Annotated in this window: 53 protein-coding genes and 2 pseudogenes; 40 read left to right on the top strand and 15 right to left on the bottom strand. The window is 52.4% G+C overall.

Translation table 11 applies throughout. The annotated features are described in order from the left end of the window. Positions 1 to 17: 17 nt before the first annotated feature. Positions 18 to 410 carry a hypothetical protein gene (locus tag FJ147_01010; GenBank protein MBM4254456.1) on the bottom strand — a complete coding sequence of 131 codons (393 nt, stop codon included), beginning with the start codon at positions 408 to 410 and terminating at the stop codon, positions 18 to 20. 135 nt (positions 411 to 545) lie between these two features. Here FJ147_01010 and FJ147_01005 point away from each other — a divergent pair, with 135 nt between their 5' ends. Genes FJ147_01005 through FJ147_00990 form a run of 4 tightly spaced genes read left to right on the top strand, consistent with a single transcriptional unit; the run spans position 546 to position 3,140 of the window. Beyond that, the gene (locus FJ147_01005) at positions 546 to 1,028 is read left to right on the top strand and encodes a nuclear transport factor 2 family protein (protein MBM4254455.1); all 483 of its coding nucleotides are present in this window, start codon (positions 546 to 548) and stop codon (positions 1,026 to 1,028) included. A 9-nt stretch (positions 1,029 to 1,037) separates the two neighbouring features. Beyond that, on the top strand, positions 1,038 to 1,259 hold the full coding sequence (locus FJ147_01000; protein MBM4254454.1) for a hypothetical protein: 222 nt from the start codon (positions 1,038 to 1,040) through the stop codon (positions 1,257 to 1,259). Continuing rightward, a complete protein-coding gene (locus tag FJ147_00995; protein ID MBM4254453.1) occupies positions 1,256 to 2,656 on the top strand; it encodes an amidase in 1,401 nt (466 codons plus the stop codon). The genes FJ147_01000 and FJ147_00995 overlap by 4 nt, the downstream gene beginning before the upstream one ends. Next, positions 2,580 to 3,140: a VOC family protein gene (locus FJ147_00990; GenBank protein ID MBM4254452.1), complete on the top strand. Its 561-nt coding sequence runs from the start codon at positions 2,580 to 2,582 to the stop codon at positions 3,138 to 3,140. The genes FJ147_00995 and FJ147_00990 overlap by 77 nt, the downstream gene beginning before the upstream one ends. A gap of 91 nt (positions 3,141 to 3,231) precedes the next feature. Here the strand turns inward: FJ147_00990 and FJ147_00985 are convergent, their stop codons facing one another. Then, on the bottom strand, positions 3,232 to 3,528 hold the full coding sequence (locus tag FJ147_00985; protein ID MBM4254451.1) for a DUF2314 domain-containing protein: 297 nt from the start codon (positions 3,526 to 3,528) through the stop codon (positions 3,232 to 3,234). 1,288 nt (positions 3,529 to 4,816) lie between these two features. Here FJ147_00985 and FJ147_00980 point away from each other — a divergent pair. Next, positions 4,817 to 5,422, top strand: coding sequence for a superoxide dismutase (locus tag FJ147_00980; protein ID MBM4254450.1), 606 nt, complete (start codon positions 4,817 to 4,819; stop codon positions 5,420 to 5,422). A gap of 74 nt (positions 5,423 to 5,496) precedes the next feature. On the opposite strand, the gene FJ147_00975 is transcribed toward FJ147_00980, so the two are convergent. The 7 genes and pseudogenes from FJ147_00975 to FJ147_00945 all read right to left on the bottom strand — a co-directional run bounded on the left by FJ147_00975 (position 5,497) and on the right by FJ147_00945 (position 14,437). Then, positions 5,497 to 6,414, bottom strand: coding sequence for a Dyp-type peroxidase (locus FJ147_00975; protein MBM4254449.1), 918 nt, complete (start codon positions 6,412 to 6,414; stop codon positions 5,497 to 5,499). Between the two features lie 164 nt (positions 6,415 to 6,578). Beyond that, positions 6,579 to 7,640, bottom strand: a complete 1,062-nt coding sequence (locus FJ147_00970; protein ID MBM4254448.1) for a polysaccharide deacetylase — start codon at positions 7,638 to 7,640, stop codon at positions 6,579 to 6,581. Positions 7,641 to 7,752: 112 nt separating this feature from the next. Then, a pseudogene (locus FJ147_00965) lies at positions 7,753 to 8,466 on the bottom strand (NAD-dependent epimerase/dehydratase family protein). Further along, complete coding sequence (locus FJ147_00960) at positions 8,369 to 8,737, bottom strand: NAD-dependent epimerase/dehydratase family protein (protein MBM4254447.1); 369 nt, start codon at positions 8,735 to 8,737, stop codon at positions 8,369 to 8,371. Before FJ147_00960 ends, FJ147_00965 begins: the two are co-directional and overlap by 98 nt. A gap of 571 nt (positions 8,738 to 9,308) precedes the next feature. Beyond that, positions 9,309 to 9,941 (bottom strand): response regulator transcription factor, encoded by a 633-nt coding sequence (locus tag FJ147_00955; protein MBM4254446.1) that lies wholly within the window; start codon positions 9,939 to 9,941, stop codon positions 9,309 to 9,311. Between the two features lie 25 nt (positions 9,942 to 9,966). After that, positions 9,967 to 12,552 carry a PAS domain S-box protein gene (locus tag FJ147_00950; protein MBM4254445.1) on the bottom strand — a complete coding sequence of 862 codons (2,586 nt, stop codon included), beginning with the start codon at positions 12,550 to 12,552 and terminating at the stop codon, positions 9,967 to 9,969. Between the two features lie 328 nt (positions 12,553 to 12,880). Next, complete coding sequence (locus FJ147_00945) at positions 12,881 to 14,437, bottom strand: acetolactate synthase large subunit (GenBank protein ID MBM4254444.1); 1,557 nt, start codon at positions 14,435 to 14,437, stop codon at positions 12,881 to 12,883. A gap of 254 nt (positions 14,438 to 14,691) precedes the next feature. Between FJ147_00945 and FJ147_00940 the strand changes: the two genes are divergently transcribed. After that, a complete protein-coding gene (locus FJ147_00940) occupies positions 14,692 to 15,045 on the top strand; it encodes a hypothetical protein (protein ID MBM4254443.1) in 354 nt (117 codons plus the stop codon). A 3-nt stretch (positions 15,046 to 15,048) separates the two neighbouring features. Here the strand turns inward: FJ147_00940 and FJ147_00935 are convergent, their stop codons facing one another. After that, positions 15,049 to 15,501 (bottom strand): DoxX family protein, encoded by a 453-nt coding sequence (locus tag FJ147_00935; GenBank protein MBM4254442.1) that lies wholly within the window; start codon positions 15,499 to 15,501, stop codon positions 15,049 to 15,051. Between the two features lie 21 nt (positions 15,502 to 15,522). On the opposite strand from FJ147_00935, the gene FJ147_00930 reads away from it, so the two are divergent. The 13 genes from FJ147_00930 (at position 15,523) to FJ147_00870 (ending at position 31,749) form a co-directional block, all read left to right on the top strand. Beyond that, positions 15,523 to 16,572 (top strand): polysaccharide deacetylase, encoded by a 1,050-nt coding sequence (locus FJ147_00930; GenBank protein MBM4254441.1) that lies wholly within the window; start codon positions 15,523 to 15,525, stop codon positions 16,570 to 16,572. Between the two features lie 56 nt (positions 16,573 to 16,628). Then, the gene (locus tag FJ147_00925; GenBank protein MBM4254440.1) at positions 16,629 to 18,311 is read left to right on the top strand and encodes an amidohydrolase family protein; all 1,683 of its coding nucleotides are present in this window, start codon (positions 16,629 to 16,631) and stop codon (positions 18,309 to 18,311) included. A gap of 157 nt (positions 18,312 to 18,468) precedes the next feature. Beyond that, positions 18,469 to 19,224, top strand: coding sequence for a TetR/AcrR family transcriptional regulator (locus FJ147_00920; GenBank protein MBM4254439.1), 756 nt, complete (start codon positions 18,469 to 18,471; stop codon positions 19,222 to 19,224). 595 nt (positions 19,225 to 19,819) lie between these two features. Further along, complete coding sequence (locus FJ147_00915; GenBank protein MBM4254438.1) at positions 19,820 to 20,182, top strand: hypothetical protein; 363 nt, start codon at positions 19,820 to 19,822, stop codon at positions 20,180 to 20,182. A gap of 106 nt (positions 20,183 to 20,288) precedes the next feature. Next, a complete protein-coding gene (locus tag FJ147_00910; protein MBM4254437.1) occupies positions 20,289 to 21,959 on the top strand; it encodes a thiamine pyrophosphate-binding protein in 1,671 nt (556 codons plus the stop codon). 124 nt (positions 21,960 to 22,083) lie between these two features. Then, positions 22,084 to 23,331 carry a CoA transferase gene (locus tag FJ147_00905; GenBank protein ID MBM4254436.1) on the top strand — a complete coding sequence of 416 codons (1,248 nt, stop codon included), beginning with the start codon at positions 22,084 to 22,086 and terminating at the stop codon, positions 23,329 to 23,331. A 21-nt stretch (positions 23,332 to 23,352) separates the two neighbouring features. Then, entirely contained in the window at positions 23,353 to 24,729 is a 1,377-nt protein-coding gene (locus FJ147_00900; GenBank protein MBM4254435.1) for a CoA transferase, read from the top strand. A 106-nt stretch (positions 24,730 to 24,835) separates the two neighbouring features. Further along, a complete protein-coding gene (locus tag FJ147_00895) occupies positions 24,836 to 26,518 on the top strand; it encodes an amidohydrolase family protein (protein ID MBM4254434.1) in 1,683 nt (560 codons plus the stop codon). Between the two features lie 181 nt (positions 26,519 to 26,699). Continuing rightward, positions 26,700 to 27,146 (top strand): VOC family protein, encoded by a 447-nt coding sequence (locus FJ147_00890; GenBank protein MBM4254433.1) that lies wholly within the window; start codon positions 26,700 to 26,702, stop codon positions 27,144 to 27,146. Between the two features lie 129 nt (positions 27,147 to 27,275). Beyond that, positions 27,276 to 28,355, top strand: coding sequence for a methyltransferase domain-containing protein (locus FJ147_00885; GenBank protein ID MBM4254432.1), 1,080 nt, complete (start codon positions 27,276 to 27,278; stop codon positions 28,353 to 28,355). A gap of 67 nt (positions 28,356 to 28,422) precedes the next feature. Then, complete coding sequence (locus FJ147_00880; GenBank protein ID MBM4254431.1) at positions 28,423 to 29,502, top strand: class I SAM-dependent methyltransferase; 1,080 nt, start codon at positions 28,423 to 28,425, stop codon at positions 29,500 to 29,502. Positions 29,503 to 29,528: 26 nt separating this feature from the next. Continuing rightward, on the top strand, positions 29,529 to 29,930 hold the full coding sequence (locus tag FJ147_00875) for a RidA family protein (protein ID MBM4254430.1): 402 nt from the start codon (positions 29,529 to 29,531) through the stop codon (positions 29,928 to 29,930). Positions 29,931 to 30,000: 70 nt separating this feature from the next. Beyond that, on the top strand, positions 30,001 to 31,749 hold the full coding sequence (locus tag FJ147_00870; GenBank protein ID MBM4254429.1) for a hydantoinase B/oxoprolinase family protein: 1,749 nt from the start codon (positions 30,001 to 30,003) through the stop codon (positions 31,747 to 31,749). 27 nt (positions 31,750 to 31,776) lie between these two features. On the opposite strand, the gene FJ147_00865 is transcribed toward FJ147_00870, so the two are convergent. After that, a complete protein-coding gene (locus tag FJ147_00865; GenBank protein ID MBM4254428.1) occupies positions 31,777 to 32,163 on the bottom strand; it encodes a type II toxin-antitoxin system VapC family toxin in 387 nt (128 codons plus the stop codon). Beyond that, positions 32,160 to 32,405 carry a type II toxin-antitoxin system Phd/YefM family antitoxin gene (locus tag FJ147_00860; protein MBM4254427.1) on the bottom strand — a complete coding sequence of 82 codons (246 nt, stop codon included), beginning with the start codon at positions 32,403 to 32,405 and terminating at the stop codon, positions 32,160 to 32,162. The genes FJ147_00865 and FJ147_00860 overlap by 4 nt, the downstream gene beginning before the upstream one ends. Before the next feature lie 53 nt (positions 32,406 to 32,458). Here FJ147_00860 and FJ147_00855 point away from each other — a divergent pair, with 53 nt between their 5' ends. The 8 genes and pseudogenes from FJ147_00855 (at position 32,459) to FJ147_00820 (ending at position 39,930) form a co-directional block, all read left to right on the top strand. Continuing rightward, the gene (locus FJ147_00855) at positions 32,459 to 34,510 is read left to right on the top strand and encodes a hydantoinase/oxoprolinase family protein (GenBank protein MBM4254426.1); all 2,052 of its coding nucleotides are present in this window, start codon (positions 32,459 to 32,461) and stop codon (positions 34,508 to 34,510) included. 90 nt (positions 34,511 to 34,600) lie between these two features. Next, a complete protein-coding gene (locus FJ147_00850; GenBank protein MBM4254425.1) occupies positions 34,601 to 34,981 on the top strand; it encodes a glyoxalase in 381 nt (126 codons plus the stop codon). A 296-nt stretch (positions 34,982 to 35,277) separates the two neighbouring features. Continuing rightward, positions 35,278 to 35,745 carry a hypothetical protein gene (locus FJ147_00845; GenBank protein ID MBM4254424.1) on the top strand — a complete coding sequence of 156 codons (468 nt, stop codon included), beginning with the start codon at positions 35,278 to 35,280 and terminating at the stop codon, positions 35,743 to 35,745. Positions 35,746 to 35,798: 53 nt separating this feature from the next. Next, positions 35,799 to 36,572 carry an SDR family oxidoreductase gene (locus FJ147_00840; protein ID MBM4254423.1) on the top strand — a complete coding sequence of 258 codons (774 nt, stop codon included), beginning with the start codon at positions 35,799 to 35,801 and terminating at the stop codon, positions 36,570 to 36,572. A gap of 1 nt (position 36,573) precedes the next feature. Beyond that, positions 36,574 to 37,356 (top strand): SDR family oxidoreductase, encoded by a 783-nt coding sequence (locus FJ147_00835; protein ID MBM4254422.1) that lies wholly within the window; start codon positions 36,574 to 36,576, stop codon positions 37,354 to 37,356. A 165-nt stretch (positions 37,357 to 37,521) separates the two neighbouring features. After that, positions 37,522 to 38,658 (top strand): annotated as a pseudogene (locus FJ147_00830) (acyl-CoA dehydrogenase). Positions 38,659 to 38,752: 94 nt separating this feature from the next. Next, the gene (locus FJ147_00825; GenBank protein ID MBM4254421.1) at positions 38,753 to 39,238 is read left to right on the top strand and encodes a hypothetical protein; all 486 of its coding nucleotides are present in this window, start codon (positions 38,753 to 38,755) and stop codon (positions 39,236 to 39,238) included. 218 nt (positions 39,239 to 39,456) lie between these two features. Further along, positions 39,457 to 39,930, top strand: coding sequence for a hypothetical protein (locus FJ147_00820; GenBank protein ID MBM4254420.1), 474 nt, complete (start codon positions 39,457 to 39,459; stop codon positions 39,928 to 39,930). Positions 39,931 to 39,989: 59 nt separating this feature from the next. Here the strand turns inward: FJ147_00820 and FJ147_00815 are convergent, their stop codons facing one another. Further along, entirely contained in the window at positions 39,990 to 41,876 is a 1,887-nt protein-coding gene (locus tag FJ147_00815) for a hypothetical protein (GenBank protein MBM4254419.1), read from the bottom strand. Between the two features lie 41 nt (positions 41,877 to 41,917). Next, positions 41,918 to 44,017 (bottom strand): hypothetical protein, encoded by a 2,100-nt coding sequence (locus tag FJ147_00810; GenBank protein MBM4254418.1) that lies wholly within the window; start codon positions 44,015 to 44,017, stop codon positions 41,918 to 41,920. 323 nt (positions 44,018 to 44,340) lie between these two features. On the opposite strand from FJ147_00810, the gene FJ147_00805 reads away from it, so the two are divergent. The 3 genes from FJ147_00805 to FJ147_00795 all read left to right on the top strand — a co-directional run bounded on the left by FJ147_00805 (position 44,341) and on the right by FJ147_00795 (position 45,963). Then, a complete protein-coding gene (locus FJ147_00805; GenBank protein MBM4254417.1) occupies positions 44,341 to 44,982 on the top strand; it encodes a PAS domain-containing protein in 642 nt (213 codons plus the stop codon). A 140-nt stretch (positions 44,983 to 45,122) separates the two neighbouring features. Continuing rightward, entirely contained in the window at positions 45,123 to 45,308 is a 186-nt protein-coding gene (locus tag FJ147_00800) for a PAS domain-containing protein (GenBank protein MBM4254416.1), read from the top strand. 19 nt (positions 45,309 to 45,327) lie between these two features. Beyond that, a complete protein-coding gene (locus FJ147_00795; protein ID MBM4254415.1) occupies positions 45,328 to 45,963 on the top strand; it encodes a hypothetical protein in 636 nt (211 codons plus the stop codon). A 30-nt stretch (positions 45,964 to 45,993) separates the two neighbouring features. Here the strand turns inward: FJ147_00795 and FJ147_00790 are convergent, their stop codons facing one another. Next, positions 45,994 to 46,164 (bottom strand): SelT/SelW/SelH family protein, encoded by a 171-nt coding sequence (locus tag FJ147_00790; GenBank protein ID MBM4254414.1) that lies wholly within the window; start codon positions 46,162 to 46,164, stop codon positions 45,994 to 45,996. A 186-nt stretch (positions 46,165 to 46,350) separates the two neighbouring features. Here FJ147_00790 and FJ147_00785 point away from each other — a divergent pair, with 186 nt between their 5' ends. From FJ147_00785 to FJ147_00740, 10 genes are all read left to right on the top strand, one after another. Next, positions 46,351 to 47,658 carry a hypothetical protein gene (locus FJ147_00785; protein MBM4254413.1) on the top strand — a complete coding sequence of 436 codons (1,308 nt, stop codon included), beginning with the start codon at positions 46,351 to 46,353 and terminating at the stop codon, positions 47,656 to 47,658. Positions 47,659 to 47,669: 11 nt separating this feature from the next. Beyond that, complete coding sequence (locus tag FJ147_00780) at positions 47,670 to 49,727, top strand: thioredoxin domain-containing protein (protein MBM4254412.1); 2,058 nt, start codon at positions 47,670 to 47,672, stop codon at positions 49,725 to 49,727. Between the two features lie 23 nt (positions 49,728 to 49,750). Beyond that, the gene (locus FJ147_00775) at positions 49,751 to 50,257 is read left to right on the top strand and encodes a DUF1499 domain-containing protein (GenBank protein ID MBM4254411.1); all 507 of its coding nucleotides are present in this window, start codon (positions 49,751 to 49,753) and stop codon (positions 50,255 to 50,257) included. A gap of 9 nt (positions 50,258 to 50,266) precedes the next feature. Next, positions 50,267 to 51,148, top strand: a complete 882-nt coding sequence (locus FJ147_00770; GenBank protein MBM4254410.1) for an alpha/beta hydrolase — start codon at positions 50,267 to 50,269, stop codon at positions 51,146 to 51,148. A gap of 151 nt (positions 51,149 to 51,299) precedes the next feature. Beyond that, positions 51,300 to 52,157: a class I SAM-dependent methyltransferase gene (locus FJ147_00765; GenBank protein MBM4254409.1), complete on the top strand. Its 858-nt coding sequence runs from the start codon at positions 51,300 to 51,302 to the stop codon at positions 52,155 to 52,157. Positions 52,158 to 52,281: 124 nt separating this feature from the next. Further along, positions 52,282 to 53,439: an acyl-CoA dehydrogenase gene (locus FJ147_00760; GenBank protein MBM4254408.1), complete on the top strand. Its 1,158-nt coding sequence runs from the start codon at positions 52,282 to 52,284 to the stop codon at positions 53,437 to 53,439. A gap of 44 nt (positions 53,440 to 53,483) precedes the next feature. Continuing rightward, positions 53,484 to 54,236, top strand: a complete 753-nt coding sequence (locus FJ147_00755) for an SDR family oxidoreductase (GenBank protein ID MBM4254407.1) — start codon at positions 53,484 to 53,486, stop codon at positions 54,234 to 54,236. A 205-nt stretch (positions 54,237 to 54,441) separates the two neighbouring features. Next, positions 54,442 to 55,038, top strand: coding sequence for a DUF937 domain-containing protein (locus FJ147_00750; protein MBM4254406.1), 597 nt, complete (start codon positions 54,442 to 54,444; stop codon positions 55,036 to 55,038). A 35-nt stretch (positions 55,039 to 55,073) separates the two neighbouring features. After that, positions 55,074 to 56,087, top strand: coding sequence for an LLM class flavin-dependent oxidoreductase (locus tag FJ147_00745; GenBank protein MBM4254405.1), 1,014 nt, complete (start codon positions 55,074 to 55,076; stop codon positions 56,085 to 56,087). Between the two features lie 104 nt (positions 56,088 to 56,191). Next, positions 56,192 to 56,860 carry an HAD family phosphatase gene (locus FJ147_00740; GenBank protein ID MBM4254404.1) on the top strand — a complete coding sequence of 223 codons (669 nt, stop codon included), beginning with the start codon at positions 56,192 to 56,194 and terminating at the stop codon, positions 56,858 to 56,860. The last annotated feature ends 811 nt before the right edge of the window (positions 56,861 to 57,671 follow it).

The following is a 57,671-nucleotide window of genomic DNA, read 5'->3' as shown; positions in this document are numbered from 1 at the left end:
CACCCGTTCTTCCGTTCTTAAGCGGACCACTTCTCCACCGAAAACCCCGGCGGGAGCGGTGCAAACATCACCTGCGTTGCTCCGCCGATGGTTTTTGTCAAATGGCCTTTGCCGGTGACATCGTCGGCAAGAAAGGCTTGTCCGGCTTTCCATTGACGGCTCTGACCGTCGGTTGTTGTCACTTCGAGTGTTCCCGAAAGGACAACGACAATTTGTCGCGCTGGCGCGTTATGCCAGGTTTGTGACATTCCTGCCGGCAGTTCTGCGAAGCGCACGTTTGGGGACGTGTAGGCATTTGATAGCAGGAGCGTGTGTCCGTCTGCGTCTTTCATTGGCTGAGAAAACGGAACCTCAATCTCCGTGAATCGCGAACCGCCATCTTCCGTAGCAATAAAGCGTGTGATCTTCATAGATTTCCCTCCTTGTCGTGAGGCGACGCTACCGTTTTCTGCAGGCACCGGTCAAGCTCCTGTGTGAGGATAGTTGCGATTGGTCAGGGGAAAGTGTTAGAGACACGCTAAACCCGCGGCGAAGGAGGTAAAGGTATGAGTAGCGCTGACATCGAACGTCGACTGCAAGCGTTGGAGGACATCGAGGCAATCAAAAAACTCAAGATCCGCTATTGTCACTGTGCAGATACTCAGGACTATGTGACGTTTCCCACTCTTTTTACCGAAGATGCCGTCTGGGACGGTAAACCCTTTGGTTACGCTGAAGGGCCAAAAGCGATTGAAGAATTTCTTCGCAAGGCACAGTCTTCTGCCTTGCCTTTTGCGCTCCATTACGTCATGAATGCCTCAGTTGAAGTAACTGGCTCTACCGCGGTGGGAACGTGGTATTTGTTGGAACCTTGCACCATGACCATGAATGATGGTCGCCAGTCCCAGGCTGTGTGGGGAACGGCGACGTATGAGAACCATTTCAGAAAAGAACATGGTGAGTGGAAGTTCACGAGAGTACACCTGAAGCCGGTGTTTTGGACCCCATTTGATCAGGGCTGGGTCAAGAAACGTTTTGTGCAAGAATAGGGGGCGACAATGGATAAGAAAGCCATCATTGCCGCAAAACTCGCCGAGTGGAATCTCTCCTTAACTGATAGTGAGCTTGATCAGCTCGTTCCGGCGTATGACAACCTGCTTCGGTGGCAGGATGTTGTCCACGGGATGTTACGCTCACGCTCGATTGCCGATGGCATGGTCATCCCTGAAAGTGAGCCGCTCTTGACCTATTCTCCTGAGAAAGGAGGAAGCAACAGATGACGGCTACTCACGAGTTAGCCTATGCGTCGATTGCTGAAGTCAGTGCGAAGGTGGAGCGAAAAGAGGTGTCACCTGTCGAGCTGACCGAGTTGATGCTCTCTCGTATCGCACAACTCGATCCTCAACTCCATTCGTATTACACGGTTTTCACCGATGAAGTCCGTGCCGCAGCACGTCAGGCGGAAGCTGAGGTTCAGCGTGGACAATATCGCGGTCCACTGCATGGTATTCCTATCGGCATCAAGGATATCTACGAGAGTGGACGGACGACCTGTGGTTCAAAACCTCTTGATGATTACATTGCGACCAATGACTGTACGACCGTAGCGAAGCTCAAGGAGGCGGGTGCACTGATCCTTGGTAAGACCGCGACGTATGAGTTTGCCTATGGTTTTCCAACGACAAAGTCCTATTTCGGTCCGACACGAAATCCATGGAACTTGGGGCGAGACGCTGGTGGTTCAAGTAGTGGAACAGCTGCCTCAACAGCTGCTGGGTTAGCCTATGCAGGTATGGGCTCGTGTACCGGTGGTTCTATTCGTTGGCCAGCTCAAGCGTGTGGGATCGTCGGCCTGAAAGCAACCTATGGTCGTGTGAGTCGTGCGGGCGTGTACCCGTTGTCCTGGAGTTTAGATCATACGGGACCACTCGCACGTACGGTGACGGATGCGGCATTAGTGCTACAAGCGTGTGCAGGCTATGACGCCAAAGACCCAGCCTCAGCTAATGTGCCAGTGCCAAATTTCTCCGAGAAGCTGGGGCGTGATATTAAGGGACTACGAATCGGTCTGTTACGGTCAATCTATGAGGACAACTGTGATCCGAAACTGCTTGGACCGTACAACGAAGCTGTCAAGCAGTTCGCTACCCTAGGGGCCGAGGTCGTTGACGTACCAACGATTACGTTAGACCAATTGCAGGCAATCGAATGGCCGGGGTTGTTTGCTGAATGTGCAACGATTCATCTCGATAACATACGCAATCGCGGGAACGACTATAACCCACACGCGAAGTTGTTTGCCGCCTACGGATTGCTGGTCAGTGGGGCTCACTATCTGATGGTGCAACGCGCTCGCGCTCAGGTTCGAGATGACCTCTTGCAAGCGCTCTCAACCAAGGTGGATGTGTTGATGTTGCCGACTGCCGGCTTTCAAATTAACCCTATTGCAGATGACTCGCCAGGGTTGAGTATCGTTTCTGCGAGTTTTTCGGTCTATACCCCGATTTTCAATTTCACCGGATTTCCAGCAATCCAAGTGCCCTGCGGCTTCGATAGTGACGGGTTACCGGTTGGTTTTCAAATTGCTGGCAAACCCTTTGATGAAGCGACGATTTGCCAAGTGGCGTATGCCTATGAGCGGTCAACCTCGTGGCATAAACAGCATCCTAACCTGTAGTGCAGGAAGAGAGGAGGACAAGACAATGCTCGGAGCCTTTGCTCATGTTGGCATTACTGTCAGTGATATGGAACGAGCGGTGCGTTTCTATCGTGATACCCTGGGGCTTCAAGTGGTTGGCGATGTCACTTTTGATGGAGAAGAGGCAGACACGTTGACGCAAGAGCAGGGGACGCAGCTACGGGCCGTCTACCTACGAAGTACTGAAGAACCGAAAGGGGCGCCGATTGAGTTGTTGCATTTTCTCTCGCCAGTGGCCGAGGGGAGACCATACCCTGGGATTAAAAATCCAGGCATTACGGAAGTTGCTTTTTGGGTGAAAGACATCGAAAAGACATACGCTGACCTCACTGCGCAAGGGGTGAAGTTCTACTCGCGTCCGCAGCTATTTGAGCTGGATGGCTATAAGGTCAAAGCGGTCTATTTTCGTGACCCTGACGGGACGACGTTAGAACTGCTGCAGCGGGTGAAGGGGGCGGCCTGAGATATGCTTTGAGGCTGGGGAGGTTGTGGGTAGTCAGTCGACTGTCTCGAACTAAGCGCGGCCTGGCATGGGAAATGTCAGGCCGCACTTTTTATGCAGCTAAGCCTTTCGTCAAGGCTTCAGTTGTGAAGCCTCCCACCATTTCGTCGCCATCCGTGTAGAGCCAGTCGTTTACCTGATCGATTGTAATGGTAAGGGTGTCGCCTGCGCCAACATTGCGCAAGTAGACGGGATCATTGTCTAAGCTTCCGATCACGGTTTCGTCGCCAATTTCTTTGACGAGTAACCACATGTATTCGGTTTCGTTCCCATCTGTGAATGGCGCTTTGACGGCAAAAGTTTGATCTGGGCGGCGTTGTTCGAACGCGGTGACAAAAACAGACCACATGGAAGTCGCGGCGTACGATGCTTCCTGTAACCCACTATCGTTTTGGCGGGAATACGAACTGCAGGAACATCGGCAAGCTCGGCTACTGCTTGTCGGGGATTCGCTCCCTGGAGAAGCGTGACCAATGTCGAATGCCAAACGTTCAGTTGACTGGTCTCGGGACAGTAGATCCCCACACAATCGGTGTCAGCGAGTGCAGCCGTCAAGCGGCCGAGCTGTTGATAAATGAGATCGCTAGACGCAGTCTCGGGAGCTTCAAGTAAGTCGACGGATAGCCAAGCACGATGATCACGGATCACCTGTTGAAGACGGACGTTCGGGATGTTTTCCTGAGTATTTTGTGAGTGGTCAATGTAGAGGCTGTCACAGTTATTGACGAGGATGGTGTATCCCTGTGCATGGACAAGGAATGCTGGTGAGGTGTCGGTAATATAGTTGGTTGCGGTCTTGTCGTTTTCTGCGCAGAGCACTCCGAGGGAGGAAGCGACTGCTTGGCGGAGTTGTGCGATGGTGAGATCTCGTGGAGTGCGAAGAAGTAAGACGAACGATTTGAATGGGGCGATAGTTTTTTGAGGAGCTTTCGTTGTGCGCCACAGCAGTACACAGCCAGTCGCTAAGAGGAGTATCAAACCGAGCTGTTGCCAGAGAAAGACACTGGGTGGGTCAGAGACAATCGTGTCGAAAATCAACCAAGAGATTTGCACTAACAGCAAGAGACTGACAAAACCAAGAGCAACGTCGGCCAGTTTCGTCTTCATTCATACTCCTTCGGCGCGACCCCCTTGCGTGCTCTGTGTCTTCTATCGGCGGAGGGGAACCGGGCTTTATTGCCACGAAGGGTAACCCCACCAGTACTCCATTTCGGTCGTGCAACAGGCGTGTGTCTGGGTAGCGGTGATGGAGAATCTTTGCTGTTCTGAAGAGTGATTTTGAGAGATGTCTTGATGGTAGGGTCTTGGCTGCGGCTAACTCAATGAAACGTGAGACGGGCACATCAAAGGATCCCTTGTCGAGACGTACAGGGACTATCCATGCTCGTGGTGTGGGAGTGGCCTCAACTGAACGGTGTGGACTGATCTGCTGTGAGCGCAGGTAACGGTTACCGTAACGTCACAGACATCAAGACGGGAGGAGGGGCGAACATACAGGCGCATTCCCTACAAAGAGAAAAATACTCAGCTTATAAATAACATGAGTCTTCTTCATCGGTGATGATCTTTCTCTGGTACTCCTGGTACGCTACACCAAAAGAAATCTCTCTGCAAAAGTGTTAGGAAAGAGGAACAGGATGACGAATGTGCCGTATGTGGCGAGGAAGTTTGCGTTAAGTGGATTAATAGGAATCTCCGATCAGACTCTTGATATTCACTTCAAGTTATATGAGGGGTATGTTGCACAGACGAATCATCTGACGACAAAGCTGAATGAGCTTCTGCAAAGTGGTCCTATTGATCAAGACAAGATGGCGATGTATTCCGAGCTCACTCGTCGTCTCGGGTTCGAGTATAACGGCATGGTTCTCCATGAATACTATTTTGATAACCTGACGAAGCAGAAATCTTCCGACCCCAATCCCAATGCCGCGTTCGTAAAAGCTGCGCAAGCGAGTCATGGGAGTTATGATGCGTGGAAAGCCGATTTTGTAACGATCGGGAAAATGCGTGGTGTGGGATGGGCAATCTGTTATCAAAATCCTGCAACGGGCCGCCTCTCCAATCACTGGATCACGTTACATGAGGAGGGGAATGTCGCAGGGTTGACACCACTCCTCGTCATGGATGTGTGGGAACATGCTTTTTTGCTTGACTACAAGCCGGCTGAACGGCCGAAATATATCGATGCTTTCATGGCAAACGTAGACTGGCAGAGGGTAGAATCCCGGCTCAAGAAATAACAGTGAGTTGTACGCGCTTGTAGATACGCCAGACAAGCGACTAGCTTGTCTGGCGTATCTGCTTTGATAGCTCCTTACGCAAGGGAACTATCGAGGATTTCTACTGCTGGGGCAAAGTAGAAAGAGCCTGACGCTGGATTGCTGAAGTCGACAAGTTTGTCTTTGACTCCACCATCAGCTCCATACATTGCTCGTAAGCGTTCGCGGAAGGGAGCCTGTGCTCGGCAGAAGGCCATGAAATATAAGCCGACCGTACCATCGTGAAAGGCATACGGTGTTGAACGGCGAGCGATCTCGTCCCGTTTTGGCTTTGCCGCATCTGCGGTTGTCCCTTGACGTAGCTCGACATGAGACAAATGCGAATGGGCTGGTTGCTTGTCGAGACGTGTCGAGTCGGCTTTCGTGCGACCGAAGACGCCTTCCTGGTCCTGTAGCGGTAGCTTTTCCCACGATGCTAAGTCGTGAATCCAACGCTGAGCAAGGATAAAACTTCCACCTGCTCCTGGTTGACCGTTGGCAACAACCGCAACTTCACGTTCACGATCTGGGGTCGGGTTGCCGGTGCCATCGATGAAGCCGGTCATGTCGAGCGAGTTGCCGTAAATGAACGTCATCGTTTCGCGTGCAACTTTCATATGGCCGCCCAACCCTTGACGAGCATCCCACTGAGCTTTCCACACCTGATCCTTCCGCGGGCTATTCATCCAGATGAGGAGTTCTTCTTGTGTCCCTTTTGCTTCACGGCCACTGCCGTCAATCGACTTGATCGTCTCAAAGGGTTGAAAGTCGTTAGGTATGTCTTTGGTGAGGTCCTTCAAGAGGGTTGGACCAAAACCGAGAACGAGATTGATTCCTTGATCCTTGCAGACCTTTCGCAGGTTAGTGAGCACGGATTTTATCGTCGTCAGATTTGCTCCAGACTCGCGGCTCAGATGGACATACCATTGGTGTTGTCCCATTGTAGCGAAAATTGCCGGTTGTGGTGTCGGCATAGCCTCCTCCTTAACTTAAAAAGATATTAGAGACCTATTAGCCATGCCAATAAATCGCTGTCAAGGATTACCCGGTTGTAAAAGAAGCGCCGGGACCCTCATGATGATGGTTTTCGGATGACGGTGGTGGGTGAAGCAGATACGAGTTCGCTTGCTTGGTTGGGCTAATAGGTCCACAGCAAATCATTTAAGCTATTCTCTGCCAAGCGGCGAACGACACCAAAGGGAGACACTTTCAGTCGGGGATTCTCAGTTCCTTGAGCCTGGAGCCACTTGTCCATACCTTGGCGAAAGGAAACGGAGACAAAGTCGCGTGGATGTTGATGTACGAAGCGACATAAGTGACGCAGACGGTCTTGGTTGAGGCGATTGCGTCGTATGCGGACATACTGTTGGTCTGACGCTTTGATGAAATCAAATGGGTGGGCGAGTATGACTATTGGTGATATGCCGTGTTGGCGGGCGGCCCATAGGAGGTTGTCAATTTCGTTGACAGATGTTGCGACAACAGTAAACGAGTGTTGTCGTTGCCATGACCCAATCCGTAGTTCGATGTAACTGAGCACGGGTAATTCTAAAACACCGTGAAGCCAGTGCCGTCCTCCACTAAGATGGAACGTTGGATCTGGCGAGCGGTGTATGGGAGGTGCAATGTGGGACGAGAGGGGGATCTGCAACTGCGCCATGGCTTTATAGATGGCGGTGGTTGGTTGGAGATTCCCGGTGCGAAACGCGATCGGGCGCGGCAGTTGCCATCTTTCAAACGTTTGTAGGCCGAGTTGAATAAGATCGTAGGTTTCATCGGCTGAGAGACCGACCCATGAGTCGCTGCGTTGTGCGCGTGGGAGGTCTGTCTGCCACTGGGGGTTACGAAAAGTGGTCCAACATGGGTGAAGGTGAAGCTGGACGTCTTGAGAGGATGCCAGAATGCGGTGAGCAAGCGCTTGCATTGGGGCATCGCCAAAATAGCAATGATTCAGCGCTTCAACAAAGAACGTCGCCGAGATGCCATAGGCAGCAAAGGTGTCGAGTAGGAATCCCAGGCCTTCTTCTTTTTCGTCTACCTCACATAAGACACGCTGTAGGCCTACGGGTTTATTAGCGGTGGGGTTTGCAAAGGCCCCACCGATACTGAATTCGGTGTCGACGGTTATGCAGACTTCCGTTGGCGCTTGGTAAGGGGTCATAAAGGTAGTGGGTTCAAGTAAATCCCGTATACTCTTCATAGCAAAGGTTGCATACGGACAGCAAGTTGACCTGAATCTGATCTCCTGAGGGGTCTTCGGAGAAGAATATCGGAAGGAGGTATGAAAACTAAAGAGGCCCCGGGCCGTCGGACTACGTTGTCGGAGTTGTGAGTTGTTGAGAACGAACGTTTTCCTCAATCCATGAGTACGTTATTGCTAACCCCCGCTCAATTGATGTCTGCGGTTCCAGTCCCACTACATGAGGGAGATTGATATCGTCGGAGGTGCTTCGTCGAAGGCTCTCGGGGACGGGGCTATAAGTCTTCGCGATGCGAACGTTGGCAATGTCGGCGATGATGTCAGCAAGATTATTGATCGAAAGTGGGGGGGAGGAGGTCTGGATGGTCGAAAGCGGGTGGGCTGCTTGCATAGCTTGGTAAAGAGCGGAGACGCAGTCGTCAATGTAACAGAGAGTTCGTAATTGGTTGCCATCCCCCCAAATTGCAACTTCTGTCGTTTGCGCGAGTTTTGCCTGAGCAATTTTGCGACAGAGAGCTGCTGGAGCGCGTTCTTTACCACCTTGCCAGGGAGAAAGTGGTCCGAAAACGCTGGGGAGGCGAACGATGCGGGTTTCCAGACCATAGTCAACGCCAGACTGGAGGATGAAGCTCTCTAGGAATTGCTGCTCTAGGGTTGTGGTCTGTTCCCTGAGAAGGGCATTTTCATCAGCACTTGATTGAAGTGGAATTGTGGGAGGGGTTCCGGACTCAAGGGCGAGAATAAGAGAAGAGGCAAGAAGATAGCGTTTGACACGTCTGGTGCGTGCGGACTCTAGCGTCGAGAGAGAGTAGTAAGTTGTTGTATATAGAGGATGCTTTGCGTGAACGCAGAAACCCGCTGCCGCCAGTGTCAGCGGCTAATGCATATACATCGTCGATGTCTCGGGTCGCTTCCAAGCAGTCTTCCAGCCGCCGTAGGTCAAGCAAAAGAAACTCGTCAGCAAAATGGGAGCTAAATTCTGGGTACTTCAGATCCACACCACGGACCCAATAGCCTTGGCGCTTGAGGTAGGTTACCAAATGGCAACCTATAAATCCCCCAGCTCCGGCGACAAGAACGTGTCCGCGGTTAGCCATTAGCGCTCGATACTCCCAGGAAGGTTGCCAGCTACGAAGAAGACCTCGTGTCGATCAAAAAATTGGCTCGGGTGCATGGGGCTCTGAAAAGAGTCGTGAGGAGAGGGGCAAGAGAGTCGAGCATAGTGAAAAGACTGAACGACGGAGAATTGCGAGAATACATACGCGATTGGTTTTTCTGTCGGTATTTGGGACTGGGTGCTGTGAAGAGAAGGGGGCAGAGGCGTCCTACACTGCTTACGTATGCACGCAATGTGCGAGGACCTTGTGGTCCTCTGGTGCATCGCGGTTTTTACTTTTCCTAGGAGCAGCGAACCGGCGATCCTGGTCCGCGCAGCAGGAAAAGAAGGTGTAGAGCAACGCAGGACGGCCTCCTTGGGGAATACCTGCATAGCGTAAATGCGTGCATTTGAACAATCGAGGAGAAGGTAGAATTACAAATACAGCATACGGGGGGTGACGACGGGAGGATTCGGAGAGCCAGGGCTGTCTCTTTTCCTGCAAAACTTTCCAGGGGAGAACAGCCCGGTGAAGATGGCTCAAAATGGGGATCAAGGTAAACAGGGTGAAATCAGGATAACGAGACAAGTCCTCGCTTGAGGGCGGTGGTCACTGCTTGTGTTCTGTCACTGGCGCCGAGTTTTCCGAGAATATTATTGACGTGTGTTTTTACGGTTCCTTCACTTATGAACAAGGCTGCGGCAATTTCTTTGTTACTCTTTCCCGCCATGAGTAACCGGAGAACATCAAGCTCTCTGTGGGTGAGTTCTGGGCCGGTCATGCGTTCCGCAAGTTTTGCGGCGACATCGGGAGGGATACGAGTTTGCCCGGCATGGACAGCACGAATTGTGTCGAGCAGCTCTTGCGGTGGGGTATCTTTGAGAAGATAGGCTTTCGCACCTGCTCGCAACCCACGGTAGACGTCCTCATCGCTGTCGTAGGTCGTCAGGACGACAATACGAGCAGTAGGCGATTGTTCGCGGATTGCGGTGATGGCTGTGACACCATCGACTTCAGGCATCCGTAAATCGAGCAGCGTGATATCTGGAGTGAAACGACGGAAGAGTTCAATTGCCTCGCGCCCGTTATTTCCTTCACCTACCACGGTCATATCTTCGCGACGTTCTATGAGGGCTACTAAGCCTTGACGAACAACTGGGTGGTCATCAACGATGAGGATACGAATAGGGTTTTGTTTGTTCATATATGTCAAATAGTCCTTCAAGAATTTAAGAGGTGGAAACTGTAACTGTTACTTCGGTACCATGCCCAGGGGTACTAGCGATCGTAAGATGTCCGCCGAGACGTTCTGCGCGTTCCCGCATACTGATAAGGCCAAAACCACTTGCGGCTGGAGAGGACACGGTGTCAAATCCGCGACCATCGTCACATACCCGCAGGCGTACCTCGCCTAGTTGAAATTCTAAATCGAGCGAAATGGTTTTCGGTTGTGCATGTTTCCAAGCATTAATAATAGCTTCTTGACTGATGCGCAAAAGATTTGCGGCAACTTCGGCTGGGAGAGTGCAGGGAGTGCCGTGAAGCGTGAATGCGATAGGAATCTGCGTACGCGTGCTGAGCTGGGTCGTCAAGTGTTGCAAGGCAGTGGGCAGATCTTGATGGTCGAGCATTTGTGGACGTAATGCACGTACCGAGCGGCGAGCTTCCGTGAGGCCTTCGCGCGCGAGAGCCATTGCTCGGGTTAAGTGGAGCTGTGCACCATCGGGGGCTGGAGAGAGGATTTCTTTTGCTGCCTCTAGTTGAATGACAATACCGGTCAGGCTCTGGGCTAGAGTATCGTGAATCTCACGAGCCAAGCGATTACGCTCGTCGAGGATCGCGGCTTGTCGGCGTTGTTCAGCAAAATTGGCTAGCTGCATAGCAAGGGCAATTTGCTGGGCCAAAGCTTGAGCGAGTTCGATCTCCTCGGGACGGTAGTTGTTCAGTGTTGTACTTTGAAGGCTTAGCCACCCTGTAGCCTCATCTTCCAGGAGAAGAGGAACCAGCAGCAGCGTGCGGGTACCCAGAGCGTACAATTCCTTCCCGTGGGATAGGCGTGGATCGTGTTCGACATCGGTAACGAGAATAGGGCGATGTGTCTGTACGAGTTCGGGCCAGAAGAGCGACTCGTCGAAATCCGCAGCAAGATGAGAAGAGGAGGTGGTGGAAGGAATGAGTTGGGCGGCTCCATTTTCGTACGCCATATATGGCGAAAAACTCTCCTGTGACTTTTCATAGAGCCACAAGCGGGCTCGATACGTATTCAACTGCTGAGCAATGGCGGTCAATACCTGGCTTAAGAAGGAATCGAGGTTGGGTTCGGCGGTCAGCGCTTTGAGCGTGCGGGCAAGGGCAGTGGTCTGTCTGCGGGAGACTTGGGCTTCTTCTTGGAGTAATGCCTGAGCTTTTTTCTGAGAGGTAATATCTTCGAGAGTACTGACATGACCGACGAATTCACCTTCTGCGGAACGAAGCGGCGTAGCTCGAGCATGAACCCAGAGGGGCTCACCGCTGGGAAGGAAGAATCGCCATTCGAGGGAGAATTCACGATAGGTGCGGACGGAAGTCGACCAGGCGGTGGCGACCGAGCTTCGATCATCGGGATGTATCGCTTGGAGCCAGCCTTTGCCTAACGTTTGTTCGAAGGTCAGATGGGCTAGCGTTTGCCAATACGGGTTCGTATAGACGATTGCGCCGTTCGCGTCAGTCTGAGCGATACCAATAGGAGCAGAAGCGCTGAGCAATCGGTAACGGGCTTCGCTATTGCGAAGGGCGTCCTGAGCATGTTGCCGCTCGATGATCTCTTGTTCCAGTAACATGTTCGCCTGAAAAAGTTCCACAGTACGGGCTGCAACGCGGCGTTCGAGATCTTGATGGGCCTGTTGCAGCGCTGCTTCGGCTCGAGAGCGATCGGCGATTTCCTTTTGGAGGATTTCATTCGTTTTGGCCAGCGCCTCGGCTTGATCTCGAGTATAATACTGACGCCCTTCACGGGGTAACACACGCGGGCTGTTGCGTTGGGTCTCAGCAGAGTGTCTTTGTGCATACAGGTGAACATAGAGTGGATGACCTGCAACCTCGTGACGAGCGGTCCGGTACATGAAGTATTGCTCTTCACCAGTTCTGGTGGAGAAACGTAATGCGCCTGATTGTATGGGGCTACTTTGGATACGTTGGATGTAGGCGTCAAACTGGCGCTGTTCGGCGGGAACAAGAAACTCTGCAAGGCTATGGCCGATCATGTGCCGCGTTTGATAACCAAGGGCAGACGCGACTGCGTGGTTGACAAAGAGGAGGACTCCGTTGAGGTCGTGCGTACAGAGAGTAAGATCCTTCATTGCATCAAGGTCGGTTGGTTGAGATTCTCCAGGTTCACGAGGAGAATCGAAACGTTGGTGCGGAGAGAGGTCAGTCAACTGACAGTGAAAAGTGAGAAATCTGCCAGTGACGTCGCGCGATGCCAGGACCGATAAGGTAACGTGGAGAGAGGGGCCACGATGAGGCTGCAGGGTTGCTCGTGAAGATTGGATACGAGGGGCGGAGGTGCGAAGGCGACGGAGGAAGGAAAGGAAAAGCTTACGACTGTCTTGTGCCAGATAACGTAGAATCGGTTTGCCGCGGAGAGCAGCTGGAGTCGTTTGTAAAAGATGTGCGGCGGAAAAATTGGCTTCTTGAATAGTTCCAGCTCCGTCAGTTACCAGATAGCCATCTGGACGTTCTGTGAACACGCTGTGAGAGATATGGGTGAGTGGACGACTGAAGGGAGAACTGGGTATCGGTACGAGTGGCTGTGGGCGTGAATCGATGGAAGTCATGGGGTTTTTTCACAAAGAAAAGCCTGAGCGTCTCAAGTATTGTTTGCTGCACATTTAGCATGAAGTGCGTCGGGAGTCAGCTTTTGTTCTCCATTTGTCTTCATCCAACCACAAGTAAACATGAGGGGAGTATAGCAGAGATTTGTAGAGTTGCTACGTTTTCAGTGTGTTTTGTAAGACACAAAAGATCCGCAGTTTCGGGACCTGGCAGACTTTGGGGGTCAAATGATGGGGTACTCAGAGGTCAGTAATGGATCGGAAAGGATTTTGTTAGTTATTAAAACCAGAAGTGATCATCAATAAGCGGTAAAAGAACAGACAACCGGCGCTATAAATTTGCTTCGATTAACATGGGTCCAGGCGACCTAAAAGAATACGAAAGTGCCTCTGAGAGAGTCTCTGCCGTGGAAACAGAGCGAGCCTCGACACCGAAGCCTTCTGCGACTTTCACATAGGAAATTTCAGGATTGTCGAGACCGGTGAGTGCAAGACTTGCGGCGCCAGGAGTCGTTCTCGCGCGTTCCATTTCCCAGCGCAGAATGGAATACGCGCGATTCTTACAGATGATGGTGGTGACGTTTTGTTTTTCGCGAGCCATAGTCCAGAGGGATTGGATCGTATAGAGCGACGAGCCATCACCTTCCAGGCAAATGACGCGTTTCTCGGGCTCTGCCGCGGCGGCACCGACGGCACATGGCAAACCTTGGCCTATAGAACCACCAGTGAGTGTCATGTACGTAAAGGGGGGAGCACCAGCGGCGAGGCTATAGTAGGCGAACCCGGCGGTAGCACCTTCGTCCATAACAATAGTATTTTCGGTTTGTGCTGCAGCGACGGCTTGGCAGAGCAAAAGAGGAGTGAGTGAACCGTTGGGTGCCGGTGGGCGCTCTGAAGCTGGGACGGGATGATCGGATGGAGCCCCGAGGGAATCGGCAAGGGCAACTAGGGCTGAAGCTGGATCGACGGTTGGGTCGCAGAGGCGGACGATTGTGGCGTCCTCTGCGCACAAGCCGCTGCGGCTGTCGGGATAGCCAAAGAATGCGACGGGTTCATTGGCTCCTGCAAGGATTACGTTGTGGTAAGGAGCGAGAAGCTGGCGAGCAGGTTCTGGGGGGTAGGGGATTTTCTCAGGACAAATGAGGCCAGCACCACGGTCCTGTACAGGTGGGAACGTGGGAGCGAGCACTTTGCAGCCGGTGGCACGGGCGATACGGTCTGCGGCACGTAGACCCGGTGTGCGTAGTGCCGACCCACTGAGGATAAGGGCTGCGCTGCCGGAACGGAGAGCCTTGGCGGCACGTTCGATATCGGTTGGGTTGGGGACTGCGGGAGCTGGGAGTTGGAAGGTTGGAGGTTGGTATGGGACTTTCGTCCACTGTACATCTCCGGGGACGATTACGGTTGAAGGGCCACTCGGAAGTTGCAGTGCGTGGAAGATGGCGGTGGCCATATCGGCGGCAGCAAGGTCAGGACGGGTTGTGGTGTGGACGAACTTTGACATTGGACGGGCGAGCGTTTCGATGTCAGATGTTAACGGGGCGTTTGCTGCGATGTGCCAGGAGGCGTGTTCGCCGACAACGGAAATAACGGGAGTCCCCGCTTTGCGAGCGTTGTGAAGATTGGCAAGGCCGTTTGCAAGACCGGGTCCCAGGTGCAAGAGAGCGAGTGCGGGTTTGCCAGAGATTCTGGTATAGCCATCGGCGGCGCCCGTGCATACGCCTTCAAAAATGGCTAACACGGAGTGAATAGACGGGTGACGATCGAGCGCTTGAACCAGGGGGAGTTCTGTGGTGCCAGGATTGGCGAAGCAGACTCCTATGCCTGCGGCTGCAGCGATATTTAAGAGTGCTTCCGCACCGGTGACCATTTGCATTTCTGCAGCCATAGGGATTCCTCCTGGAGCGGCAGGGTAGAGTGTTGACGAATGAGCGTCAAGGAGAGATGTGTTGGACACACGAGGAGTGGACAGGGGGGGATGCCCGGTGTTGGAGAAGATTTTGAAGTCGGCGCCCTCTCTCAGAGGGGCAAGCCGCTTTGCGCCTGCGGCGCACGCGGCTTGCCCCTCTTCGTTCGGGCGAGTTCCTTGCAAAGAGTGATGGTTGTGAGGTAGGAAAAGGAAAACCTTCTGGGGAGGAAGAGATGGCGATTAAGAAATTCTCGAGTGCGTACTACGTGGTTAAGAACATGGACCGTGCAGTGACCTTTTACAAAGACGTATTGGGGATGAACGTTAAATTTCGTGATGGAAATCGATGGACGCAGTTCGATGTGAATGGGGTAGGCGTCGCGTTAGCCGATCCCAGTGAGGGGACGGTGCCAGCAGGTGGCGGTGGCACCGTTGTTCTTGAAGTAGATAATCTTATGGAGACACGAGAGCAGCTCATCAAGAGTGGCGCACCGGTGAACGACATTGTTGATATGGGTGGCCACGGAAAGTACTTCACTGTGAGAGACCCAGAAGGAAACGTGGTGCAGATCTTCGCACGATCATAGCTGTTACGGCGTATGAAACAGGAAGTAATCAAGGGACCACCAGCCGGGGCCGGTGAGAACGAACATGGCGAACAGGATTGTGAGGTTGATCGCATACTCTGCGCCTGGAGGATTATTCAGAATCAGATACCCGCCGCCCCGGTGACCCGTTAGCGATGCGATCAACATATTGACCGTCAAGGCAAGTGCGATTGGGCGAGTTAAGAAGCCGAAGATGAAGAGAATGCCACCACCGAATTCGATAATAGTAGCGACCCAGGCATTGAGGAGCGGGAAGGGCATCCCCAGATCTTTGAGCCATCCTGCGAAGGCCGGAACCCCGCCGGGATTGGTTGGGTGATAGCCGAGTTTGCCGGTACCGTGAATGACAATACAGATACCGAGAGCAACGCGGACGACTAAAAGCGCGAAGTTCATCCACGAGTCAGATGTTGAGAGTAAAAGACTTTCCAGCATGCATTCCCCTCCTCAAATGGAATGGCGGGGATCATAGAGAAAGAGATAACGACGGTAAAGGGAGAGAGGCGAATGACAGAAGCGCATGATCGCGGCAGAAGACGGCGGAGGTCGATGCTGATGCTGCTGGTACTTGGGGCGATGCTCAGCACTGCAACAGAAGGCCTGACACAACAGGATGAACCAGTATGGAAGTGGGCCCCAGAGCAGATCCAAGAGCATGTGAATAAAGTACGAAGCGGAAAGGATCTGAGTCCGAAGCGTTGGCCGAATGGGGCACGCGTGGCTGTGAGTTTGTCGTTCGATTTCGATACGGAGCCAGTGTGGCTCGGCATGCAGAAACAACGGAGCCCCTCCTATATGTCGCGTGGAGAGTATGGAGCCCGGACCGGAATGCCAAGGATTTTGGCTATGCTTGATAAGTACAAAATCCCGGCAACGTTTTTCATTCCTGCGATTTCGATGGTTCTTCATCCGGAAATGGTCGAGGAAATTAAAAAGCGCCCGCAGCATGAATTTGGCTTTCACTCTTATATACATGAGAACCCAATGGAACTGACAGAGAAAGAAGAACGGGAAGTATACGACAAGGCGATGCGGATCTTTGTTGAGAGAGTGGGGAAGCGGCCGGTTGGGTTTCGCTCGGCGGCGTGGGATCTGACGCCAGCTACTATTCGGTTAGTGAAAGAGATGGGGTTCCTCTACGACAGTAGCATGATGGCTGATGAACGTCCTTATGAGTTGATAACGGAAGGACAAGCGTCAGGACTGATCGAGATTCCGGTCGAGTGGATCCTTGATGATTGGCCATACTTTCAGTTGAATTGGGCGACTCACCACGTGGGCTTGCGAAACCCGAATGATGTGTATTCGGTTTGGGCAGGGGAGTTTGATGGGGCGTATGCAGAGGGGACGATGTTCATCTTGGTTATGCATCCACAAGTGATCGGCCACCGGTATCGGATGCAGATGCTGGAGCGGCTGATTACATACATGAAGAAAAAACCAGGGGTGTGGTTTGCGACACATGAGCAGATTGCGCGCTATGTGCAAGAACAAGGAAAGAAGTAGGCGCGACGGAAAACAGGGATATTGAGGAAACAATGAACAAATAGAGGAGGGACACCATGAGTTACGATCTCTTGATTAAAGATGCTCAGATCTGTGATGGTACAGGGCAGCCACGGTTTCGTGGTTCAATTGGTGTACGTAATGGGAAGATCGTCGAGCTTGGGAAGGTCGTAGGGAGTGCGACGCATACAATCAACGCTGAGGGGTTGGTTACCGCACCAGGATTTATCGACATTCATACCCACTACGATGCACAGATTTCGTGGGATCCGTTACTTACGTGCTCGCCATGGCATGGGGTGACATCGGTACTCATGGGTAACTGCGGAGTAGGGGTCGCGCCGTGTCGTCCGCGCGAGAAGGAGATTGTGTCATGGGACTTGGTGAATGTAGAAGCCATGCCGCATGACGTATTGCTTGGGGGAGTGGCGTGGGAGGAGTGGGAGAGTTTTCCCCAGTATATGGAGGCGATCGCTGCGCGAGGCATGGCCCTAAACGTGGGATTTTTAGTGCCGCTGTCGAGCTTTCGTTACTACGTCATGGGGGCAGCAGCTTCGGAGCGCGCTGCGACTACCGCGGAGCTTGAACGGATGACGGTTTTGTTCCGGCAGGCAATGGAGGCCGGAGCCTATGGATTTTCTCTCAGTCTACTCAATCAACACATTGGCTATCAGGGGAAGCCGCTTGCGAGTCGACTGGCTACGAAAGAGGAACTTGGTGCCCTCGGACGTATCATGCGAGAGCTTGGGCGAGGAGTGATTGAGATTGCTCTCACTAAGAGTGTGAGTGTACTGACGGATGAAGAATTGGACCTTCTGGTTGCCGTTGCGAACGAAAGTCAGCGTCCGGTGACGTGGCTTGGGTTATTGGGCCGATCCGATATGCCTAGGGTATGTCGTTCCGCGTTGGCGCGGATTGAGCCTTTCCTGAAGAGAGGTTTGCGGATCCCACCGCAAGTGACGCCGCGTCCAATTCAGCAATACTATACGATGAAGGTCCCCTTTATTTTCGCCAGCTTTCCCTCGTGGCGAGAGGCGTTTAATCGTCCGGTGCCTGAACAGATTGCCCTCTATCGGAAAGCGGAATTTCGTGATGCGTTCCGTAACGATTTGAAAGTTGGCGGTGCGATTTTCACGAACCAGTGGGATCGGGTGCATGTGGTGCGAGTGGAGAAGGAGCATAACAAACGCTACCTCAACAAGAGTATTGCGGAAATTGCGGCATTGTGGGAGCGCGATCCGATCGACACGATTCTTGATTTGGCTATCGATGAAGATCTGGAGATGGGAATAACACTGTCTGTGATTAATACGAACCCCGACGAGGTACGAGAATTGATTACCCATCCAGATGTATTGATCGGGCTCTCCGACGCTGGGGCGCATGTCGATCAACATTGTGATGCTGGCGTACCAACCTATCTGCTCGGTGAATGGGTGCGGAAGCGACAAGCGCTGAGCTTAGAAGAAGGAGTGCGGAGACTCACTGGAGAGCCGGCAGCGTTCCTGGGGCAGACCAAGAAGGGGCGTATCGCCGTTGGTATGGATGCGGACTTGGTCGTATTTGATCCGGAGACGATCGGGGTGCAGTCTCCAGAGTGGGTGAACGATTTACCTGGAGGAAAGCCGCGCTTAATCGAAAAGGCTCAGGGCGTACATCATACAATAGTCGCAGGGATGACGGTTTTTTCAGGAGGAGTCTATCAAGGTGGACTGCCTGGTCGCATGATGCGACCGTAGAAGTGAGCTCACAATGGCCGCGTGCGAATGAAAAATTCAAGGAAAAAGATCGGGCGAGCAGCAGATTGCGACTGCTCGCTTGACTCACTTGCAGGTTCTCCTTGACAAGTCATAGGGAGCTAGCGTATGAGGCAAGGGAAATGAACACTCACTCAGAATTTCATATGACTGTCTCCATGAAAGGACAGTGCGCGTGAAAGCACAAGTCCTCCGCAGGAAACGCAAGGCGGCCTCGCAAGTCGCAGATGAGAAGCGTCTCCTCGAAGGAAAAGAGCGCATCGCGGATGCGGCAGCAGCATTGTTCTTGAGTGGGGGCTACCATAGCACGAGTGTTCGGGAAATTGCGCAGAGAGCTGGACTGAGTGTCGGTTCGGTCTTTAATTATTTCACCAGTAAAGAAGAGGTCCTCTTCTATCTATTCTCCCGCAATCAAGAGCGTACAGAGTCAACTCTTCGAGACCAGCAAGCTGAGTTTGAACGGCTGAAGGCAAAAGGCGTCAACCCAAAGGAGCTTCTGTGGCTTGCCTATCAGTCGTACGTCCGGCTTATTGAGGAGCTGCGTCGTTATACGGTTCTTGGTTACCAAGAATTGAAGTCACTAACCGCTGGAGAGCGCCGTCGCCTTCTCGAAGGGGAGGAACGAATTCAGCATTTCCTTGAGGAGATTATTGCGTATGGCGTTGAAAGAGGAGTTTTTCCTTCAGGTGATATTGATTTGAAAGCGCATAGTTTGATGGTGCTGTCGCAATCGTGGGCAGTGCGGCGCTGGGCACTCAAGCGCTTTGCTAAAGTAGATGACTATTTGATGGCACTCAAAACGATCGTCCTTGGAGTGGTAGAAAGCGAGACTAGTCAGGTCAGTGAGATTGTGACTTTCTCTGGGACCGCAAAAAGAGAGGAGGCGATGCAATAACGAACTTCGCTAGTCTAAAGGTGAAGCAAGACTCTGTCCGAACTATCATTGCTGAGAGGCGAGAGGTCCGAGAGTATACATGAGGACATTTTTCCTGGTAGCACGTGACATCCGTAGCTTCGAGTCACAAACGGCTCGTTCATAACACCCTAACAAGTGAGATGAAACTCTACGGATGTGGGCAGTGTTTCGAGGCTACCAGGTAAGCTGCCACGCGGAATCACGGTCTTTGCGTAGGTAGCTCGGGGCCCCCCGGGAAGAAGGAGGGGAGGGCTTGTATGAGCCCTCCTTCCTGGGGAGATGGATCCAATACCTTATTTTTTTCCATACCTTTTGGGGGAAAATGAAAAGAAAAAACCAAAACTGAGGTGTCATCTGTAGATTTCCCCTTGCTTTTGTAATCCTGTCTCAAGTATGTCTGCGCCGTAAGTGGTCGAAATTTTGGGGGCGCAAGCAATGGGAAGAAGTAGAGGACCGCCGTCACTCGTCTGCACGCAACTTGCTAGGCTGCTTGCAAATCTGTGGACGACGCTATCGCGGGGAGGAGTGCTGGCAGTTTGTGCCTGAGGAAGAAAAGTTGGATGAAGGGAGGCGTATGCAAGAAATGGTTGGGGGGGCGGAAGAGAAAAAGAGAAGCTTTATTCGGCACCCATATTTTCAAAGAATAGTAGTTGGACTGATTGTGACATTGACGGTGGTCGCACCGATAATGGAGGTAATCGAATCCGCATTTGCCCAAGAACGCGAAGAACGGCGATCGTACCGTTCTCGTGGAGAAGGGCGCAGCTACGTGACGCAGCGACGGGTGGTGACGAGTCGGCGGCCCGTCGTGCGACGACAGGTTGTCACCAGTCGTGATTACGTGACCCGACGTCGGGTGATTTCGGGAACACGTTATGTGACCCGACGTCATGTTGTGACCCGGTATCGCACGGTACTCGGTCGAGAACTGCGATAGGATTGATCGCTATCAAGAGCAGTGATTCTTCAATAGATCACTGCTCTTGTTTTTGGTGGTCAGACCCTTGAGACAAATGTAAAAATGTAGCGTTGAGGAGAAAACAATGGCGCAAGTCGATGGTAGTCAATTAATGGCCGAAGGACTTAAGGAAGAAGGCGTTAATACGATTTTCTACATCATGGGTGGACCGAATATCCTTCTGTCCATGCATGCCGAGCGGCTTGGTATTCGCCTGATCGACGTACGCCATGAACAGGCTGCGGCGATGATGGCCCATGCCTATTCGCGGGTCACCGGTAAGGTTGGTGTTTGTATGGGTGCCGGTGGTCCAGGTGCAGCTAACCTGCTGACTGGGATGTCCAACGCATTTCTTGACGCCTGTCCAGTGCTTGCACTAGGCGGCTCTTCAGCGGTGCATTATTACGATCTTGGGGATTTCCAAGAATTCGATCAGCTCGCAGTGTTCAAACCGATCTCAAAGTGGGCAGTGCGTATTTATGAAGCCCAGCGCGCCAAAGAATACGTACACATGGGCATGCTGCGGGCACGTCAAGGCAAACCCGGCCCCGTGTACTTCGATATGCCAGGCAACATGCTGGTCGAAAAGGTCGATGAGAAAAGGGTTTCGCCGCGCCCAACCATCGCGCAAAAATCAACCTTGATGGCTGATAGCCAATCAATCGAGAAAGCGGTTGACCTCCTGAAGGCCGCAAAAAAACCGTTGCTGATCACAGGGAGTGGGATCTTTTGGGCGAACGCTGGCAAGGCGATGCAGGACTTCGTCGAGACTACTGGCATACCTTTCTTCACGACTCCGCAAGGACGCGGGGTGGTGCCCGATGATCACCCGTTGTCATTACTGGGGGCGCGTTCATTCGCCCTCAGAGAAGCAGATGTGGTCCTGGTTGTCGGAACGCGCATCAACTTCATTATTGGCTATGGTCGGGCACCGCGCTTTTCTCCTGAGGCAAAGTTTATTCAGGTGGATGTCGATTCAGAGGAAATCGGTCGGACCCGCAGCGTTGAGTTAGGAATTGTCGGTGATGCAAAAGCGGTGTTTGAACAACTGACACAAGTCGCAAAAGGTCGAGTCCGTTTTGGTGATGACTCAGCCTGGGTGCAACAGCTCGGGGCCAAAGATCGCGAGAACCGTGAGAAGATGCTGCCCTTGCTGAACTCCGCGCAGACGCCCGTGCATCCGATGCGGCTCTGCAAGGAGGTCCGCGATTTCATGCCGCGTAACGGTATTCTTGCCGTTGATGGGCATGAGATCATGAATATGTCACGCCAAGTGATTCCTTCCTTTGTTCCTGGGGCACGTCTCAATCCCGGACCAAATGGCTGTATGGGAGTTGGCCTGCCGTTTGGGGTTGGAGCAAAGGCGGCTGCGCCGGATAAGATGGTGGTCGTGCTACACGGCGATGGATCTCTCGGCATGAATCTGATGGAACTCGACACCGCCGTACGTAACCAATTACCAGTGTTGGTGATCGTCAGTAACAATGCCGGCTGGACCGCCCGAGCCAATGGCATGCATGTGCCTGGACGTGAACTGGGCCATGTGCGTTACGATCAAGTTGCGCTCGGTCTTGGTGCCTATGGCGAATTGGTTGAAGGTCCCAATGCCATTCGACCGGCGATCGAACGCGCAGTGAAGGAGATGGAAAAAGGCAAACCTGCGCTCCTCAATGTGATTACCGAACCCACTGCGCGCGCGCAGACCGTGCCGTTCGCGAGTTACGGTGGTGAGTCGGCGGGGACGTCGCTAATGTAGAAGCGCTCAGCACTCAGCGGTCAGCCAAAAAGGGAAGGGCGAAACATTTCCTAAAAAGCTGAAAGCTGAACGCTGAGTGCCGACGGGCTTTGCAAAAGCTGAGTGCTGAACGCTAGGAGAAACTATGCAAGGATTTCTCTTCGATGTAAAAGTCCTTGAACTAGGAGATGAGCAGGGCGAGTTTTTTGGAAAATTGCTGGCGGGTGCTGGGGCTGATGTGGTGAAAGTCGAACCCCCCGCAGGAAATTCGACGCGTACCATTGGCCCTTTTTATCATGATGAGCAACACCCAGAGCGTAGCCTCTATTTCTGGCATTATAATTTTGGCAAACGGGGAGTGACCCTCGATATCCATTCCCCGGAAGGCACTGACATTCTCAAGAAACTCATCGTGCAATGCGATGTGTTAGTTGACTCCCTTCCTCTCGATACGCTCAAGAAACTCGGGTTAGATTGGGCGGATCTCCAACAACTGAATCCGCGCTTAATCTATGTGGTGCTGACGCCGTTCGGTCGGAGCGGACCATGGCGCGATTACAAAGGGACTGACCTCGTCCACCTCGCGCTGGGTGGACAAATGATGTGTTGTGGATATAGCCCGCAAGCCGATGGCAAGTACGACACCCCACCCATTGCGCCGCAGATGTGGCATGCCTATCACATTACCGGCAACCAAGCCTTTATTGCCACAGTTGGTGCGCTCATTGGACGAGAGACCTACGACCAAGGTGAGATGATCGACATCCCGATTCATCAAGCGGTGAGTGTGTGCACCGAGACCGATGTGCCCAATTGGATCTATAACCAAACTGCTTGTTATCGACAGACTGGACGGCATGCGCAGCCAGTGATCGGACCTGAGGTACAGTTTCCCACCAAAGATGGGCGGTATTCGATCATTCTGCCCAATCCGTTTCCTGGTGGATATGAAACCTTGGTGAGTTTCCTTGACAGTAAAGGGAAAGCCGGAGATCTCACTGAGAAGAAGTATGACGACCCCAATAACCGCAAGGGGTTAGAGTTTGCCAAGCACTTCGCCGACGTGCAGGCTGAATGCGTTGTTGCTCATGACATGGAGGATATCTGGCGCGAAGGGCAGAATCTCGGCATTCCGTGGTCACCGATCCGCACACCAGAAGAGAACCTGCAAGACGAGCAGTGGCAGGGACGGGCGACGTTTACTGAAGTCGAGCACCCGGAACTCGGCGAGCGCTTTTCCTACATTGGCGCGCCGATGTTGCCCAACGAAGTTTCTTGGCGCACTGGACCTCGGGCACCGCTGATCGGCGAACACAACGAGGCGGTGTATGGCGAGGGGTTGGGGATAGGGCAAGGGGAACTAGCAGCTCTGAAACAGCGCGGGGTAATCTGAATTAAAAATGTAAAATGAAGAATAAGAAAACAGGGATTCCGAAGACAATTGTCAATTCTTCATTTTTCATTGCTCATTCTTAACGAAGCGAAAGGACGTCTTGTGGCACATCGACCATTAGAAGGTGTACGCGTTGCTGATCTGACGTGGCTACTTGCTGGTGCTGGTGGACCTCGTCTCCTTGCCAGTCTTGGTGCTGAGGTCATTCGCATCGAATGGAAGGATCGCTTGGATTTCCTGCGCTATATGCCACCGTTTGCGCCGAACAAAGGCGAGCGGGCGGAAAAAGCCGGGGCGCTTGAGATGACTGGTCTCAGTAAAGACAGCGCCAAGAGCGTCAATCGGGCTGGCTTCTTTAACGATGTCAATGCAGGTAAACGTGGCATTAGTCTCAACATGGGGCACCCCAAAGGCCGTGAGTTATTCAAACGGTTAGTTGGGGTGAGTGATGTCGTGGTCGAGGCGTTCACTGCGGAGACCATGCGTAAGTGGGGCCTGGGCTACGACCAACTTAAAGCGATTAAGGACGATATCATCTACATCCAGCAGCCAGGTTGGGGTTATAAAGGTCCGTACGTGAAATTCGTCTCCTACGGCCCGGTTGCACAGGCGGCCAGTGGCTTGACCGAACAATCCGGGTTACCTGCGCCATATCCGCCCGCGGGCTGGGGGTTTTCTTATATGGACTGGAGTGGTGCCTATTACTGTGCCATCTCTGTGCTCTGTGCCATCTATTACAAGAAGCGGACAGGCAAAGGACAATATCTCGATTGCTCGCAGGTTGAGCCAGGCATTTACATGACCGGCGCGGCGTTGCTCGACTCGCTTATCAACGGTCGTTCGTCGCAACGCACGGGGAATCGTTCGCCATACAAGCTGGCTGCACCGCATGGCGCCTATCAGTGTCGCGGGGCTGATCGCTGGATTGCTATCGCGGTGACCACTGACGACGAATGGAAAGCGCTGGTCCGTGAGATGGGCACTCCTGCCTGGAGCCAGGCGGAAAAATTTAGTTCACTGGCAGCACGTCTGGTTCATCAAGATGAATTGGATCAACTCGTTGGTCAGTGGACCAATGAGTTAGAGCCGTTTGCTTTGCAAGCGCGCTTACAGAAAGCCGGAGTCCCCGCTGGGGTTTGCCAGACCGCGCAAGATCGGGTCGAACGTGATCCACAACTCCAACACCTCAAGTGGTTGATCCCCTTACATCACTCAGAGATAGGCGAATGGCCGGTGAAAGATGTGCCATTTCACTTCACCAATAGTATCGTCAACCAAGGTGGACCGACCGAACGCGCGGCCCCATGCTATGGTGAAGACAGTGATTATGTGTACGATGAGTTGCTTAAGCTTACCAAACAAGAGAAAGCGGAGTTGGTGAAAGAAGGTGTCATCTAGGAATTGCGAATTAGCGATTGCGGAATGCGGAGTAGAGAAATTAAAGGATATTTTTTCAATCCACAATCCGAAATCCACAATCCGAAATAGAGAAAGGAGGTCAGTCATGTCATACGATCTACTTATAAAAAACGGGACGGTTGTTGATGGCACTGGCGCGCCGCAGTATCGTGCGGATGTCGCAGTTGCCAATGGTAAGATTGCGGAGATTGGGAAGATCTCTGAAGGTGCGAAGAAGACGATCGACGCTTCGGACCTCATCGTTGCGCCGGGGTTTATCGACCCACATACGCATTATGATGCCCAGATTTGCTGGGATCCGTTGATTACTTCCTCTTCATGGCACGGTGTGACGAGCCTGGTCATGGGGAACTGTGGCGTTGGTATTGCCCCATGCAAACCTGAAGTCCACGAAGTCGCGGCGTGGGATTTGGTCAACGTCGAAGCGATTCCGTTTGATGTCTTGGCCAAAGGCATCAAGTGGGAATGGGAGACCTTTCCTCAGTATTTAGACGCCGCACAAAAACGTGACTGCGGTATTAACCTCGGTTTCATGGCGCCGCTCACACCCTTCCGGCATTTTGTCATGGGTGAGGAGTCGATGGACCGTGCCGCAACCCAAGAAGAAACCGCAAAAATTAAAGCGTTGATTAAAGAAGCGGTTGCCTCTGGTGCCTTTGGCTGGTCAACAACCAATGTCGCGCAGCATATCGGTTACAAAGGCCGACCGATTGCCTGCCGTAATGCCAGCCCTAATGAACTGAAAGCGTATGCGAATGCCCTCAAAGAACTCGGTAAAGGATCGATCGAACTCGCACTGTCGAATTCTGTTTCGATCGTTGACGAGAGTGAGTATGCATTGCTGGATATGCTGCTCACCGAGAGCACACGACCAGTGACATGGCTCGCGTTGCTTAATCGTGATGATATGCCGGATGCGTGTCAGCAGACGTTGCGCGCGACTGAGCCACTGATTAAGAAGGGAGCGGTTGCGCAAGTCACCTGCCGTCCTCTGATCATTCAGATCGATCTCAAGAGCCCATTCATCTTTGCCAATCTGCCGTGTTGGAAGCCTGCCTTCCAGCGACCAGTGGAAGAGCAGAAAGCCTTCTATCGTCAAGATTCGTTCCGTCAGGGATTCCGCAAAGAAATGGAAGCACCGAAGGTGTTTGGTGGTAAGTGGGAGCGTTGCGTGGTGCACGAAGTTGGCAACCCGGCAATGCGGCCATTGGTTGGCAAATCTGTCGGGCAGATTGCTAAAGAACGCGGCAAAGAAGCGATCGATACATTCCTTGATCTCGCGATCGAAGACGATTTGAATTTGCTCTACACCTACGAGCTGTTCAACGCCAACGAAGAGCGCATTCCTGAACTCATTAAGGACCCACGCGTCATGGTCGGCTTGTCAGATGGTGGCGCGCATGTCGACATGTTGTGTGATGCTGGCTATTGCACCTACATGCTCGGCACCTGGGTGCGTGACCGACAGGTGATGACGTTGGAACATGCTGTGAAGCGTCTGACTTCCGAGCCTGCAGCGTTCTATGGCATCACGCAGCGCGGGGCGATCAAGAAGGGGCTGGCTGCTGATTTTGCTATCTTTGACCTCAACACGGTTGGATCAAAGAAACGTGGCGATATGGTCAATGATCTGCCAGGTGGCGGCAAACGTCTTATCATGCCGGCGCAGGGCGTACAGCACACCGTCGTCAACGGCACCGTGCTGTATGAAAACGCTAAACATACTGGCGCATTTCCTGGACAGGTGCTGCGGTCGGGGCAAGCGTAAAATAGTAGTCAGCGTAAGAAAGCGATCAGCAGTCAGCAAGACCTAAGAGAAGGGCTACGGACCGTAGGCTATGGGCTTTAGGGCAATCCCTACAGGCTGAAGCCGGAAGGCTGTAGCCTTTTTCTTTTTTCTGAAAACTGATAGCTGAAAGCTGACAGCCCATAACAAAGGAGGACCCGCCATGTTGAAGAAGCTATTTCACGTCAACGTCTGTGTACGTGATATGGAGCGCTCGATTCGCTTCTATCAGGCGCTTGGTTTCAACAAAGTCAACGATTTTACTCTCGACGATCCCAGCGTTGGTGATGCTCTGGGAATCAAAGCCAAGAAACTCCGTGGTGTGTTCATGCGCTTGGGGAGTGATGAGAATGCGCCGGTGCTTGATCTGGTGCAGTTCATCGATCCGCCGACCCAAGGCCAGCCGTATCCAACCCTCAATAACGTCGGGATCTGCCGTATCGCCTTCACGGTTGATGACATCGACAAAACCTACGAGCAGCTCAAAGAACTCAAAGTCGATTTTGTCGCGCCGCTCAAGAAGATCGATGGGCCAGGTGGCTCCAAGATCGGCGTCGTGTGCTTCAAAGATCCGGATGGGACGATTCTTGAGTTGATTAGTGGCATGTAAAAAAGGCTTCAGACTATAGGGAAGAAAAAGAGAAGTAGGGTGGGCATTGCCCACCTTTTCTCTACGGGAAAGAGATACTCAATATGCAGTGGGCGCTGCCCACACTACTTCGGAGATCGGAGAGAGGGGATGGCAACAGAGCGTCCAATCGATCCAGCGAAAGTCAAAGCCAGTGGTGAGCGCGTGTTTGGCTATCTCAAAGGGATGGCTATATCAGCGATGATCTATCTCGGCGATAATCTCGGTCTCTATCGTGCAATGAATGGGGCGGGACCGTTGAGCAGTGAACAACTGGCACAAAAGACCGGTTTGCATGAACGCTGGGTGCGAGAGTGGATTCGTGGACAGGCTGCGGCAGGGATCATCGATTATAAAGGAAACGAACAGTTTGAGCTGGCGCCGGAGATGGCCATGTTTATCGCCGACCCCGACAGTCCGAAATTGGCCATTGGGATTTTTAGTGACTTGCCACAACGCATTGCCGTCGTGGAACGGCTTCCGCAATCATTCAAGACCGGTATCGGTCTGAATTATGACGCACGCGGACCAGAAGGCGCGGTTGGTATCGAGCGCGTGTTTGGCAACTGGTTCCGCTTTTCCCTCGTGCCGGTCGTCTTGCCGAAACTTGAAGGTGTGACCGATAAACTCAGGGCTGGGGCGACGGTGGCGGATATTGGCTGTGGAGCAGGGATGGCGCTCATTGAAATGGCCAAAGCGTTCCCTCACTCGCAGTTTCACGGGTATGACATCTCCAAACATGCACTCGCTCGTGCTGAAAACAATAAAGCTAGCGCTGGAGTGACGAACGTGACCTATCATGATGCGGCAGTTGATCGGTTGCCAGCCACGAACAGCCTGGATTTTATCACTACCTTTGACTGCATTCATGACATGACCCATCCAATGGAAATGATTCAGGCTATTCGCAAAGCGATCAAGCCAGATGGCACATGGTTTATTGCCGATCCGAAGAGTGCGCCAACCTTCGAGGAAAACTTAGAGAAGAATCCGATGACCGCCTTGATGTATTCGTTCTCAGTGATGGGCTGCATGTCGTCGGCGCTGTCTGAACCGGGTGGAGCTGGGCTCGGGACGCTGGGATTCAACGAAGTCGTCGCGCGACGCATGACCGCGGAAGCGGGCTTTACTCGCTTCACTCGCCATGACTTTGAAAATCCGCTCAATGCGTATTATGAAGTGCGACCATGAAGAGAACGCAGAACGATGAATGATGAACGAGGAACGGAACACAGCGGATAAGAGGAGGTAGATTCCCATGGCTGACCCGCAAGCGGTCGACAAAGAAAAAGTGAAAGCATTAGCCGAGCAGGTGTTTGGCTTCCTCGGCGGTACGGTCATTTCGGGAATGATCTACCTTGGTGATCGTATGGGGCTCTACCAAGTCCTGCAAAGCTCAGGGCCAATGACGAGCGAGGAATTAGCCAAGAAAACCGGCCTGAGCGAACGTTGGCTCCGTGAATGGTTGCAAGGGCAAGCGGCAGCTAGATTGATTGATTATCAAGGGAATGGTCGGTTTGCGCTCTCGCCCGAAGCGGCGCTCGTCTTAGCCAATGAAAATAGTCCTGCTTTTATTGCAGGCGGCTTCTGTGCGTTACCGCAGTGGATGGCTGTCTTAGAGCGGTTGCCTGAATCATTCAAGAGTGGACTTGGTCTGCCATACGATGCGTTCGGACCAGAAGGGGCGCGCGGAGTCGAACGTTTATTCGCTCCGTGGTTCCGCACCCAACTGGTGCCCGTGGCTCTTCCGCGACTCGACGGCGTGGTTGTGAAACTTGAAGGTGGGGCGAAAGTTGCAGATGTAGGTTGTGGTTCAGGCATAGCGCTCATTGAAATGGCCAAGGCGTATCCTAAGGCATCATTCCATGGCTACGACATTTCTACGCATGCCTTAGCTCGCGCTGAGGAGCACAAGGCAAAAAGTGGGGTGCGGAATGCGACGTTTCATAATGTGAATGGCGATGCGCTGCCAGAAGATGCAAGTTTTGATTTCATCACCACTTTCGATTGCATTCACGATATGCCGAATCCCGACTCTGTCATTCGTGCGATTCGCAAAGCGATACGCAGCGATGGAACCTGGCTTATCGCCGACATCCACGGCAAAGGCACGTTTGAAGAAAATCTTGCGGAGAACCCGATGGCTGGGATGATGTACGCCTTTTCTGTACTGAGCTGTATGTCGTCATCCCTCTCTACCCCAGATGGCGCAGGACTCGGAACGCTAGGGTTTAGTGAACCCGTCGCCCGCAAGATGACGACTGCTGCAGGTTTTACCCGTTTTCAGGCCAAAGATTTTGATAATCCCTTTAACGCCTACTACGAAGTACGACCATAGTCCGTCTAAGAAAGAAGAGTGCGAGTATGGAAAAGAAATTTATCAATCCGCCGACAATCGCGACCCCGCGTGGCTACACACATACTGTGACAGCAACGAGTGGCAAGATGATCTGGATCTCCGGTCAGGTTGCCTTCAATGCCAAAGGAGAATTGGTTGGCAAGGGCGATCTGCGAGCGCAAACCACGCAAGTGTACGAAAACTTGAAGAGTGCTTTGGCTGCCGCTGGAGCGACGACTGCGGATGTCGTCAAGGTAAATACCTACGTCGTTGATTTTAAACCGGCGGACTTGGCGATTATTCGCGAAGTACGCGGACAATACTTCCCGTTTGAGAATATGCCTGCGAGTACGTTAGTGGGTGTTCAGGCGTTAGCGTTTGAGGGATTGCTGATTGAAGTTGAAGTGGTAGCGATGGTGAAGGAATAACCTCACCGCGAGTACCCTCACCCTAGCCCTCTCCCTTCGAGGGAGAGGGGATTCTTGAGAGGAATGAATTATGGCGCGGACCTTTGATCCGATTCTTGTCGAAGTGATTAAAAACGAACTGGCTGCGATTACCGAAGAGATGGCGATTGCGGTGTGGAAGACAGGCCGGTCGGCGATGATGAAGACCGGCGACTTTGCCACGGCTCTGTGTGATGGCCAGGGGCGCTTGATTGGGCAAGGGTACGCCGCGCCGTTTCAGTTGGCGTTCTTCATTGAGATGATGCCGTACATCATCAAGAAGTACGGCAAGAACTTCAAACCTGGCGATGTAATTATCACCAATGATCCATATGCTGGTATTACCCACATGCCAGATGTGGCGATCATTGCACCGGCGTTTTGGAAGGACCAACTGGTTGCCTTCACGTTGGCGTATTCGCATCACACCGATATTGGCGGGCGGTTCCCTGGTGGCTTTAGCAGTCAGTGTACGGAGACGTTTGAGGAAGGCTTACGCTTGCCGACGCTCAAACTGTATGAAGGCGGTAAACGTAACGAAGCGCTGGTGGAAACGATTATGGCAAACGTACGAGTCTCCGATGAGTGGATCGGAGATGTCGAAGCCAAGATCGCTGGCTGCTGGCGTGGAGAACGCGAGATTTGTGCCTTGCTCGATAAGTATGGCTTAGAGACGTACGAATCATCGTGTGAGTATTTGATTGATTATGCAGAGAAGGCCACGCGGACCGCGCTGAAAGCGATTCCCCCAGGTGAATATCACTACGAGGATATTTTTGAGGACGATGGCTTTGGGAGCGATGGTATCGCGATGCCACTCAAAGTGACGTTGCGAGCAGAAGGCGAAACGTTAACTGTCGATTTCACTGGTACTGCTCCACAAGCACGCGGTGCAATCAATCTGCCATTGAGCATGGCCAAAGCCACGGTCTTTGGCACGATCAAGAGTATTGTTGGCATGGACGTGCTGACCAATGTTGGTTTTGTGCGACCCATCACAGTGATCGCTCCCGAGGGAACGATTGTGAATCCGCGTTTTCCTGCTGCTGTCGGTGGACGTGCGCCATTATTCTTCCGTGTGTTCGATGTGTTGTTCCGTGCACTGGCCAAAGCGCTACCGGATCGCGTGCCGATTCCTGGTGAAGGTGGTGATGTGCTGCATTTCACTGGGCAGAAAGCGGACGGCAGCAATTTCGCGGTCATGGACATTTACTTTGGCGGCTGGGGTGGACGACCACGAAAAGATGGCATCGATGGTGTTGCACCGATGTCCTTTGGTTCGTACGGCACGATTCCTGCCGAGCTCCTTGAACGTGAGTATCCCCTCGTTGTTGACGGCTTTGGCTATGTACCTGACACAGCAGGAGCAGGAAAATATCGTGGCTCGTTATCAATCTACAAGCAATGGCGGTTCCTGCGACCTGGACACGTTATGGTGCGCACCAACAGATTGTTACGTGCCTCCGATGGTATGGCTGGTGGACGGCCTGGATCATTGTCGAATAACATCTTGAATCCAGGCGACGAAAACAAAGAGTTACCCCGTAAAGCGCACATGCACATGGAGGTCAAACCCGGCGACCGGATCTATCACGTGATCAGTGCTTCCGGTGGACATGGTGATCCGTGGGAGCGCGAGCCTGAGAAGGTGCTGGCGGATGTGAAGGATGAGAAACTTTCGATTGCGGCTGCGCGTGAGCATTACGGGGTAGCGATTAATTCAAACGACCTGAGCCTTGATTGGGAGAAGACCGCGAGGTTGCGGGAGCAGCGGCGCACTCCCGTTGCCGCTGCTGATTGAAATGGTGGAAAATTCCTAGGGGAGAGGCTACCAGATAGTATGGACTGGGTATTGGGTAATCTGCGGGTCAGGGGTTAAGAGCGTCATCCCATGAACGATGGTTTGACAGACCAACATGCGATCAAATGGGTCTTTATGTGGTGTGGGTAACTTCCCCAGATAGAGGGAAGCCTCTTCCTCTAGTGGCAGAGAAAGAATGCCATGCTTGGTTCTTTGAGCAGGGACGTATTGTTCTGGCGCTGCGGGAAGAGGAAGTTTGCCGAGAGCATATTTGACCGCGATTTCCCAAGAGCAGACCACGCTGAGGTATACCTCGTGCTCGGCTGCAGAGAATAACTCGCGTGCGCGTTGAGACAAATCTGGAGCGTCGGTGATAATCCACAGAAAGGTGCAGGTATCCAAGAGGATCTTCATGAGTCCTGACCAGAGAATGCATTGAGAATGTCGTCGGGCAACGGTTCAAAAAACTCAGGAGGCACGATAAATTCTCCCTTTGCTAATCCAATTGGACGCTTGCGCTTCTTCTGAGGTGGGAGTGGGCGAATCTCGGCAATCGGGACGTTCCGCTTACATAAGAGAATCGACTCTCCTTTTTCTAACAGCGGAAGATAGCGAGAAAGATGGGTTTTTACTTCATGAAGATTGACTTTTTTCATGCCTCAATTTGTAAGCTGACACGAGAACGAAGTCAATTTTGCCAGAGGGGCTTATGCGCGTAGGTTTCGATATCGGTGGCACATTCACAGATGTGATTGTTCTTGGCGATGACGGTCGTCTTACGACCGCGAAGGTGTTATCACTGCTTGATCGCGTTGGTGAAGATATTGTTGCCTGCGTGCAACGCTCAGCACCGAATGCCAAGGTCGAGAGTTTTGTCCATGGCACGACCATCGGCTCGAATGCGGTGATTGAGAATAAGACCGCACTGACTGGTCTCATTACGACCAAGGGGTTTCGAGATGAATTGGAGATGCGCGGTCAACGACGACCGAACATTTATGATGCCTCATGGGATCGCTTGCCACCGCTGGTCCCGCGTTCACTCCGTCTTGAGGTCAACGAACGTGCCCTCGGTGATGGCAGCATCGAGAAGCCGCTTGATCCCAAAGAAGTACAAGCAGTGATTCGTACACTGCTCGATGCGCATGTTGAAGCCATTGCTGTCGCTCTGGTGAATTCCTACCTGAATCCCAGCCACGAGAAACAAATCGGTCAGCTCATTGCTGAGATTGCCCCACGTATGGTGGTGTGTTTGTCCTCGGATATTCACCCTGAGATTCGTGAATATGAACGTACCAGCACGACGGTTATCAATGCCTCGTTGATTCCTGTGGTCGACCGCTACTTGGATCAGTTAGAGAAGCATCTTTCTGCGTATAGTAAGCGCGTGCTGATTATGCAGTCGAACGGTGGCATCATGACCGCACAGGGAGCGCGGCGGCGACCGGCATATATGATTGAATCGGGACCAGCCGCCGGTGTGTTGGCTGCTTCACGTTTAGCTGCAGAAGCAAAGCTCGATCAGGTGCTGTCATTTGACATGGGCGGCACAACCGCAAAAGCCTGTCTCATTGAGAATGGTGTTCCATTGGAAAAGTCTGGTGGTGAAGTGGGCGGCGGCGCTACCATGACCACTCGCCTCTTTGGTGGCGGTGGACACGCACTGCGAGTTCCCTCACTTGATATTGTTGAGGTCGGCGCTGGAGGTGGGAGTGTCGCATGGATCGATGACGGTGGGGCGCTGCGGGTTGGACCACATAGTGCTGGGGCTGATCCTGGTCCGGTCTGTTATGGTCGTGGTGGACAAGAACCAACAGTGACTGATGCCAACGTTGTACTTGGCTATATCAATCCTGAGGCGATTGCTGGATCGACATTACGGATCAATCGGCAAGCCGCAGTGGACGCGATTGAACAGCAGTTGGCCTCACCGATGAAAGTGGATGCATTTCGTGCGGCGTATGGCGTGACGCAGGTCGCCAACGCCACAATGATGCGGGCCCTGCGTGCCGTTTCGACTGAGCGCGGACGTGACCCGCGTGAGTTTACGCTCGTTGCCTTTGGTGGCTCTGGGCCAGTCCATGCCGTCTCACTAGCAGAGAGTTTGGGTATTACCAAAGTACTGGTGCCACTCTTTCCGGGGCTTTTTAGTGCACTTGGCTTGTTGCTGGCTGATTATCGCCATGATTATATTCGGTCGATTGCCACGGCGCTCGACAAGGTGAATCTTGAAGATTTGCAACGTCAGTACGAATCGATGGAAGCGGTAGCGCGCGCCGAACTTTTAGAAGAGGGGGTTGCCAGCGACGCGATTCGCTTCGAACGACAAATCGATCTCAAATATGGCTATCAGGTGACCGAAATGCCGCTGATGTTCCCCCCAGGCGGGACCAAAGATCTACGTGGAGAACTCACGCGAATGTTCACCGACGCCCATCGACAAGCGTTTGGCTATGATAGCAACGATGCCATTGAAGTGGTGAACTTGCGGCTCCGTGCTCTTGCCGTCGCAGGAAACTTACGCTTCTCGGATTTGATTAGTCGCGTTGACGGACAGCCGTCATCGAGCTCGCACGCGCGTGATGCCTACTTTGGACCAACGCATGGCGCGCAACGCACGCCGATCCGTCGCCGAGCTGATATTACTTCGGAACAAGCAGGTCCACTCATTGTTGAAGAGCCGGACACGACCGTTGTGGTACCGCCGGGATGGAAGGTAAGTCGAGATGAACGAGGAAACCTGCTGCTGAGAAAAGCGTGAGCCTGTGTACCTCTTGTTGTCAGTTCTATCGGCTGGTAATCTTCAGCCGTTTACTCTCATGATTGCTCAGACAAGAAGGAGGAGTGTCCCGTGATTAAACTAAAATCTATTCGTCATACTGGGGTCCCGGTGATGGATGTCGACAAAGCCCGTGAATTTTACAGCAGCATCATCGGTTTGAAGGAAATTCCGCGACCAGAAATCAAAGGCATTCCTGGGATTTGGTACGAGTGCAACGGTACGCAGGTACATATCATTGGCCAACGCAACGAAATGGCTGCTAAGGGGCTTCCGGGCATCGGGACGCATCTTGCCATTCATGTTGAAGATTTCGAAGCGGCAAAGAAAGAACTGACAGAAAAAGGAATCGAGTTCCAAGAATTCATGCCGCCTCCACATATTGGCAATGCGCCGGTACTGTTTGTGAAAGACCCAGACGGCAACGTTGTGGAACTGCGAGCAGAAGCGTAACCGTCAGTAACGAGTCTCGTTACGTGAGAACCTCACCCTCAACCCCTATCCATAACCAAGAATGTTTGACACTTGCTATGCATGTATAAAGAGGGGGGCCTTTCTCCCCTGTGGGGAGAAGGACAGGATGAGGGGGGAAAGCGTGGGGTGGCTGACTGCGTGGTGCATCACCCTCACCCTAGCCCTCTCCCTGGTAGGGAGAGGGGATGGACAGCAGCCCCTTGTCGATGGTCAAGTTTCGTGCCGAACAGCCTTGTCTCTATAATTGGAGAGGGAGGAGAAGAGGTGCAACGGGTATGCGCATCGAAATTTATCCCAAACCCGATGGCATGCAGCATATTAACTTTATGTTCCATGCCGAAGAGCAAGAGCCCGAAGATCTGTGGGTACTCGCGCAATTGAGTGAATTCCCGGTTCCGCCGAAACGCACGTTGCAATGGGAACGTGAAGGAAAAGAGTATACCGTCTGGCAGTATGGTCAGTGCGTTGTCGGTAACGTGATGTTTTACATCGAGAAACACAAAGGAGTCGTCGATAAGATCCGTACCGTGTGTCATGACGAATTGAAACAGGCTGCACTGCCACGAGGGGCTTTCAATGAGCTCGTTTCCCAAGTTGCGTTAGCACTACAAAAAGATGCCCGATTTATCGTCAATGGAAGTGGCGAGTTGGCTATCGACGTTGACGAGACGAAGGTGCGTGAGCAGGTGGAAGCGAAGTTGGCTGAGGCAAGAGAAATTCGTGAGAACAACGCGACAACGTAACTATTTCCACGCAACACGTAACACGGTACGGGAGGCGTGTTGCGTGTTGCGTAATGCGTGAAGCTGGAGGTTTCGTGTCAGGAGTCGAAGGAAAAATAGCCTTTCTTACCGGTGCGGGTTCGGGGATCGGACGAGCCTCAGCGCTGGTATTGGCGAAAGGTGGGGCGGATGTCGCTGTGTGTGACATCAATATGGCTGGTGCTGAAGAAACTGCACGACAAGTGCAAAGCATCGGTCGTCGAGCGCTGGCGTTACGGGTAGATGTCACGTCGCTCAGTCAAGTCGAGCAAGCTGCCATACAAACCAAGAGTGAACTCGGTCCGATCGACATTCTGCTCAGCAATGCTGGTATCGCCGAACAAGTTCCGTTTGCTGAGATGACCGAAGCGCAATGGGATCGCATGTTCAGTGTCCATTTGAATGGGACGTATCATTGCTTTCGAGCGGTCCTGCCTGGGATGCGTGAGCGCAATTGGGGACGGTTGATCAGTACCTCATCGATGGGTGCACGTACTGGTGGGGTGCGACTTTCGCACTATTGTGCTGCGAAAGCCGGAATTGCGGGACTGACAATCGCTATGGCAAGTGAATTGGCACGAACGGGAATAACGGTGAATGCGGTTGCTCCTGGTGTGATTGACACACCTATGGTGCATGAGAGTCCGACGCAATGGGTCGAACGCATGACTAAGACCATTCCCATGCGTAGACTAGGTAAGCCCGAAGATATTGCCTACGCGGTTGCCTATCTGGCGTCCGAAGAAGCCGGGTTTGTCACTGGACAAATTCTGAGCCCTAACGGTGGCTCGTACATGAAGTGGTGCTGACATGCGACTCAAAGGAAAAGTAGCCTTAGTGACCGGCGCTGGCTCGGGATTGGGACAAGCCACAGCCGAGTTGTTTGCCCAAGAGGGCGCAAAGGTCATCGTTGCCGATATTAGCCAACGACGCGCTGAAGCCGTGGCCGCAGGGATCAATGGTACCGGAAAACGCGCCAAAGCGGTTGCTGTTCGTGGTGATGTCTCGAAAAAAGAGGAAGTCGATGCGATGGTCGCCGAAGGAAAGAAGCGCTTCGGTGCAGTCAACATTGTGGTGAACAATGCGGGGATCGCACAGATTAAAAACTTCCTCGACATCTCGCCAGAAGAATGGCAGCACATGATCGATATTCACATCAAAGGCACGTTCTTGTGCACCCAGGCCGTGATCAAGGATATGATTGCGGCCAATTGGGGTCGCGTGATCAATACGGCATCGGTTGCTGGTATGGAAGGCGGTCCCCAGAACTCGCACTATGCGGCGGCCAAAGCGGCGATTATCGGGTTCACGCGCTCGTTGGCATTAGAGTATGCGCGCAACAATATCACCGTGAACGCCGTGGCTCCGGGATTGATAGATACCCCGATGGCCCGTGGTGCTGGAGCTGGGCAGAGCGGGACTATGGATGAAACCAAAGCCGAGCAAGTGCGGCAATTCTTCTTGCGTCGGATTCCTGCGCGACGCCTCGGCCAGCCCATTGATATTGCGACTGCGCATCTGTACTTGGCTTCGGATGATGCCGCGTATGTCACTGGACAAATTGTGAGCCCCAATGGTGGATATGTAATGTAAGACCAGGCTATAGGCCGTAGGCTTCAGGCTTCAGGGAAAAAGAGAAAAACGTAGGGGCGGCCCCGCGTGGCTGCCCAAGGAAAAGGCATTCACCTAGGGCTGCCCCTACAAAACACGATTAAAAGGATACTTCCCTTGACGACATTAACCGCCCCGTCTCGCTACTTCACTGCCGAGCACGACATCTTTCGTGAGCAAGTGCGCAACTTCGTCAACAAAGAGCTGAATCCCAATATGGATGAATGGGAAGAAGAGCAGTTGTTCCCAAAATCGTTGTATCGCCGCATGGGAGAACTGGGCTTTCTTGGTATTCGTTATCCTGAGAAATACGGGGGCAGCAATGGCGATATCTGGATGACTGTCGCCTTTACCGAGGAACTATGTCGTGCGCGTGGCATGGGGCTGCCCATGAGTGTGCTGGTGCATACGGATATGTCCTCCACTCATATTGCGCGCTATGGCACCGAAGAACAACGGCAGAAATATCTGATGCCGATGATTACCGGCGAGAAAGTGTGTGCGATCGGTGTGTCTGAACCGGCGGCGGGGTCGGATGTCGGTGGTATTCAGACGACTGCGGTGAAAGATGGGGACTCATACGTTATTAACGGCTCGAAGATTTTTATCACAAACTCAGTCCATGCTGATGTTTTTTGCGTAGCCGCCAAGACTAACAAAGATGCCGCGCATAAAGGCATCTCAATGATTATTGTCGAACGCGATACCCCAGGATTTCGCTTAGCCAAAAAATTAAAGAAACTTGGCAATAATTCCTCAGACACCGGTGAATTGATTTTTGAAGATGTCCGGGTGCCGCGCAGTAATTTGATTGGTGAAGAAGGCAAGGGTTTCTATTACATCATGGGAAATTTTCAAGACGAGCGCCTGATCGCTGCGTCGATGGCAGTGGGAGCTGCGACCCAGGCCTTAGAGGATACCCTGCGCTATACACGCGAGCGGCGCACGTTCGGCAAGCGAGTGTTTGACCATCAAGCCCTTGCGCATCGTTTGGCAGATCTCGCAACCGAGTTAGAGGCGGCTCGACAGTTGACCTACTATGCGGCTGATGTCCTGCAACGAGGGGGAGACTGCAGCACTGAAGTATCGATGGCCAAGCTATTCGCGTCCGAGATGGCCAACCGAATGGCGTATCACTGTTTGCAACTTCATGGTGGTTATGGTTATATGCAAGAGTTTCCGATCGAGCGTTTCTTCCGGGATATCCGGTTGAGCCCGATTGGGGGTGGAACCTCCGAAATCATGCGCGACATCATTGCGAGACGGGGGCTGGATAGGGATTAGCATTCGTTGGTGATGATCCCGTTGTGTGGTGGTGGTATGATGACGTCCCTCTTGCTCATGAGAAGAGTGGGGGTGGTGGAGTGGGGAGGAAAACATGGGAAGAGTGTTGGAGGTAGAAGTCCCGCTAGATGTCTTTAGTCGTCGAATTCAACCCTTTGGGATTGCCCTTGCTGAAGTAACGTGGCGGGTAAAAATGTTCACTCACGATGGTGTGGTCCTAGCGGCGCTTCATCTTGAAGAGCCTAACCTCATCATCGCTCTTTCCTTCTGGCCTCAAGCAGAACTGGCTCGCCGTTGTTTCAAGGGAAATTTTGAAATCAGTCTGGTTGCAGTAAGCGCACCTAGCAATAGGGTCCGTATGGACGTACAGCTAAATGCGACAACGGTAGAAGAGTTGTTTGTTGCTGCCGAGCTGATCAATCCTCGCCCGACACGAGCAGGCGTGCGTCGGGCGGAAAAGCACTTTGCTGAATTTCTCAAGAGTAGCTTTCCGGATATGACAGTGGTATGGGCGGATTCCTATCGGTGGCGAGAACGTCGACGAAAAGTCGAGGCCTCTACTCCGATACGTGTGGGGTAAATCCATAAGGAAAAGGAGTCTTCTGCCGTAACGGGATGGGACGGTCGCCGATGTTGGCTCAAGTCACATGCCGTGTATTTCTCAACGATCGCGGGGACTCGTAGCTGCTTGACCGAGCCACTGATGAACGATACCGGAGACGGTATTTGCAACTTTCCATTCTTCACTGTTTTCAGTATAGTGTCCCGGCTCAGAAAACCGCGTTAAAGGAGGTTGTCATGACCGACGAAGAACTCAAAGAGAAAATTAAAGAAGTGATACTAGAGATGGGTATATCGAGTGGGCATCGTGAGATGACTGTAGAGGACGTGGCCGCAATTCAGCCAGGACTCGCGCGGATCATGCCCGATGTCGGTATTCGTACCTGGAAGTTGTACTATGCGGCCAAAGAAGGTCACTGGGCGTTAGCGAACTTTCAATGGAAAGAAATTAAGGAACTCATGGAGTTAGGTGCGTTCACCCGCCCCAAACATGAAGATGCACTGAACCAATTTATGGCCGAAGATTGGCCGCCGATTGGCAAAGCTATTGCGGACAAAGATTTTGCGGCGTTTGAAGCCGCATTCCATAAAGCGGTAGACCAGGCCAATGCCTACCACGAATTGAAAGACAAACCGTATATTCGCTGGAAACTCCCCGACACCCCGCCCCCAGACTTGGAAATGGCACCGCGAGGGAAGAAAAGCAGTTAGTGCAAGAGTCACACGAGAAGAGAAAAGGGCAGGCGGTAACGACCTGCCCTTTTTTATGGTTACGGTGTGGGGTCAGATAGATTTTCCGCATCGAGAAAAGAGGGCCGCGAACGAGATTGGTCGTGGCCTGGAAAGACAGTGTCGGTGGAGGTCGTGCCACCTCTCGTTAACGTCTTTACTCCCCAACGCGCATAGGAGCCACGCGCGTCGACATGAATAAAGGGGCCGTGGCTTGAGGTCTCGCGGTAGCGGGCTAATCCTCCCAGCATGACTTTCTGCAGACGTGGCTCTGTCGTGCTCTCGATGATTTGATAGATGACATCAGCATCATGGGCGTCGACGACTCCATCTTGGTTGAGATCGTCCATTTTTCCATCGCGTGGCTCTTCATCGATAAAGATATCTGCTGCATCGCCCCAGAGGTGCCGACTGTACGTCGTACGATTGCCGATCGCGCGATTATAATAGGGAGTGCGGTAGCCACTCATGATGCTAAACGTACGGGCGCGATACCCCCGCGCATTGACCATTTCGAGAAGCTGCTCAAGCGTCGCAAGAAGACGGGGATCTAAGATCATATACTTAGGATAGCCGCTCTCTTGTTTGCAGAGGAATTGACGTAAGCGAAAATGGGGGCTCACTAAGGTGTTCTCGTTTTCTGGGGTGATTTCGATCAGCCCTCGTGGAGGAACATACATCGGTAGCTGTCGCAGTGCCTCAGTGGGATACTGGCCAATACGGTAACCGTTGAGATAGCCATCGTGCACCTGTTCTCGTGGAATCATGACGAACACATTGAGAGTGATGCTATTGCGAGAGCGAGCGTGCACGATCTTTACCGGGTAGAGTCCTGCAGTTGTCGGCGCAAACCAACGCCATCGTCGTTGCGCAAGCAGACGTTCCGATCCCAATGCACTGTGAATCGTATATTCGGCTTTCTTTTGTGAGTCGAAAATCTCGACGAATATCTCATCTCCTGGCAGTACGAACACACTGTTAATACGATAGTTCAAGCGGTCGTCGTTCACCGCCACTGCGAACGGGGCCCGTTGGGCTGAATAGGCCGCTTTCTCTTTTGCTGAGCTATCGTCTTTTCCCAGGCGCTGTGTTGGGCGATGTTCGACGAACGTAATAGTGCCGGCGTTCCGTGCTGGTGTTGGCGCGGAAACAACAGGGGAGCGACTTTCGTTTGCGTTTCGCACCGATGAAGATACAACGTTGACTATCGTTTCCTGTGGCTGAGGAGGCACGAGTACTGGTGCTAGCGGTGGTTGCACTGGTCCAGCAGAGGTTGGCTGCGCAGGTACCGGTTGCGGTGCGCTTGTGGTTTCGAGGACAAGGGAAGGTGAGGGGTCCCTGCTGTTTTCGGGTGGAGCCGCTGGGATCGCCGATTGCACCACCGGGGAAACGGATTTCCTTGGGAACTCACCGACATTTCTGTGCGGTTGTGGCAATGCGAGTTTCGCCTCAGGCGCTCCCTTTCTCTTTGGTGTACGCTCGTTTATCACAGGGAGTGCAATGGTTGTCTTGACCAATGTGTGTCGCTTGGTCTCTTTGAGAACCGTAACATAGCGAGTATTCGTTTGGTGCTGTTGGGGGAGGGAAAGCTTGGGCTGCACGGCCCTTTTGGCCGTTCCCTGGTCAGTGGTCTGTGATCGTAGTTGTCGTTTCTCTCGAAGGGAGGACGCTGTCGTTTGTTTCCCCTGAGTTTTCTCGCTTGTGAGTTCTCGTTGGCTTCGCTGAGGGGGGCGGCGGGAGGTGTCCACCTCTGTCCCTCTTTGGGAGCGGGCAGTGGGTTTCGCTTTGGTATTCGTCGGTTTTTTAGGGGCGTGTTTTTCTGTTGAAGGAGTGGAAGGTGACTTAGCCAGTGCAGGATGAGGAACTGAGACAAATAAGCATAGGAGCAACACCTGCCAATTGTATTGAACCCTTTTTTTGTTCTTCATACATGCTCCTGTCTTTTGACAATATCTTAAGCAAGCCTCTGCTAGCGGTCCGCCGACGCCTGTACTGGGCCCGGAGGCGCGGGCTGAACAGGGGGCTCGATCCGTGGGACTCGTTTACGGGCCTTCGGCCGTGGACGTATGGAGACCGGCTTCGTCTTGCTGCCTGAACGTAGCGCAGGACCTATCCGATCATAACGGTAGATGTCGTTGCGAAATTGCAACTCACCGTCATCTTCTATCCACGCTGTCCAGTATTGGATGTACACTGGCAGTGGTTCGGGAAGATATACAGTTTGTTCTTTTTCCCGGCGGAGGGTGGCGTCGATGGCTTTTCGCGTCCACTTTGGCGTATCACGCAACAGATATTCTGCAAGTTCAATCGGCTTTTCGATACGAATACATCCGTGGCTAAACGCGCGTACGGTTCGGTTAAACAGGTTTTTCGCCGGGGTGTCGTGTAGATAGACACTATGGGGGTTGGGGAACATGAACTTGACCCGACCCAGTGCATTTTTCGGCCCTGGTCCCTGACGGATGACATAGTCATAGACGCGTATTGATTTGGTTGTGCCATCTGCTGCTGCAGGATCTGGTACCTGCTTATAACCGATCGGGATGCGACGAACATCAAAGTTATTACGCCCGAAGTATGAGGGATTCCGTTGGTGCAGAGGCCACAACTCTTTTTCGGCGATTGTCTTGGGAACGTACCAGTACGGGTTGAGCACGACATACGTCATCTTGGCGCTAAACGTTGGCGTTGCGTTTTCTTGCATCATCTTGCCGACAACAACTTTCATATCCATCACTGGCCGTTCGTTTTCGACGACTTCTAGGGTGAAATTGGGAACATTGACCGCAATGTATCGGCGTCCGAGGTCTTGCGGTAAACTCCGCCAGCGCTGCATGTTCATGACGATTTGCCGTACCCGTGTTTCTGCCGAAATGTTGAGTGCGGCGAGGGTTTCCCCATTGACGGTACCACTGACTGACAATCCATGCCGACTTTGGAACTTCTGCACCGCTTGTTCTAATTCCTGATCGAAACTGGCTTCGCCAAGACGAGGCAACGGGCGTTTTCCGGGGGTGTCGAATAGACTATCTGGATTATCGGTTGCCGCCGAGCGGAGGTCTCCACTCGCTATCAAACGTGCGCGGAGTTTCGCGACGCGCTCTCCTGTGCTTCCCAGCGCAAGCGCAGGGCCGCCTGGGATTGTTGCCCATCCACCACGAGCAACGATATCTCGATGCTGCGCCAACGCATCGCGTAAACGAAGGTATCCAGGTTGTTTGGGAGGTAAGTTGCGAACCGCATCGCTGATCTGGTTGGAAGTCAGGGCTGTGTGTAAACGTGCAACTAAGTCAGTTTCATCGTTCTTGGTAAACCACTTTTCGTCTAAGAGTTCGGGATTCACCTCACCCAGGGTGGCATCCACTCCATAGAGAAAGAAAGCATCGGTTAACAAGAAATCAAGATCGGCAAGGAGGTTTGCGTCTGCGGTTCTTTGCCCTCCATGTTCAGGGCGCAAGTCTGCAATCACCGCTTTGATCTTGGCAAGATGATAATCGCTTGCCCGTAACCCTTCGCGTCCGGCCTCTTCTTGAATGGTCGTCAGCAGGGTTTCTGCATGCGGAAGCAGGCCGGAGGTATTTGTCCATGCCGGTTGATACATGCGCCCCTCGTAGAAGCGTGTGAGAAGTGCCGCGGCACGGAGCAGTTCTTTGCCGACGTACAATTTTGGTGGAATAAATTTGACTGGCTTCTGCGGCGGCGGCGGTGGGGTGACCACTGCAGGGGGGGGAGGTGCATCCGTCGGGGTTTCTGTGTCGTTTGCCGGATCGGCATTGGCATCGACAGGTGCAGGTGTCTCTACTGGTGTTGCTGGGAGTATTGGTTCTGGTGGAGGTTTGCGGGCCTCAAGTTGCAACCGGATACGTTCAGCAACTGGGTCTAATGCAGGTTGAGCTGCGACTGATAGCGGAAGACTCAGGCCTGAAGCAACGAGTACTGCGAATAGGAGCAATACTAGCTGGGGTACCCTCAGACCTGCCACTACCTGTGAGTGTCTGCAGCGTTGGACGTATGTCGATTTGGGCGTCTCGCATGGCACCGACCGTCGGCCTAACATCGTGTACTCCATCGAACGACTATGACCTCCTTACAGTAGAAAGGGGAAACGCTTCACCATAGCATAATGAACACTGGCGTATCACCTGCTCGGTCAACTTATGTTTGGGCCTGGCGGTTCCTTTTCATGGCCGAGTGGGCTCCTCCAGCGCAGAGTGCAATGAATCCACCGCGGTTCTTATAGCATGGATACATATTTGTCGCATGGTCTGCCGTAGATTTTTCAAGGCTTGCCGAATCGAGCAGAGTTTCGTACAGTTTGCCAAAGCTTGGTAAGGAAGAACTCAGGTGGGGTCAAAAGCGAAAACGCGGCGCAGAAACGAGGGTCCTCTCACATTGTCACAACCAGCATTGGCACGATCAGTGCTGATACTGCGGCCACCCTATGGTGTGAGTGCGGAAATCGAGAAAAATGACTCCTTTCAGGTTTTCTTTACCAACTCTCTCATCCCTCTCTACATCTTTGATCGCGACACGTTACAGTTTCTTGAAACAAACGATGCGACGGTTGCGCAATATGGCTATACGCGAACGGAACTCCTCGCCCTTGACGCTACGGTGTTCCAGCCGAACGAAGAGATTGCTCGATTGGTGACATTTGACATGACTGAGATGCTGCGAGCCGAGGCAAGCCTGCGCTATAGCACTGAGCATGTCTATCAGTTGACAGATAACCTGGACTCTGTGTTCTGGGTGGCAACGCCTACCTTGTCTCGCTTTCTCTATATCAGTGCCGCGTACGAAAAGGTGTGGGGACGGGGGCGTGCAGGTCTATATTCCAATGCCTGGGCGTTACTCGACACAATCCACCCCGAGGATCGCGTGCGAGTTGAGGATGCGACACGGAATAGCTTTGCCGATTTTGATCAAGAGTATCGGATCACTCGTCCTGATGGCGAGGTGCGTTGGATACATGGCCGTGCATTTCCGATTCGTGGCCCCAAGGGGGAAATCATTCGTGTGGCCGGGATAGCTTAAGACATTACCGAGAAGAAGAAGGCTGAGGACCAGCTACGCTACAACGAGGAGCAACTGCGCCAGCTGGCAGAAAACATCACTAGAAGTGTTTTGGATGAGCACAGCGGATTGAGGGCAGACACTGTACGTCAGCCCCGCATATGAAAAGATTTTGGGGAAGGAGTATATCGAGTGCGTTTGAAGATCCTTGGTCATTTGTTGAGGCAATACATCCGGAAGATCGACAACGCGTGCTGTCAATGCTGACGGCTCCTTGGGCGCAGGAGAGGCGACCGCTTGAGCATGAACACCGCATTCTTCGGCCCAAGGGAAACATATCCTACTAGGAACACGGGAGTTTCTGGCGTGATGAGACATGAGCAGAGATCTGAAGGGGAAACGAATGCTCTTTCCCGCACCCAAGAGAGTCGAGGAAACGAGCCGAGCTCGGGAAAAAGAAGTGACCAGCAAGCCAAGGCCAGACAAAGTCAGTTCTCTGAGCTACTTGCCTTGCTCCCGAGCAGTAGTCGAGCGCAGGAACCCAGTGACGTTGCGTACGCACTGGTCGCCGATTTAGAAGAAAAAGGAACTTTCCCTGACGCTCACTATGTGTTGGCAGAGCGGTTACTTACTCCGAGACTTGCTAAGCTGATCGAAAGTGTTGGGAAGCACTGGGTTGGCCAGTTAGAAGGGCGCTGCCCTATACAGTGGGAAGGCCCCTGGTTACGTTTAGAGCAGGTTGCTGAGAAGCTGCGAGAAGAATCTCCGCAGAGTTTTCGCTCTTCTTCAATCCTCGACACCCATGAGGTCAGCAGGCCGGTTTACATTTTCTCCCGCAGCGTTCGGCTTGATCACTATGGACGCAAACGAATTGTGATCATGCATGGAACCGAAGACCTGAGCGATCCTCCGCTCTTCCTTTTTATTGATGCGCTCTTTTGGGAAGGGCGCCGGATTGTCCAAATGTGGCAGTATCGGTGGGAAGAGCGGATGTTCTTGTAGTCGAACGTCGCGACGACACTTCCCACGCCCCTACCGGGGCAGAGCGGCGCGCACTTCCGCATATGCAGGGAACCGCCCCGTCGCTTTTTTCGAATAGATTCGTTTCCCATCCACGAATACCTCGAAGCGCCCGTCGTCGTACGGGACGAGGCTAAGAGACTTCACCCTTTGTTTGTAATCACTGAGGATCTCTTCCGTCAGACTGACGGCTTTGGGTTCGTAGCTTCAGGCCGCACAGTATTCGATGCGAATGTCCATGATGGGCTCCTTTAGAAAAGGACTATAGTATTGAGCACGACAAGAGGCTAGCGGGCTATATCGTGGCCTTCTTTCTTCTTGAGCGCTCCTGTTCTATGCTCCAAGCGAGCTTTCTAAAGGAGGACCGTTATGGATTGGCGAGAACGCTGTGGCGATAAACTTGTGTCCGCCCCTGAGGCGATGAAAGCCGTACGTGATGGCGATGCGGTGCAGGTTAATTGGTTGCACGCGACACCGGTGACGTTATGTGAGGCATTGCTGGCGCGAAAAGATGGTCTGCGGAATGTGACGGTAGGAACGATTGGCCCTCTTTTTAATTGGGACCAACCAGGGGCTGATCGCGCCTTTACGATCCAAAGTTGTTACCTGGGGGCGACGACTCGCCCGATGATGGACAAGGGAATGGTCGATTTCGTCCCGGTTATGTACTACCGCCATCATGAGCTGCCACCGGGGCTTCAGTGTGACGTCTATCTGACCCCGGTCTCACCACCGGATAAGCATGGCTACTGCAGCTTTGGTACCGGTGTTTTTATGTCGAAAACTATGGCTGCGGCTGCGCGTGTGGTCATAGGAGAAGTGCATGAAAATTTTATTCGCACCGGTGGCGAAAATTTCATTCATGTGTCGGAAATCACTCATTTCGTCGAACCAACGGCTCCGCCTGCCGCACTCTCTGCCACAGCACGGAACGAAGAAGAGGTTGCTGCCACAGAAATCATTTGTACGCTGGTGGCCAATGAACTGATCAATGACGGAGATACCCTGCAGATTGGTCTCGGTAGTGTCTCGTCACCGTTAGCAATGTATTTGGAGAACAAGAACGATATCGGCATTCATACCGAAGTCATTCCTGGTGGCGTGGCACGCCTAGTGCAAAAAGGAGTGATCACTGGGAAGTACAAGTCGGTGAACCCAGGAAAAGTGGTCGCGAGTGCTGGCATTGGGGTGCTGCCGGATGAACTTGAGATTATCGACCACAATCCGAACTTTGAGTTTTACGACTTTACGTATACCGATGACTTACGGTTGTTGGTAAATCAGAAGAACTACGTGGCTGTGAACAACGCCTTAGCTATCGACCTCGGCGGACAGGCCTGTTCAGAGTCGCTGGGACCATTGATGTATACCGGCACTGGTGGACAGGCGATTTTTACTATCACCGCCCAGTACTGTAATCCGGGCAAATCGATCCTCGTTACGCCCTCGAGTTCCATCGTCAAAGGGAAACGTATCTCACGGATAGTGCCTGTGCTTGAGGCGGGCAGTGTCGTGACGGCGCAACGGGCGTTTGTCGATTATGTCGTGACCGAGTACGGCATTGCGCAGTTGCGCGGGAAGAGTTTACGACAACGCGCCGCGGCGTTAGTCGAGGTGGCGCATCCAGAGTTTCGTCCTGATTTAATGCGCGAAGCGCAGCGGATTTATCGGATGTAGCAGAGTAGAGCATGGCACATACATTCACCAATCGTTTGAGTAAAGAAACGAGCCCGTATTTACTTCAACATGCGCATAATCCGGTTGACTGGTTTCCCTGGGGTGAGGAAGCATTTGCCAAAGCGAAGGCAGAGAATAAACCGATCTTGCTGAGTGTCGGGTATTCGGCATGTCATTGGTGCCATGTGATGGAGCGCGAGTCGTTCGAGAATGAGCAAATCGCTCAACTCATGAACGAACTGTATGTGAACATTAAAGTGGATCGTGAAGAACGGCCAGACGTTGACGAGATCTATATGAATGCCGTGCAAATGCTCACCGGTCGCGGTGGATGGCCGATGACGGTATTTCTTACTCCAGACGGTAAGCCGTTCTATGGTGGAACGTATTTCCCACCGGAAGATCGCCACAATTTACCCGCGTTCCCGCGCGTCCTGGCTGGGGTGGCGCAAGCCTATCGTGAGAAACCGCAGGAGGTTGCGCATTCGACGGCGCAGATTCTCGCGAATCTTGAAAAACTCTCTCATCGTGAGGAAACCTTGCGCCCGCTCCATGAGAGCACCCTGGAGAAGACAGCCAGCAGTTTAGCGCAACATGTTGACCATACACATGGCGGCTTGGGGGGAGCGCCGAAATTTCCTAACTCGATGGTCTTCGGGTTTTTTTTGCGCCAATACAAAGCAAGCGGACGGAGACAATATCTCGATGTGACTTTGCATACGCTACGCAAGATGGCCGAAGGTGGCATGTATGATCAACTCGGTGGTGGCTTCCACCGTTATTCGGTCGATGAGCGTTGGTTAGTACCCCACTTCGAGAAAATGCTTTATGATAATGCGCTGCTCGTGCGGGTGTATCTTGAAGCCTATCAGGCAACCCATGAGGTGTTCTTTCGCCAGGTTGTGGAAGAGACGCTTGCGTACGTTGAACGTGAGATGTTGCACCCTGATGGTGGGTTTTACGCGACTCAGGATGCAGATTCCGAAGGAGAGGAGGGGAAGTTTTTCGTCTGGAGTCACGATGAGGTGATGCGTATTCTCGGTGATGAGGCTGGAGAGATTTTTTGTCGATATTATGATGTGACTGATGTCGGGAACTTCGAGCATCACAATATCCTTCATCCGACACTTTCACTTGAACAATTAGCGAAACTGTTCCGCCGGAATCTTGCTGAGGTGAGTCAGCTCATTGCTGAAGCGAAACACAAGCTGTTTCTCGTCCGTGAACAACGAGTGAAACCTGGACGTGATGAAAAAATCTTGACGAGCTGGAACGGGTTGATGCTCTCGGCGTTTGTCGAAGGGTATAAAGTCTTAGGGCATCCGCGCTATTTAGCCATCGCACGTCAGACGACCGATTTCATCTTTGCTCGCTTGTATCGTGAGGGTCGATTGCTGCACTGCTACAAAGAAGGGCAAGCGAAGTTCAATGCGTACCTTGATGACTATGCCTTCTTAGCTGCGGCGTTCATTGATCTGTACGAAGCAACGTTTGAGCGACAGTATCTCGACATGGCGCTGGAGCTGACGGAAACGTTGCTGTCACGTTTCTGGGATGCCACTGAAGGCGCTTTCTTTTTTACCAGTATTGACCACGAGGCGCTGATTAGTCGTTCGAAGTCGGCGTTTGACGGATCGGTTCCGTCGGGAAATTCGGTCGCAGCCCTCACTCTCTTGCGTCTCTTCTCTCTGACCGACAAGCGAGAGTATCTCAACAAAGCAGAGCAACTGCTTCGTCTCTTCTACGATGCGATGGAGCAAAATCCCTTTGGCTTTAGTCATATGCTGTGCGCATTAGATTTTTATCTGCACCGACCAACGGAGATCTGTTTGCTCGGGATAGTGCACGAGCCGCAAACACGCGAGTTGTTGGCAGAGATCCACTCGCAGTTGCTGCCGAACAAAACGCTCGTGGGCATCGAGTCGCCGCAGCAAAGCCAACTACCAGGCATGTTCGCTGGGAAAGTGCAGGTCGACGGTCAGGTCACCGCATATGTGTGTCGGAATTTTACCTGTTCACTGCCGGTGATTGATCGAGAAGCGTTGAGGAAGGTTCTACTAGCGTCATAAAAAGCTGCAGAGAAGGGAGGGGTATGCGTATCGTAGGGATCGTGTTGCAAATCGTTTTTTTTCTCGCGTTGATTTTTGTGTCGCTGTTAGTCGCCGGAGTCATTTCGAATCGTCTGCCGCTCAATGATCCTCCAGGTTTTGGTCCGCGAATTTCAACCTATCTTTCGACCAATGTGGCGGAAACGTCTGCGGATACGGTCTTTCCGGAACTGAAGTTGCGACGATACGAAGCACCACCAGCGCTACTGTACGATGTTACACGGCGTGCGGTCCAGGGGTTGAAGTGGGAGGTGACTGCGATGGATGATACGAAGCACGAAATCCGTGCAGTGGTGACTACCAAGGTGTGGAAATACCAAGATGATGTAACCATTCAAATTCAACCTGCGCAACCAAGTGGGAGTTGGCTATGGATTCGCTCGGCTTCACGCGTCGGGAAAGGTGATTTGGGAGCGAACACGCGTCATGTCATGGACCTGGTGCGGTATGTGGATGAAACCGTACCGAAGCAAGCGTTGGTGACACAGTAGGGGGGGGCGATGGAAAAGGCAGTCGAGTTTTACAGCGAGACGGTTCCAATGGCAGGCGTGCTGTTTATGCCCGCTGACATCGCTCCTGGTGAGCAGCGGCCAGGGGTTGTCATGTGTCACGGGTTCACTGCAGTCAAAGAGGTGCTATTGCCAGAGGTTGCGCAACGCCTGGCGAAACTCGGCTATGTCACCTTAACCTTTGATTACCGTTTTCTTGGTGCCAGTGGCGGTGAGCCGCGTCGGCAAATCATGCCGATGCGACAGATTGAGGATATTCGCAACGCCGTTACTTTTCTGCAGAATCAACCGGAAGTGAATCCCGAACGCATCGGGTTACTTGGTGTGAGTCTGGGAGGCGCGAATGTCAGTTATGCGGCTGGAGTTGAAGATCGTGTCAAAGCCACGGTGAGTGTTTGTGGTATTGGCGATTGTGGCCGCTGGATTCGTGATGCTTGTCATTTTTGGGAGTGGCGGGCACTCTTGCAGCGGTTGGCGGAGGACCGGCGAGCGCGGGTGCTGACGGGGAAGCTGCAGTATGTTCATGCCAAAGATATCGTTCCTGAGCCTGACAGTACCTCTGTTCTGTTCGAGAAGATTCTTCATCAGTATCCGCAGTGGAGCAGAGAGATTACCCTGGCTTCGGGCGACGCACTCATTGCCTATCGCCCAGAGTCAGTTGTCGAAAAAATTGCACCGCGAGCGATCATGTGGCTACATGGGGACGCTGACGAACGGGTATCGATGGAAGAATCCATCTCGATGTTTCACAAGGCAGGTGAACCGAAGAAGCTGGTGATTCTTCCCGGGCTTGGGCACAGTGATATCATTACTGGACCGGGGCTTGATCAGAGTATGCCGCATATCAAGCAATGGTTTGCTGATCATCTGTAACGTGTACCGGCCTTTTCTGCTCGAATTTGGTTCTATTTCGCTCTTGTGCTCTACTGAAGAACGCCTCTCTGAAGGTGGAGATCGCAGTTTGTGCGGTCACAGATTGTAGCGGTGCGTATTGTCTAGCAAGAGAAAGGAAACCCTGGCAGCTATGGCGTACGAGGGCGATAAGCATATCAGTGAAGAGAGCATCAAGTCTGACTTCTATCTCAACCCCCAGGTCCGAACGAAAGGCACGGCGAAGACACTGCAACGGTTCCGTTCACTCCGAGATATGCTCATTCGCATCCTCAACCGGCGACCTGATGAACTCGCAGACCTTAAGATTGCTGATATCGGGTGTGGTGCTGGGAATCAATGTCTTGTCTGGGCGCAGCATGGCCATCGCCATATTCGAGGGATGGATATCGATCCTGGGCTCGTCCGGCTTGCAAAAGAAGATGCTCTCGCCGGCGGATACGGTGTTGACTACTGTATTGGCTCCGGCACAGCACTCCCCTGGGCAGCTGAAACAATGGATGTCTGTCTAGCCGTGGAGCTTTTGGAGCATGTCCCAGCGTGGGAGGCGTGCCTGAAAGAATGCGCGCGTGTCTTGCGCCCTGGTGGTGTCCTGTTGGTGACAACAAGTAATAAGTTGTGTCCCATGCAGGAAGAATTTCGACTACCTCTGTATAGTTGGTATCCTCGCAAGGTGAAAAAGTATTGTGAACACCTCGCGGTGACGACCCATCCGCATTTAGCGAACTATACTCATTATCCAGCCGTGAATTGGTTTAGCTACTACATGTTACGTGATGACATGAAAAGGATGGGATTTGATCTTTGCCTGGATCGATTTGATGTCATCGATACTGAAGGAAAGGGATCACTGACCAAACTGATCGTTCAAGGAATTCGGACTGTCCCAGCGTTTCGCTGGCTCGCACAGGTGGCCAGCGTAGGCACGCTGGTCGTTGCGTTTAAGGCGAATAAGGGGGAGTCCAAAAACCAGAAGGTTGTGCTTCATTAAGAAGCAACCTGCCACATGGTTTCTGCTGCCCTGCGCATGCGATTGCAAAATCGCCAACAACGGGTTTTCTTCTCTCTTCTGCTTGTGGTAGACAAAAGGCCAACAATGCTACCGCAAACAGGAGATGACCATGGAATTTGCCCTCACCGCCCAACAGGACGCGTTTCGTAAAGAAATACGCGAGTTCCTTTCCCAAGAAGTCACTGCGACCTCAGCGACTGAAGATGGTTGGATTGTGGGATACTCTCCTGAGTTCTCTCGTAGACTTGGGGCACGAGGGTGGATCGGACTGACCTGGCCAAAAAAATATGGAGGTCAAGAACGTTCCTACCTTGATCGACTGGTCCTGACAGAGGAACTGCTGCGAGCTGGCGCACCGGTTGCTGCTCATTGGTTAGGCGATCGACAAGTCGGCCCAGCCTTGTTGGCCTACGGCAGCGAAGAGCAAAAGATGGAGATCCTACCACGTGTCACAAGAGGAGAGATCGTCTTCTGCCTCGGTATGAGTGAACCAGGATCAGGTTCAGATCTAGCTTCGCTCCGCACCAAAGCGATAGAAGAGGGTGATCATTTCATCCTCAACGGACAAAAAATCTGGACCAGTTTTGCTCATGTCGCTGATTATGCGTACCTCGTTGCCCGGACAGATCTCGAGGCGCCGAAGCATAAAGGCATTAGTGAATTCTTGGTGGATATGAAAACACCAGGAGTGACGGTGCGGCCACTGGTCGATATTACTGGAGAACATCACTTTAATGAGGTGTTCTTTGATAACGCGAAAGTAGAAAAACGGTGGCTGATCGGTGAGAAAAACCGAGGTTGGTATCAGATTGCCTCACAATTGGATTATGAACGGAGTGGTATCGAGCGGTTGTTGAGTAACTATCCGTTATTTCGCGATACGGTGAAGTATGCACAAGAGACCGGGCTGGCAAAAGATCCTCTCGTGCGTAACCAACTGGCGCAAATGCAGATAGAACTCGATATGGGACGCTTCATGGTGTACAAAGTCGCCTGGTTGTTAACCCAAGGCCACGCGCCGAACCACGAGGCGGCAATGGCAAAATGCTTCTGCACCGAAGTTGAGCAACGTATCGCCCAGACTGTATGTAGTCTTCTTGGAGACTACTCGCTGTTGCTCCCTGGCTCTCCTGCGGCACGCTTAGCTGGTCGCGCTGCGCGTGAGTACCTCTACGCCCCTGCGTACACCATTCAGGGCGGTACGAGTAATGTCCTGCGCAATATCATGGCAATTCGCGGGTTGGGATTACAGGCGGGATAGGGAAGTGCTGGAAGGGGCGGAGACAAAAATAAAGGAATGCGGTCATGCTCTTAGCCAATAGAGTTGTACTCATTACCGGATCGGTACGTGGCAGTGGGGCAGGGATTGCCCGCGTCTTTGCGCGTGAAGGTGCACAGATAGTGCTGAATCAAGTAAAGGATGAAGGTAATCCACAAAAGGTGCTTGACGAAATTCACAGTACAGGCGGGAAAGCCCTTTTTGTTCATGCTGACATCACCGACGAGCAACAGGTCAGCGATATGGTTAAGAAAGCTGAAGACGCTTTTGGAAAAGTCGACATCCTGGTGAGTAACTATGCGGCTGCGATTCCGCGCAAGAGTTTTGTCGAGATGGCATGGAGCGAATGGCAAGAACAAATCGACACAACTTTAAAGGCTGCGGTCTTGTGTAGCCAAGCCGTGCTTCCGGGGATGAAAGCCCGGCGCTGGGGACGTATTATCAGCGTCAATACCATTGGGATTCATCAGCCGGCATTAACCTATCATGGGTACACTGCTGCAAAGACCGCGATGATCGGCTTCACCCGTAATCTGGCGGTTGAAGTTGGACAGCACAACATTACGGTGAATATCGTTTCTCCAGGGCTTACCCTGACTGAGGAAGTGAAGGCAATGCTTACTGTGGAAGCTCAGGAACGACATGAAAAACAGATTCCGCTACGCCGCACTGGTACCGTTGAAGATACGGCGCACGCGGCTCTGTTTTTTGCTTCGGAGCTGGGAAGTTTTGTGACTGGCCACTATCTACCTGTGTGTGGTGGGCAAGTGATGGAATAGTGAAAGCAAGGGGAGAGCCTTTTTTTTCTTTAATGTCCGATAATTTTTGTCTTGTCGTTTTTAAAATCCAGGAGATGTGACCGTGATGTGACCGTAACGAGAGGGTTCGTGAGTCGAGAATATTTATCATGGACTCCATGTGAATTTCAGTCTATTGTCTCACGTTGCGTAAGCGGATTTGAAGAAATTTTTTCCAGGAGGTCGTATGTCGTCCATCCTCGATATGCTGAATCAACAACTCGGTGCCGATGCGGTCCAACAGATTAGACGCCAATTGGGCGTTGATGAAGGAACTGCCAGCAACGCAATCTCGGCGGCATTACCGATGCTTTTGGGTGGGCTGGCGCGCAACTCGGCAAACCAACAAGGGGCTGACGCATTAGCTTCTGCATTATCTCGGGATCACGATGGCGGCATCCTTGATAATCTCATGGGGTTCCTTGGAGGGAATGCTGGGAGCTTGGGAGCCGGTGCTAGTATTCTCGGTCATATCTTTGGTGGAAAAACAGACGCGATGTCGAATATTCTGAGCCGTTCGACCGGTATGAACATTGGTTCCGCCGGCAGTCTGCTGTCGATTTTAGCACCACTGGTGATGGGAGCGCTGGGCCGTATGCAGCGGCAGCAGGGCCTTGATGGCGGAGGGTTAGCAAACGTTCTCGGTGGTGAACGCTCTCGCATGGAACAAGCTGCTCCGGGGTTTGGTGGGCTTACTCGCATCCTCGACCTTGACGGCGATGGAAGTGTTATCGACGACCTCCCTCAGCTTGCAGGGATGTTAGGTCGGTTCTTTAGTCGTTAATGTGTCGTCTATTCTACGTCTAGATAAGGGGGCCTATGTCACGTCGAGCAATTGCCCTGTTTACTCCGACGATTAGAGATATGGTTGAGATCGCGAAGCTAGCGGACGAGGCTGGTTTCGATTCGGTGTGGAATGGGGAATTCTTTAATCGCAATGGTCTTGTGACCCTCGCCGCTGTGGCGCAAAACACGAAGCGAGTCAAAATCGCTACTGGCATTGCGTATGCGTACATGCGCAATCCGGTGCTCAATGCCACCGGTGCGATGGATCTCGATGAAATGTCTGGAGGGCGCATGGTTCTTGGCTTGGGTAGCGGAACCAAGTCGATGAATGAGGGCTGGTACGGCCAGGCATTTGAACCACGCTCAGCGGCGAAGATGAAAGAGTGTGTGGCGTTGATCAGAAAAATCTGGGCGTCTCACAAAGGCATGGGCGTTCGATTCGAGGGGGAATTCTATCGGATCAACATTCCAGCCTTTAGCCGTCCGTACGCTGTGCGTGATCGAATTCCGTTGTATCTCGCTGGTGTACAAAAGGGGATGTTGCGAACTACTGGAGAAGTTGCTGACGGACTCGTCGGTCATCCACTGTATAGTCGCAAGTATATTGCCGAGTTTATTAAGCCAAATCTTGAGATCGGAGCAAAACGGGCAGGCCGTGCAGTCAAAGGTGTTGATGTCACTTCTTTGCTCATTACTTCGATCAGTCACAACCGAGATCAGGCGATCCGTGACGCAAAAAATCAGATCGCGTTCTATGCTTCCGTTAAATCCTATGAAGAGATTCTCAACATTCATGGTTGGGAGAAGCAGAAGCTGTCGATTTGGGAACACTTTAAGACCTTCAACCTACCGAAGATGGCTGAGGCTGTCTCTGATGATATGGTTGAACAGATTGCAGTTGCTGGGACACCGGATGAATGTCGGGAACAAATCAAGAAATGGGACGGGTTGTTGGACTTACCAATTCTCTACACGCCAACCGCAGGGGTGAAGGCTGATCGCGTCATGGAGAATCATCGATTGATAGTCGAGACGTTCACCTCATAGCGATCAGTTATCAGTTGTGAGTTGTCAGTCCTCGTTGCTGAAAACTGATCACAGATGACTGACAACTGTTTTCGCTGACAACTGGCGACCGGTTCCCGACCTTTATGATCACCACGATAATCTTTGACGCCGAAGGCGTCGTTCTGGATACTGAAGCGGTGTGGGATCAAGCCCAGGTTGAGTTTCTGCGACGTCGAGGAATTCGCTATCAACGAGAGCAACTGAAACCGTTACTCACCGGACAATCACTCGTTGAAGGTGTTCGCGTTATGCAGGCGTTATATGGGTTTCCAGGTGATCCAGAGAAATTAGCGCAAGAACGTTTGGCGATTGTAAAAGCAGCGTTAGCGACTGGCGTGAATTTCATTGCTGGATTTACCGATTTTTTCGCGTTGGTCACGAAAAACTATAAAGTCTGTATTGCGACAGCGATGGACCGTTCATTATTTCAAACTGTAGAAAATGCTTTAGATTTGCGAGCTTTTTTTGCTGAAAAGATGTTTTTTATCGACGAAGTACGAGGAAAAGGAAAACCACAACCGGATATTTTTCTTCATGCGGCGAGACAACTTCACTCTGCGGTTGAAGAATGCGTCGTTATTGAAGACTCGCCTTTAGGAGTTGAAGCGGCCAAACGGGCAGGTATGCTGTGTGTCGCGCTAACGACAACCTATGAACGAAAGCACTTGTGCAGTGCAGATTGTGTGGTTGATAGCTTTGTGCAGTGCTGGAAAAGCATATTTTGTCGTCGGTGTTTCGCTATTAACTCTTAGTGCTCAGCCGGCGTAGAACAGCGAGGATGCTTGTTACTGAACTCTTGGATACGGGTGGGCTTGAAGTATGGACCACTAGTATTGTGTCTGGCAAATACGTGAGCAGTGAGTAGGACCTTCTTGGAGGGTTGGCATTGCCCACCAGCCTCCTGATGAGACACTTTACTAGCATCCCGAGCAAGGGGCGCAACGTGTGTTTGTCATGTCACATTCAGATTGTTATACAGGATCACTATTGGAAATTTACTCTAGACTCGCTAGAATTTTCATAGTACCGACAAGGGAAATTCAATCCCTTGTTATTGTTCCCTGGAAAGGAAGCGATGCCTCAGGAATTACCAATGCATAGCTGGGATTTACGCCCTGTCCCGTTCAAATATCAGCTGAGTGATTGGACACTCCTGACCATCCCGCTTCAACTGCAGTGTCGATCGGTGCTCCTTACAGATCAATTGCCACCGCAGGCATCTCCCTCGCTTCCCGTTGATACACTGATGGATGGAAGTCAAGGATTTATGATCCGTGCACTGCCAGTGACCTGTGATATCCCCAACCTGCGTCAACAAGATGGATATGTTTGCTATGTTCCCCTGCAATATCAGCACTTCTATATTGATCTCACACTCTCCTTCGATAGCTATCAGAAGAAGTTTTCTTCCAAGACTCGGTCCACGATCAGTCGTAAGGATTTTAGAAAAAATAACTTTAACAACTGTGAGCTCGAGGGAGTAAGGAATAATTCCACTCTCCATGAAAGGCCTGTGGTTTCAACTTCAGGGTGGCCAGTTCTTCTTTCGTCACTTCCTTGCCG

The organism is Deltaproteobacteria bacterium (genome assembly GCA_016874775.1).
Taxonomy (GTDB): Bacteria; Desulfobacterota; Binatia; order Bin18; family Bin18; genus VGTJ01.
This window is presented reverse-complemented; position numbering and strand designations above follow the sequence as displayed.

Excerpts from the sequence above, each read along its gene's own strand:
- FJ147_01010 (MBM4254456.1), bottom strand. The coding sequence starts at position 410 with ATGAAGATCACACGCTTTATTGCTACGGAAGATGGCGGTTCGCGATTC.
- FJ147_01005 (MBM4254455.1), top strand. The coding sequence starts at position 546 with ATGAGTAGCGCTGACATCGAACGTCGACTGCAAGCGTTGGAGGACATC.
- FJ147_01000 (MBM4254454.1), top strand. The coding sequence starts at position 1,038 with ATGGATAAGAAAGCCATCATTGCCGCAAAACTCGCCGAGTGGAATCTC.
- FJ147_00995 (MBM4254453.1), top strand. The coding sequence starts at position 1,256 with ATGACGGCTACTCACGAGTTAGCCTATGCGTCGATTGCTGAAGTCAGT.
- FJ147_00990 (MBM4254452.1), top strand. The coding sequence starts at position 2,580 with ATGAAGCGACGATTTGCCAAGTGGCGTATGCCTATGAGCGGTCAACCT.
- FJ147_00985 (MBM4254451.1), bottom strand. The coding sequence starts at position 3,528 with ATGTGGTCTGTTTTTGTCACCGCGTTCGAACAACGCCGCCCAGATCAA.
- FJ147_00980 (MBM4254450.1), top strand. The coding sequence starts at position 4,817 with ATGACGAATGTGCCGTATGTGGCGAGGAAGTTTGCGTTAAGTGGATTA.
- FJ147_00975 (MBM4254449.1), bottom strand. The coding sequence starts at position 6,414 with ATGCCGACACCACAACCGGCAATTTTCGCTACAATGGGACAACACCAA.
- FJ147_00970 (MBM4254448.1), bottom strand. The coding sequence starts at position 7,640 with ATGAAGAGTATACGGGATTTACTTGAACCCACTACCTTTATGACCCCT.
- FJ147_00960 (MBM4254447.1), bottom strand. The coding sequence starts at position 8,737 with ATGGCTAACCGCGGACACGTTCTTGTCGCCGGAGCTGGGGGATTTATA.
- FJ147_00955 (MBM4254446.1), bottom strand. The coding sequence starts at position 9,941 with ATGAACAAACAAAACCCTATTCGTATCCTCATCGTTGATGACCACCCA.
- FJ147_00950 (MBM4254445.1), bottom strand. The coding sequence starts at position 12,552 with ATGACTTCCATCGATTCACGCCCACAGCCACTCGTACCGATACCCAGT.
- FJ147_00945 (MBM4254444.1), bottom strand. The coding sequence starts at position 14,437 with ATGGCTGCAGAAATGCAAATGGTCACCGGTGCGGAAGCACTCTTAAAT.
- FJ147_00940 (MBM4254443.1), top strand. The coding sequence starts at position 14,692 with ATGGCGATTAAGAAATTCTCGAGTGCGTACTACGTGGTTAAGAACATG.
- FJ147_00935 (MBM4254442.1), bottom strand. The coding sequence starts at position 15,501 with ATGCTGGAAAGTCTTTTACTCTCAACATCTGACTCGTGGATGAACTTC.
- FJ147_00930 (MBM4254441.1), top strand. The coding sequence starts at position 15,523 with ATGGCGGGGATCATAGAGAAAGAGATAACGACGGTAAAGGGAGAGAGG.
- FJ147_00925 (MBM4254440.1), top strand. The coding sequence starts at position 16,629 with ATGAGTTACGATCTCTTGATTAAAGATGCTCAGATCTGTGATGGTACA.
- FJ147_00915 (MBM4254438.1), top strand. The coding sequence starts at position 19,820 with ATGCAAGAAATGGTTGGGGGGGCGGAAGAGAAAAAGAGAAGCTTTATT.
- FJ147_00910 (MBM4254437.1), top strand. The coding sequence starts at position 20,289 with ATGGCGCAAGTCGATGGTAGTCAATTAATGGCCGAAGGACTTAAGGAA.
- FJ147_00905 (MBM4254436.1), top strand. The coding sequence starts at position 22,084 with ATGCAAGGATTTCTCTTCGATGTAAAAGTCCTTGAACTAGGAGATGAG.
- FJ147_00895 (MBM4254434.1), top strand. The coding sequence starts at position 24,836 with ATGTCATACGATCTACTTATAAAAAACGGGACGGTTGTTGATGGCACT.
- FJ147_00890 (MBM4254433.1), top strand. The coding sequence starts at position 26,700 with ATGTTGAAGAAGCTATTTCACGTCAACGTCTGTGTACGTGATATGGAG.
- FJ147_00885 (MBM4254432.1), top strand. The coding sequence starts at position 27,276 with ATGGCAACAGAGCGTCCAATCGATCCAGCGAAAGTCAAAGCCAGTGGT.
- FJ147_00880 (MBM4254431.1), top strand. The coding sequence starts at position 28,423 with ATGGCTGACCCGCAAGCGGTCGACAAAGAAAAAGTGAAAGCATTAGCC.
- FJ147_00875 (MBM4254430.1), top strand. The coding sequence starts at position 29,529 with ATGGAAAAGAAATTTATCAATCCGCCGACAATCGCGACCCCGCGTGGC.
- FJ147_00870 (MBM4254429.1), top strand. The coding sequence starts at position 30,001 with ATGGCGCGGACCTTTGATCCGATTCTTGTCGAAGTGATTAAAAACGAA.
- FJ147_00865 (MBM4254428.1), bottom strand. The coding sequence starts at position 32,163 with ATGAAGATCCTCTTGGATACCTGCACCTTTCTGTGGATTATCACCGAC.
- FJ147_00860 (MBM4254427.1), bottom strand. The coding sequence starts at position 32,405 with ATGAAAAAAGTCAATCTTCATGAAGTAAAAACCCATCTTTCTCGCTAT.
- FJ147_00855 (MBM4254426.1), top strand. The coding sequence starts at position 32,459 with ATGCGCGTAGGTTTCGATATCGGTGGCACATTCACAGATGTGATTGTT.
- FJ147_00845 (MBM4254424.1), top strand. The coding sequence starts at position 35,278 with ATGCGCATCGAAATTTATCCCAAACCCGATGGCATGCAGCATATTAAC.
- FJ147_00840 (MBM4254423.1), top strand. The coding sequence starts at position 35,799 with ATGCGTGAAGCTGGAGGTTTCGTGTCAGGAGTCGAAGGAAAAATAGCC.
- FJ147_00835 (MBM4254422.1), top strand. The coding sequence starts at position 36,574 with ATGCGACTCAAAGGAAAAGTAGCCTTAGTGACCGGCGCTGGCTCGGGA.
- FJ147_00825 (MBM4254421.1), top strand. The coding sequence starts at position 38,753 with ATGGGAAGAGTGTTGGAGGTAGAAGTCCCGCTAGATGTCTTTAGTCGT.
- FJ147_00820 (MBM4254420.1), top strand. The coding sequence starts at position 39,457 with ATGACCGACGAAGAACTCAAAGAGAAAATTAAAGAAGTGATACTAGAG.
- FJ147_00815 (MBM4254419.1), bottom strand. The coding sequence starts at position 41,876 with ATGAAGAACAAAAAAAGGGTTCAATACAATTGGCAGGTGTTGCTCCTA.
- FJ147_00810 (MBM4254418.1), bottom strand. The coding sequence starts at position 44,017 with ATGGAGTACACGATGTTAGGCCGACGGTCGGTGCCATGCGAGACGCCC.
- FJ147_00800 (MBM4254416.1), top strand. The coding sequence starts at position 45,123 with ATGAAAAGATTTTGGGGAAGGAGTATATCGAGTGCGTTTGAAGATCCT.
- FJ147_00785 (MBM4254413.1), top strand. The coding sequence starts at position 46,351 with ATGGATTGGCGAGAACGCTGTGGCGATAAACTTGTGTCCGCCCCTGAG.
- FJ147_00780 (MBM4254412.1), top strand. The coding sequence starts at position 47,670 with ATGGCACATACATTCACCAATCGTTTGAGTAAAGAAACGAGCCCGTAT.
- FJ147_00775 (MBM4254411.1), top strand. The coding sequence starts at position 49,751 with ATGCGTATCGTAGGGATCGTGTTGCAAATCGTTTTTTTTCTCGCGTTG.
- FJ147_00770 (MBM4254410.1), top strand. The coding sequence starts at position 50,267 with ATGGAAAAGGCAGTCGAGTTTTACAGCGAGACGGTTCCAATGGCAGGC.
- FJ147_00765 (MBM4254409.1), top strand. The coding sequence starts at position 51,300 with ATGGCGTACGAGGGCGATAAGCATATCAGTGAAGAGAGCATCAAGTCT.
- FJ147_00760 (MBM4254408.1), top strand. The coding sequence starts at position 52,282 with ATGACCATGGAATTTGCCCTCACCGCCCAACAGGACGCGTTTCGTAAA.
- FJ147_00755 (MBM4254407.1), top strand. The coding sequence starts at position 53,484 with ATGCTCTTAGCCAATAGAGTTGTACTCATTACCGGATCGGTACGTGGC.
- FJ147_00750 (MBM4254406.1), top strand. The coding sequence starts at position 54,442 with ATGTCGTCCATCCTCGATATGCTGAATCAACAACTCGGTGCCGATGCG.
- FJ147_00745 (MBM4254405.1), top strand. The coding sequence starts at position 55,074 with ATGTCACGTCGAGCAATTGCCCTGTTTACTCCGACGATTAGAGATATG.
- FJ147_00740 (MBM4254404.1), top strand. The coding sequence starts at position 56,192 with ATGATCACCACGATAATCTTTGACGCCGAAGGCGTCGTTCTGGATACT.